The sequence below is a fragment of the Nonomuraea sp. NPDC050202 genome, from assembly GCF_040656115.1.
Taxonomy (GTDB): domain Bacteria; phylum Actinomycetota; class Actinomycetes; order Streptosporangiales; family Streptosporangiaceae; genus Nonomuraea.
In genome coordinates, this window is sequence record NZ_JBFALF010000008.1 from 282,728 (window position 1) to 339,959 (window position 57,232).

Annotated in this window: 44 protein-coding genes and 1 pseudogene (2 of these 45 cut by a window edge); 17 read left to right on the forward strand and 28 right to left on the reverse strand. The window is 73.4% G+C overall.

Features of this window, described 5'->3' with window-relative positions; translation table 11 throughout:
• Both AB0I79_RS24120 and AB0I79_RS24125 read left to right on the forward strand, forming a co-directional pair.
• Window positions 1–241, forward strand: the 3' portion of a protein-coding gene (locus AB0I79_RS24120; protein WP_357876459.1) for a hypothetical protein. It extends 215 nt beyond the left edge of the window; the window shows 241 of its 456 coding nt (coding positions 216–456); the start codon falls outside the window, past its left edge; the stop codon is at window positions 239–241.
• 90 nt (window positions 242–331) lie between these two features.
• The gene (locus AB0I79_RS24125; protein WP_357876460.1) at window positions 332–664 is read left to right on the forward strand and encodes a hypothetical protein; all 333 of its coding nucleotides are present in this window, start codon (window positions 332–334) and stop codon (window positions 662–664) included.
• Here the strand turns inward: AB0I79_RS24125 and AB0I79_RS24130 are convergent.
• From AB0I79_RS24130 to AB0I79_RS24160, 7 genes are read right to left on the reverse strand one after another with little or no spacing between them, the layout of a single operon-like run.
• Window positions 556–6,828, reverse strand: a complete 6,273-nt coding sequence (locus AB0I79_RS24130) for a CHAT domain-containing protein (protein WP_357876462.1) — start codon at window positions 6,826–6,828, stop codon at window positions 556–558. The genes AB0I79_RS24125 and AB0I79_RS24130 overlap by 109 nt on opposite strands.
• A 45-nt stretch (window positions 6,829–6,873) precedes the next feature.
• Window positions 6,874–8,571 carry a hypothetical protein gene (locus tag AB0I79_RS24135; protein WP_357876464.1) on the reverse strand — a complete coding sequence of 566 codons (1,698 nt, stop codon included), beginning with the start codon at window positions 8,569–8,571 and terminating at the stop codon, window positions 6,874–6,876.
• On the reverse strand, window positions 8,568–10,091 hold the full coding sequence (locus tag AB0I79_RS24140; RefSeq protein WP_357876466.1) for a glucoamylase family protein: 1,524 nt from the start codon (window positions 10,089–10,091) through the stop codon (window positions 8,568–8,570). The genes AB0I79_RS24135 and AB0I79_RS24140 overlap by 4 nt, the downstream gene beginning before the upstream one ends.
• 10 nt (window positions 10,092–10,101) lie before the next feature.
• The gene (locus AB0I79_RS24145) at window positions 10,102–10,926 is read right to left on the reverse strand and encodes a carbohydrate ABC transporter permease (RefSeq protein WP_357876468.1); all 825 of its coding nucleotides are present in this window, start codon (window positions 10,924–10,926) and stop codon (window positions 10,102–10,104) included.
• Complete coding sequence (locus AB0I79_RS24150; protein ID WP_357876470.1) at window positions 10,923–11,852, reverse strand: sugar ABC transporter permease; 930 nt, start codon at window positions 11,850–11,852, stop codon at window positions 10,923–10,925. The genes AB0I79_RS24145 and AB0I79_RS24150 overlap by 4 nt, the downstream gene beginning before the upstream one ends.
• A 3-nt stretch (window positions 11,853–11,855) precedes the next feature.
• Window positions 11,856–13,124, reverse strand: a complete 1,269-nt coding sequence (locus tag AB0I79_RS24155) for a sugar ABC transporter substrate-binding protein (protein ID WP_357876472.1) — start codon at window positions 13,122–13,124, stop codon at window positions 11,856–11,858.
• Window positions 13,121–14,119: a LacI family DNA-binding transcriptional regulator gene (locus tag AB0I79_RS24160; RefSeq protein WP_357876474.1), complete on the reverse strand. Its 999-nt coding sequence runs from the start codon at window positions 14,117–14,119 to the stop codon at window positions 13,121–13,123. The genes AB0I79_RS24155 and AB0I79_RS24160 overlap by 4 nt, the downstream gene beginning before the upstream one ends.
• Before the next feature lie 144 nt (window positions 14,120–14,263).
• Here AB0I79_RS24160 and AB0I79_RS24165 point away from each other — a divergent pair, with 144 nt between their 5' ends.
• Complete coding sequence (locus AB0I79_RS24165) at window positions 14,264–14,668, forward strand: nitroreductase family deazaflavin-dependent oxidoreductase (protein WP_357876476.1); 405 nt, start codon at window positions 14,264–14,266, stop codon at window positions 14,666–14,668.
• Between the two features lie 34 nt (window positions 14,669–14,702).
• On the opposite strand, the gene AB0I79_RS24170 is transcribed toward AB0I79_RS24165, so the two are convergent.
• On the reverse strand, window positions 14,703–17,981 hold the full coding sequence (locus AB0I79_RS24170; RefSeq protein WP_357876478.1) for a S8 family serine peptidase: 3,279 nt from the start codon (window positions 17,979–17,981) through the stop codon (window positions 14,703–14,705).
• Between the two features lie 76 nt (window positions 17,982–18,057).
• Between AB0I79_RS24170 and AB0I79_RS24175 the strand changes: the two genes are divergently transcribed.
• Entirely contained in the window at window positions 18,058–19,098 is a 1,041-nt protein-coding gene (locus AB0I79_RS24175) for a hypothetical protein (protein ID WP_357876480.1), read from the forward strand.
• 76 nt (window positions 19,099–19,174) lie between these two features.
• On the opposite strand, the gene glgA is transcribed toward AB0I79_RS24175, so the two are convergent.
• Complete coding sequence (glgA, locus tag AB0I79_RS24180) at window positions 19,175–20,347, reverse strand: glycogen synthase (protein ID WP_357876482.1); 1,173 nt, start codon at window positions 20,345–20,347, stop codon at window positions 19,175–19,177.
• 158 nt (window positions 20,348–20,505) lie between these two features.
• On the opposite strand from glgA, the gene glgC reads away from it, so the two are divergent.
• Window positions 20,506–21,741 carry a glucose-1-phosphate adenylyltransferase gene (glgC, locus tag AB0I79_RS24185; protein ID WP_185103078.1) on the forward strand — a complete coding sequence of 412 codons (1,236 nt, stop codon included), beginning with the start codon at window positions 20,506–20,508 and terminating at the stop codon, window positions 21,739–21,741.
• A gap of 112 nt (window positions 21,742–21,853) precedes the next feature.
• Here glgC and AB0I79_RS24190 read toward each other — a convergent pair whose 3' ends face one another.
• A complete protein-coding gene (locus AB0I79_RS24190) occupies window positions 21,854–22,306 on the reverse strand; it encodes a hypothetical protein (RefSeq protein ID WP_357876484.1) in 453 nt (150 codons plus the stop codon).
• Between the two features lie 500 nt (window positions 22,307–22,806).
• Here AB0I79_RS24190 and AB0I79_RS24195 point away from each other — a divergent pair, with 500 nt between their 5' ends.
• From AB0I79_RS24195 to AB0I79_RS24210, 4 genes are all read left to right on the forward strand, one after another.
• Window positions 22,807–22,971 (forward strand): hypothetical protein, encoded by a 165-nt coding sequence (locus tag AB0I79_RS24195; protein ID WP_357876486.1) that lies wholly within the window; start codon window positions 22,807–22,809, stop codon window positions 22,969–22,971.
• Between the two features lie 63 nt (window positions 22,972–23,034).
• A complete protein-coding gene (locus AB0I79_RS24200; RefSeq protein WP_357876488.1) occupies window positions 23,035–24,513 on the forward strand; it encodes an Nramp family divalent metal transporter in 1,479 nt (492 codons plus the stop codon).
• Between the two features lie 64 nt (window positions 24,514–24,577).
• On the forward strand, window positions 24,578–26,380 hold the full coding sequence (locus tag AB0I79_RS24205; protein WP_357876490.1) for a DUF2264 domain-containing protein: 1,803 nt from the start codon (window positions 24,578–24,580) through the stop codon (window positions 26,378–26,380).
• A gap of 100 nt (window positions 26,381–26,480) precedes the next feature.
• Complete coding sequence (locus AB0I79_RS24210) at window positions 26,481–27,659, forward strand: MFS transporter (protein ID WP_357876492.1); 1,179 nt, start codon at window positions 26,481–26,483, stop codon at window positions 27,657–27,659.
• A 132-nt stretch (window positions 27,660–27,791) separates the two neighbouring features.
• Here the strand turns inward: AB0I79_RS24210 and AB0I79_RS24215 are convergent, their stop codons facing one another.
• The 3 genes from AB0I79_RS24215 to AB0I79_RS24225 form a co-directional block, all read right to left on the reverse strand.
• Window positions 27,792–28,763: a sporulation protein gene (locus tag AB0I79_RS24215; RefSeq protein WP_357876494.1), complete on the reverse strand. Its 972-nt coding sequence runs from the start codon at window positions 28,761–28,763 to the stop codon at window positions 27,792–27,794.
• Between the two features lie 48 nt (window positions 28,764–28,811).
• Complete coding sequence (locus tag AB0I79_RS24220) at window positions 28,812–29,606, reverse strand: ion transporter (RefSeq protein WP_357876496.1); 795 nt, start codon at window positions 29,604–29,606, stop codon at window positions 28,812–28,814.
• 82 nt (window positions 29,607–29,688) lie between these two features.
• Window positions 29,689–30,357: a GntR family transcriptional regulator gene (locus tag AB0I79_RS24225; RefSeq protein WP_357876498.1), complete on the reverse strand. Its 669-nt coding sequence runs from the start codon at window positions 30,355–30,357 to the stop codon at window positions 29,689–29,691.
• A gap of 279 nt (window positions 30,358–30,636) precedes the next feature.
• On the opposite strand from AB0I79_RS24225, the gene AB0I79_RS24230 reads away from it, so the two are divergent.
• Genes AB0I79_RS24230 through AB0I79_RS24240 form a run of 3 tightly spaced genes read left to right on the forward strand, consistent with a single transcriptional unit; the run spans window position 30,637 to window position 34,013 of the window.
• On the forward strand, window positions 30,637–31,968 hold the full coding sequence (locus AB0I79_RS24230) for an MFS transporter (RefSeq protein WP_357876500.1): 1,332 nt from the start codon (window positions 30,637–30,639) through the stop codon (window positions 31,966–31,968).
• 6 nt (window positions 31,969–31,974) lie between these two features.
• A complete protein-coding gene (locus tag AB0I79_RS24235) occupies window positions 31,975–32,880 on the forward strand; it encodes a dihydrodipicolinate synthase family protein (RefSeq protein ID WP_357876502.1) in 906 nt (301 codons plus the stop codon).
• Window positions 32,877–34,013 carry a mandelate racemase/muconate lactonizing enzyme family protein gene (locus tag AB0I79_RS24240; RefSeq protein ID WP_357876504.1) on the forward strand — a complete coding sequence of 379 codons (1,137 nt, stop codon included), beginning with the start codon at window positions 32,877–32,879 and terminating at the stop codon, window positions 34,011–34,013. Before AB0I79_RS24235 ends, AB0I79_RS24240 begins: the two co-directional genes overlap by 4 nt.
• A 2-nt stretch (window positions 34,014–34,015) precedes the next feature.
• On the opposite strand, the gene AB0I79_RS24245 is transcribed toward AB0I79_RS24240, so the two are convergent.
• From AB0I79_RS24245 to AB0I79_RS24265, 5 genes and pseudogenes are all read right to left on the reverse strand, one after another.
• Entirely contained in the window at window positions 34,016–35,212 is a 1,197-nt protein-coding gene (locus AB0I79_RS24245; protein ID WP_357876506.1) for a ferric reductase-like transmembrane domain-containing protein, read from the reverse strand.
• A gap of 113 nt (window positions 35,213–35,325) precedes the next feature.
• Window positions 35,326–36,021, reverse strand: a complete 696-nt coding sequence (locus AB0I79_RS24250; protein ID WP_357876508.1) for a DUF2271 domain-containing protein — start codon at window positions 36,019–36,021, stop codon at window positions 35,326–35,328.
• Window positions 36,022–36,257: 236 nt separating this feature from the next.
• Window positions 36,258–37,631 (reverse strand): xylan 1,4-beta-xylosidase, encoded by a 1,374-nt coding sequence (locus AB0I79_RS24255; protein WP_357876510.1) that lies wholly within the window; start codon window positions 37,629–37,631, stop codon window positions 36,258–36,260.
• A gap of 98 nt (window positions 37,632–37,729) precedes the next feature.
• Window positions 37,730–39,600 (reverse strand): annotated as a pseudogene (locus AB0I79_RS24260) (glycoside hydrolase family 15 protein).
• Between the two features lie 35 nt (window positions 39,601–39,635).
• The gene (locus AB0I79_RS24265) at window positions 39,636–40,838 is read right to left on the reverse strand and encodes an SGNH/GDSL hydrolase family protein (RefSeq protein WP_357876512.1); all 1,203 of its coding nucleotides are present in this window, start codon (window positions 40,836–40,838) and stop codon (window positions 39,636–39,638) included.
• Between the two features lie 141 nt (window positions 40,839–40,979).
• Between AB0I79_RS24265 and AB0I79_RS24270 the strand changes: the two genes are divergently transcribed.
• Both AB0I79_RS24270 and AB0I79_RS24275 read left to right on the forward strand, forming a co-directional pair.
• Window positions 40,980–41,678: a TetR/AcrR family transcriptional regulator gene (locus tag AB0I79_RS24270; RefSeq protein ID WP_357876514.1), complete on the forward strand. Its 699-nt coding sequence runs from the start codon at window positions 40,980–40,982 to the stop codon at window positions 41,676–41,678.
• Between the two features lie 93 nt (window positions 41,679–41,771).
• Window positions 41,772–43,901 (forward strand): SpoIIE family protein phosphatase, encoded by a 2,130-nt coding sequence (locus tag AB0I79_RS24275; RefSeq protein ID WP_357876515.1) that lies wholly within the window; start codon window positions 41,772–41,774, stop codon window positions 43,899–43,901.
• Here AB0I79_RS24275 and AB0I79_RS24280 read toward each other — a convergent pair whose 3' ends face one another.
• The gene (locus AB0I79_RS24280; RefSeq protein WP_357876517.1) at window positions 43,902–44,306 is read right to left on the reverse strand and encodes a hypothetical protein; all 405 of its coding nucleotides are present in this window, start codon (window positions 44,304–44,306) and stop codon (window positions 43,902–43,904) included.
• Between the two features lie 109 nt (window positions 44,307–44,415).
• On the opposite strand from AB0I79_RS24280, the gene AB0I79_RS24285 reads away from it, so the two are divergent.
• Together AB0I79_RS24285 and AB0I79_RS24290 are read left to right on the forward strand one after the other, a co-directional pair.
• Entirely contained in the window at window positions 44,416–46,599 is a 2,184-nt protein-coding gene (locus AB0I79_RS24285) for a serine/threonine-protein kinase (protein WP_357876519.1), read from the forward strand.
• A gap of 147 nt (window positions 46,600–46,746) precedes the next feature.
• Complete coding sequence (locus AB0I79_RS24290) at window positions 46,747–47,541, forward strand: FHA domain-containing protein (RefSeq protein ID WP_357876521.1); 795 nt, start codon at window positions 46,747–46,749, stop codon at window positions 47,539–47,541.
• Between the two features lie 44 nt (window positions 47,542–47,585).
• On the opposite strand, the gene AB0I79_RS24295 is transcribed toward AB0I79_RS24290, so the two are convergent.
• The 7 genes from AB0I79_RS24295 to AB0I79_RS24325 form a co-directional block, all read right to left on the reverse strand.
• Window positions 47,586–48,266: a response regulator transcription factor gene (locus AB0I79_RS24295; protein WP_357876523.1), complete on the reverse strand. Its 681-nt coding sequence runs from the start codon at window positions 48,264–48,266 to the stop codon at window positions 47,586–47,588.
• Window positions 48,267–48,279: 13 nt separating this feature from the next.
• The gene (locus AB0I79_RS24300) at window positions 48,280–48,666 is read right to left on the reverse strand and encodes a VOC family protein (protein WP_357876525.1); all 387 of its coding nucleotides are present in this window, start codon (window positions 48,664–48,666) and stop codon (window positions 48,280–48,282) included.
• Between the two features lie 86 nt (window positions 48,667–48,752).
• Window positions 48,753–50,996 (reverse strand): protein translocase subunit SecD, encoded by a 2,244-nt coding sequence (gene secD / locus AB0I79_RS24305; RefSeq protein WP_357876527.1) that lies wholly within the window; start codon window positions 50,994–50,996, stop codon window positions 48,753–48,755.
• 41 nt (window positions 50,997–51,037) lie between these two features.
• Complete coding sequence (locus tag AB0I79_RS24310; protein WP_357876528.1) at window positions 51,038–51,439, reverse strand: hypothetical protein; 402 nt, start codon at window positions 51,437–51,439, stop codon at window positions 51,038–51,040.
• 94 nt (window positions 51,440–51,533) lie between these two features.
• Window positions 51,534–52,811, reverse strand: a complete 1,278-nt coding sequence (locus AB0I79_RS24315) for a BtrH N-terminal domain-containing protein (protein ID WP_357876530.1) — start codon at window positions 52,809–52,811, stop codon at window positions 51,534–51,536.
• 223 nt (window positions 52,812–53,034) lie between these two features.
• Window positions 53,035–53,574 (reverse strand): dihydrofolate reductase family protein, encoded by a 540-nt coding sequence (locus tag AB0I79_RS24320; RefSeq protein ID WP_357876532.1) that lies wholly within the window; start codon window positions 53,572–53,574, stop codon window positions 53,035–53,037.
• 81 nt (window positions 53,575–53,655) lie between these two features.
• On the reverse strand, window positions 53,656–54,381 hold the full coding sequence (locus AB0I79_RS24325; protein ID WP_357876533.1) for a class I SAM-dependent methyltransferase: 726 nt from the start codon (window positions 54,379–54,381) through the stop codon (window positions 53,656–53,658).
• Between the two features lie 152 nt (window positions 54,382–54,533).
• On the opposite strand from AB0I79_RS24325, the gene AB0I79_RS24330 reads away from it, so the two are divergent.
• Window positions 54,534–55,286: a GNAT family N-acetyltransferase gene (locus AB0I79_RS24330; RefSeq protein ID WP_357876535.1), complete on the forward strand. Its 753-nt coding sequence runs from the start codon at window positions 54,534–54,536 to the stop codon at window positions 55,284–55,286.
• A 39-nt stretch (window positions 55,287–55,325) separates the two neighbouring features.
• On the opposite strand, the gene AB0I79_RS24335 is transcribed toward AB0I79_RS24330, so the two are convergent.
• Window positions 55,326–55,985: a response regulator transcription factor gene (locus AB0I79_RS24335; RefSeq protein WP_357876603.1), complete on the reverse strand. Its 660-nt coding sequence runs from the start codon at window positions 55,983–55,985 to the stop codon at window positions 55,326–55,328.
• Between the two features lie 35 nt (window positions 55,986–56,020).
• Window positions 56,021–57,232, reverse strand: the 3' portion of a protein-coding gene (locus AB0I79_RS24340) for a sensor histidine kinase (RefSeq protein WP_357876537.1). It continues 18 nt past the right edge of the window; the window shows 1,212 of its 1,230 coding nt (coding positions 19–1,230); the start codon falls outside the window, past its right edge; the stop codon is at window positions 56,021–56,023.

Here is a 57,232-nt window from a genome sequence, read left to right on the forward strand (position 1 = left end):
CGGGATGCTCGGCTACCTCGCCGCCTCCGGCGCCGGGCACACCACCCGCGGGGTGGTCGGCGACGTGCGCCGCGCGATCGGGGCCGCCCTGACGGGCCGCTACGGCGACGTGGGGGCGGCGCCCGCCGTGTTCGCCATCCGCGACCAGGACGTACGCGAGCGCACCCCCGACACGGCCCTCTACGTGGACACGCGGGACGCGGCGGCCGAGCTGGTGAGCGCGACCAAGTCCTACCTCTAGCCCCGCATCGCGCCGGGTTCTAGCCAGCCGGGGCTCCCGCGTGCGATCGTGAACGGCGATCCTTCCGCCGGCCGGCGAGCGGGTGGCCCGATGAGCTTGGAGGTTCTGGCGATGGCGGTGATCGGCGCGATCTGCTTCGGGCTGGTGATCGGCTGGATCACGTACGGGACACTGCGGCACCGGCGGTCGGGCGCCGGGCTGACGGAGCTGGCGGCCGTGCTGGCCGCGGTCGGCGGCGGGCTGGTGACGGCGCTGCTGGAGCTGCCCGAGGTGTTCGGCGGGTATGCCGTGGGGCTGGCCGTGGGGTTCTTCGGCTATCTGGTGCTGGTGACGCTGGTGCCCGACTCTCCGTGGGCGGGCGAGTCGGTCAAGAGGCCGACCGGCGCGTACGAGGCCCAGAGGTCCGGCTCGGTGGAGCCGTAGAGGTCGCGCAGGGCCAGCACGGCGGCGCGGAAGGCGGTCGCCGAGGTGGCGCCTGCTCTGAGGCGGGTGTGGATGTCCCGGGCCAGGACGCCGGTGATCTCGGGTGAGACCGGCCAGAGCGTGAGCAGCGCGGAGCGGACGCCCGCGTGCAGCAGCGCGGAGGAGAGCGCGGCCATGCCGTCCCCAGCGGGCGCGGCCGCCGTGCCCGGGACCGGCGGGGCGCCGGTGCTCGCGGCCGACGTGCCGGGAGCGGGCGACGTGCCGGGAGCGGGCGGGGCTTCGGGGCCCGGCGGGAGCGGCTGCTCGTGGCCGGTGATGAGGGCCACGTCCGCGGTCACGTTCATGGACATGAGGCGGCGGGCCGTGAGAAGGCCGTCGGCCAGGCGGATGCCCGAGCTGAACGGGTCGGCGTGGTCGTACACGGCCGGGCAGGCCAGGTGGAGCACGTCCCAGGAGCCCGGGAGGAGGCGCGAGGTGGCCTCCCGGGCCAGGTGGGGCTCGGTGCCGAGCAGGGTGGCCGCCTCCCCCGCCTCTGCCTCGACGGCGGGGCGGGCGGCCTGGTCGGTGCTGAAGCCGAGCACCAGCGAGCCGGCGGCCGGGGTACGGGGGCGGCGCTGCAGGCGGGTCAGGGCGGCGGCGGAGGGGGCGTAGGCCACGGGGAAACGCTCGATGAGCAGGCGGCCCGACGGTGACAGGGCGTGCAGGGGGATCTGACGGAGCGCGGGGTGCGGGATCAGGTGGAGCAGGTCGATGCCGTTGCCGAGGGCGTCGAGCGCGTCGGAGAGCAGCAGGTCGGCCAGGCGGCGCCAGAGGTCCGCGCGGTGGCGGCGGGCCTCGATGTCGAGGAGGCCGGGCCGGCGGCCGTTGACGGTGCGGCGGAAGCCGGTCAGCAGGTCGTGGCCGACCGTGGTGGGGAAGGCGCGGGGCTCGGGCCAGCCGGTGCGGTGGGCCAGGACCGTCACGGTGCCCTCGCCCAGGTGGAACCCGAGCAGCGCCCTCGCCCCCGCCTCGTGGTCGGGGACGCTGACGAGGGCGTCGAGCTGGGCCCTCGTGGGCGGCCTGCCCCTGCGCAGGGCCACGTGGTCGGGGGCCGCCGGCTCCATGCGCTGCCACAGGGCCTCCAGCTCCGCCTGGGCGGCGCGGGCTCGGCGGAAGACGGGCGCGGCGCGCTCGGGGTCGCGGGTGTTGCGGGCGATCGTCAGGAGGGTCCGGACGGCTTCCAGCCCGCGCTGCTCGGCCTCCAGAAGGTCGGCGGGAAGCTGGTGGGCCCGCGCGGACGGCGGGAGCTGGTGGGCTCCTGCGGAGGACGGGGGCTGGTGGCCTCCTGCGGAGGACGGGGGCTGGTGGCCTCCTGCGGAGGTCGGGAGCTGGCCTCCTGCGGAGGTCGGGAGCTGGGCTCCTGTGGAGGGCAGGGGCTGGTGGGCTCGCGCTGAGGGTGAGGACCGGTGGGCGATGGGCTCGGTGCTGAGGGTGTTGAGCTTGGCCTGTTCGGCGTGGGTCCAGGCCGTCATGCCGAGGTTCAGGCGTGCCGCCAGCCGGATCGCACGGTCGCGGGAGGTCTCATGGCCCAGCGCGCAGGCGCGTTCGGCGTCGGCGAGGGCGGCGGGGAGGTCGCCGAGCCCCTCCTCGGCGATCGAGCGGTGGTGGTAGGCGGTGGCGAGCGCCTGGTCGTGGCCGAGGCCGGTCAGGAGGTCGATGGCCGTGGAGAGACGGTCACGGGCACGGCCATGGGAAGAGGCGGCGCCGGTGGTGTCGCGGGCGGTCGTGCCTGGCGCGGCGGTGGTGAGGTCGAGGGCTCCCAGGTGGAGCTGGGCGACGGCCTCTCCCGCCCGGTAACCGATGGCCTGGGCGAGCGTGAGCGCCTCCACGAGCCGTTCCGGCGCGCCCAGGCGGGCGAGGGCGAGCAGGGCCAGGACCGTTCCCCGGCCGTGGCCGTGGGCGCGTTCGAGGTCGAGGGCGCGTTCGAGGAGCGGCACGGCTTCGGTGGGCTCGCCGCGCAGCTCGTGGACCAGGCCGAGGTCGGCGTAGGCGGTGGCGAGGCCGGCACGCCGGCCCAGTTCCTCGCCGATCGCGATGGCCTCGCGGTAGCGGGTGGCGGCCTCGTTCAGGTCGCCGAGCTTGAGGTGGAGGCCGGCCAGGCCGGACAGGAGCGGTGCCCGGAGCGCCCGCCAGATCGGGGCCTCGACGAGGGCCAGCCCCTCCGCGTACGCCCGTGCGGCCTCCTGCCCGCGGCCCAGGTCCGTGAGCGCGGCTCCCAGCAGGGCGAGGGACCGGACGAGGTGGGCGGGCAACGCGGAGTCCGTGTCGCGGGCCAGCTCCACCGCCCTGGTCAGGTGACCGGCCGCCTCCTGCGCGCGCCCCATGGCCGTGGCCGCCGCGCCCAGGTTGCACAGGTGCTCGATCGCCCGCTCGTCGCGCAGCTCGTACCCGCGCGCCGCGTACTCGTGGGCGGCGGCCAGGTCGCCCAGCTCGCGGCAGCAAGGGGAGAGCTTGGCCAGGAGGTAGGACCGGTCAGCGGCTCCCCCGCCCTCACCGGCCGCCGCGCCGAGGGCTTGCTCGGCGAGGGCGCGGGACGTCGTCAGGTCGCCGGCCGCCTCGGCCTCCTCCAGGCGTAGCCGGGCCTCCAGGCGCTCCAGAGCCTCCCCCCGCCGTCCCTCGGCCCGGAGGGAGGCGACCGCCTGGGCGAGGGTGGCGCGGCCGCGGGTGAGGTCGCCGAGGGTGAGTTGGAGGGTGGCCAGGCGGGACAGGAGCTCGGCGTCCAGGCCGCCCGCCATGGCGGCGACGACCTCGAACGGCGCCCCGGACGAGCGGAGGTCGGGGGCCGCGGCGAGGCCTGCCAGGCCCTCCTCCAGATGCTCCCGGGCCCGGCGGAACTCCCCGAGCGCCTCCAGGACGAGGCCGAGCTTGAGCGCGGCGAGGGCCGTCAGCCGGTCCGGGTCGCCGGCGCGGAAGCCTTCGAGCGCCGCCTCCAGGGCCTCGGCCTGCGCCCGCAGGTCCCCGTCGCGGGCGGCGAGCGCGGCGAGGCGGTCGCGTACGACGGCCTCCTTGAGCGCGTCGCCGGCGGCCAGGCCGAGTGCCGAGTACAGGCGCTGCGCCGCCTCCTGCGGCTCCCCCAGCCGGACGTCCGCCGCGGCCCGGCCCAGGGCGGCGGTGAAGAGCGCGTCCAGGTCGCCCTCGGCGGCGGCCAGCTCCGACGCCCGGTCGAGGTCGGCCAGGGCGTCCTCGACGCGGTCCAGCGCGGTCAGGCAGGAGGCGCCCATGACCAGCGCGACCGCCTCCTTGGCCGGCACCCGCAATCTCCCGAACGCCTCCGCCGCCGCCCCGAACTCCTCCAGCGCAGGCCCCGGCTCGCCCTCCGCGTACGCCAGCACGCCCAGGTTGTAGCGCACCGACGCGGCTCCGTCGTGGTGGCCGATCGACTCGTACTCGCGCCCGGCCAGCTCGAACGCCATCCTGGCCCCGCCGGTGTCGCCGCGGGCCCGGCGGCGCTCGCCGATGCGGTACCACTCGTCGGCGGGCTCGCGCCGCTGCCCCCGGCGGCGCACGATCTCCACCAGCCGGGTCTCGCAGGCCGCGGCCTGGCCGTGATGGCCGCGCTCGGCCAGGGTCACGGCGTGCGCGTCGAGCGTCCTGCACGCCTCCTGCCACTCCTCCGCCGCCTCCAGCTCGATGGCGCACGCGGCCATGCGCTCGTTCGCCGCGGTGAGGTCGTCCAGGTCCACGGCGGCCCTGGCGGCCGGTACGAGGGCGAGCGCGGCGGCCCGCCTGTCACCGGCGTGCTGGTGCAGCTCGCGGGCGCGGGCCGCGCAGGCGACGGCGGAGTCCGGGTCGCCCAGCGCCAGGTACGCCTGCGCCGCGTGCCCCTGCTGCGCCGCCTCCTCGGCCGGCAGCCCCGCGGCCTCGCACAGTGCGGCGGCACGCAGGTGGTGCTCGACGGCGCGGGCCGGGTCGCCGGCGCGCAGGTGGAGGAGGCCCATGTTGCCGAGTTGGAGCGCCTCGGAGCGGGGATCGGCCAGCGAGCGGTAGAGGGCGGCCGAGCGTTCGTACGCCGCGAGAGCCCGCTCGTATCCTTCCGCGGCCTGATGCGCGAAGCCGGGGTCCTCGTGGACCGCTCCCAGTCCGGCCAGGGCTTGCGCGGCGCGCGCCGGCGACCCGGCCGACTCGAACGCCCGTACCGCCCTTTCCAGCACCCGTGCGGCGGTGCCGTGCCGGCCGGAGCCGGTCAGCCGCTGCGCCACCTCCAGCAGGAACTCGCCAGGCTCCGCCGTCCCCCGTTCGGCCAGCCCGAGCAGCTTGAGCGCCACCTCCTCGTCCGGCAGCCGCAGCGCCAGCTCGGTCGCGGCCCGCGCGAGCTGCTCGTCCACGGCGTGCGGGACATCCGGCGCGGGCAGCGGACCTGCGCCGCCCTCGCCCGCCGGCGGCTCGCGCGACGGGCCGGCCTCTCCCTCCCCTGCCAGGGCCAGTGCCCCGCGCGATAGGCCGGACTCCACGCCCGCCAGGGCCAGCGCCTCGGGCAGCAGGGCGGCGTCGCCGTCGCCGGCCAGGGCGAGGGCCTCGGTCAGGTCGCGGGCGTCGCGGTGCGCCGCGTAGCGGGCCAGCAGCGCCTTGCAGAGCGTCCGCTGCGCGCCCGTCTGCCCGTGCGCGGCCTTCTGCGCCAGCTCGACCCCCTGCCGGGCGGAGAGCACGGCCTCGTGCAGGTCCCCGGCCCGCCGCTCGCCCTCCACCCGCGTGGCCCGCCAGCACAGCACCTCCGACACCAGCCCGTACGCCTCCACGCGGAAGCCCGCCGACTCCCCCACCGACAGGGCCTCGCGTAACGCGGAGACGGCCTCGTCGGCGGTCTGCGGGGTGAGCCGCAGCCTGAGCGCCCGGCCGAGCAGCAGCAGCGTGCCCGCCCTGGCCGGGTCCTGCGAGCCGAGGGCGGCCAGGGCGGCGCGGGCGGCCGCGACAGGCGCCGCGGGGTCGCCGCCGGTGACGACGGCCCGCCTGAGCAGGGCGTTGGCCAGGGTGGTCAGGTGCCTGGCCCGGTCCGGATGGCCGGTAGGGGCGTGCCGGGCCGCCTGCCGCAGGACGTCCACGGCGTCGTCCAGGTCGGCGAGGTCGCCGGTGACCAGGTAGCGGCGCCAGCGGCGCTTGCCGAGCAGCGCGAGCCGGACGAGCGGGTCGTCACCGAGCCCGCGCGCGCTCTCGTCGGGCGCCACGCGCAGGGCTTCGAGCATCTCGGTGGCGGCTTCGAGGGAACGTTCGTCGCCGGTGACGACGTACCACTCGATGAGCCCGGACGCGTACGGCGCCACCACCCCCGGATGCGCCCACTGCTCGTGCCAGAAGTCCAGCGCGCACTGCCCCGCCCTGATGAACGCCAGCAGGTCGCCGTCCGCGTACGAGGCCGCGGCCCGCGCCTGGGTGAGATCGACGAGCGCCAGCAGCGCCTGCGACCTGCTCCGGGTCCCCGGCGGAGCCTCCGCCGCCGCCACGTAGGCCCTGACCAGCTCCTCGTCGTCGGGCGCCGCCGACCCCAGCGCCGCCGCCAGGTCCGCCACGTGGGCCGCGTCGCCGAGCGCCGCCCGCAGCAGCACGTGCACCGCGTCGCCGATGACGCCCCGCTCGCCGGTCATCGCGTACAGGCGCGCCAGCCCGGCCCCCACCAGCCCCAGCGCGCCGGGCGCCCAGGAGGGGTCGGTGGAGCGCATGGACTCCTGGAGCAGCAGCCGCGTCAGCCGCTCGCTCGCCTCGGGGGTGGGGTGCGCCATGGCGCGGCGGACCAGCGCGTGGATGAGCAGCCCGACGTGCCGGTACGTGGCCGGGTCGACGTGCCTGAACACCTCCTCCACCAGCCCCGCCCAGGTGCCGGCCGACTCGCCCGGCGGCGCGTTGGAGCCGCGCAGCTTCTCGGGCAGCCGGCCGGGGTCCGCCACGGCCACGGCGGCGAAGAAGGCGCCCGCCACCGCGGCGTCCTGGGTGGTCTGCTGGTCGAGCCGGTAGCGGGCCAGGTGCAGCATCCCGATGAGCCGCCAGGTGGCCGCGTCGGACCGGTCGCCCGCGCACGCCCGCATCGCCTGTTCGGCCTCGGACAGCGCCGCGGGTTCCCAGATCAGCCCGGGATCCGCGGTCTGTTCGAACCGCTCGATGCGGGCGGCCAGCGCCCCGGCCGGTTCGGTCATGGGCACAGGCTCTCACCGGCGTGCGCCCGCGTACAGGACCGTCACTCAGGGTGTCAGCTCCAGGAACGACACACCCGGCATGGGCAGGTCGAACGCCAGGCTGAGCGACGGTCCCGTGACGGTGGCGGGCGGGACGAGCTCGTCGAGCCCGTCGGCCCGCCCGAGCGCCTCCCACTGCTCGCCGGCCGGCCAGTCGCCGCCGCCCATCGCCTGCCAGGCCGCCTCCACGTTGGTGTGGACGGCGTCGATGCGGTGGTGGGTCAGCGTGTACGCGCCGCGCTCCAGCCCCTCGACGGTCAGCGTGACCGCGCGGGCCAGCTCGGGCGCCCCGGCGGACTGGGCGCTGTTGAGCGTGCCGTTCCAGACGAGCACGCCGACCCGGCCGTCGGGGTGCCGGGCCGCCCACGCCTCGACGCCCGCCACGTCGCCGTCCACCTCGGCGGCCAGCTCCGCGTCGCCCAGCCGGCCGACCAGCGCGAGGGCGTGGAAGCGGGGCTTGCGCAGGTTGCCGACGGTCAGCAGGCCGAACCCGCCGTGGAACAGCCGGGGCGGCCGGCCCAGCTCCTCGAAGTGGTCGGAGGCCACCCAGTGCGACAGCGCGGCGACCCTGCCGGCCGCCGACTTCATGCCGTGCAGCACGAACGCCGCCCCGAACGGCCCGTCCCCGATGCCGTGGAAGTGGGTGGGCGTGGGGCCCCATTCGGTCCACCAGATCGGCACGTCCCGCCCGTACGCCTCCAGGACGGGACGCCAGTCGAGCGGGGCGTTGCCGTAGGTGTGGGTGGAGACGAAGTCGAGCGCCGCGCCCGACTCGGCGACGTGCGCGAGCAGCTCCGCCACCCAGCCGTTGGCGGCCGAGGCGGGCCCGCCGACGCGCAGGTGCGGGTGCACGTCGCGCACGGCGGCGGCGGTGACGTCGTAGAGCAGGAAGTACTCCTCGCGGGTGCCGGACCAGAAGACGTCCAGGTTGGGCTCGTTCCAGACCTCGAAGGCCCAGTGCTCGACCAGGTCGCGGATGCCGTACCGGCCGGCCAGGTGCTCGACCAGGGCTCTGACGAGGTCGGCCCACGCCTCGAAGTCCTTCGGCGGCGAGATGACGGCCTCGTACTGGAAGACGGTCTTCGACGGGTCGGCGGCCAGGTCGCGGGGCATGAAGCCGAGCTCCACGATCGGCCGCAGGCCCAGCGCGACGACCCGGTCGTAGACGGCGTCCACGCGGGAGAAGTCGTAGGGCCGGCCCTGCCGGTAGACGCCGAGGTCGTCGCCGAGGACGGCGTGCGCGCGGACGGTCCTGACGCCGAGCTCCTCGTGCACGAGGCGCAGCGCCGCCGCCAGCTCCTCGCCGATGGGCCTGCCGCCGGTCTCGTCGGTGCTGAGCAGGTGCGACAGGTGCTCGGAGCCCACCATGGACGCCCACGGCCGCGGCAGCTCGCGGGTCGCCCGGCACGCGTCCACGCGCACCGAGACCGCGGCCCCGTCGCGGGCGGGCAGCGGCGCGGCCTCGACGGGGGCGCAGAACGGGCCCTGGGCGGGTGAGACGGCGGCCACCGTGTAGGCGGCCGGCCCGTGGCCGGTATCGACGAAGCGGCAGGCGGGGACGGCGGGCACGTCCACCTCGGGCGGGACGGCGGGCACGCCGTCCCGGTGCACGAGGTAGCCGATGGCGCCGGGCACGGGCTCCCAGGTCAGCGTGACGTGCCCGGCGCCCGGTACCGCGCGCAGGCCAGTGGGTGCCTCGATCATCCGACCTGCCAATCCTCGAGCCGCATCACCGGCCGGAGCCTGTCCTCCACGCCGGAGCCGGCGAAGTAGCGGTGCAGGCTGCCTCCGGTGAGCAGGTTGCCCAGCGCGGCCATGGCCATGCCCTGGTCGAGCGCCAGGTACCACTTCGACACGACGCCGGAGCGGACGGCGATCGCGTCGTAGAAGCCGCCGGGGCCGTAGGCGTCGAAGTCGCGGCGCAGCCTGGCCAGGTTGTCCAGCGCGGCCTGCTTCGCGTACGGCAGGGCCAGGAAGCTGGCGTGCGGGGTCACGACGCCGTCCCCGTACGCCTCCGGCAGCGGCTTGGCGGGGCGGCAGCCCTCGTAGCCGGGGTCGACGCTGGTGCGCTCGCGGTCGGAGGAGTAGCCGGGCTCGTCCATGCCGAGCTGGTCCACGCCGTAGACGTCGTAGCCGCCATGGGGGTCGTTGGACGGGGAGAAGCCCCAGTAGCCGTACTTCGCCTCGTTCAGGCCGTGCTCGATCTGGGCGCGGACGAACACCGGGTGGTTGCGGCCCCAGCTCCTGGGCGCCCACCGGGACTCGGGGACGACCAGGTCGGGCATGAGGGCCTCGAACATCGAGCCGCCCCAGTTGGGGACGTACCGCATGCCGCGGTACTCGTAGGTGCCCTCCCAGACGTTGACGCCGCGGTACTGCTTCCACTGCCCGGCCGGTCTCTGCTCCTGCCAGCCGTAGTCGCAGCCGTTGTCGGGGAACGTGCGGTAGGGGCCGAAGTAGCTCTCGGCCGGGAGCTGGCCGAGCGCGATGCCGACGTACTGACCGATGCGGGTCTCGGCGGGGGCGCCGTAGTGGTGGCAGGTGGAGTAGACGGTGACGCCGGTGCCGGCGTAGTCGGTCGGGGTGTTGCAGTCCCTGGGCGGCGGCTCGGGCCAGAAGCCGCCGCGCAGCAGGCCGGTGCCGGCGTCGGGGCGGGCGGCCGGGTCGTAGTAGGCGGTGAAGTCCATCGAGTTCACCAGCGTGCCGGCCGCCCTGGCGTGGGCGGGGACGGCGGTGCGGACCATCATGAGCGCCGCGGCCAGCCAGCCGTTGTCCACGCTGGAGGCGAAGGGGTGGATGGGGTCGCCGGAGTCGGGGAAGCTGCGGGCGAGCTGGAGGGTGGCCGGGTCGTACCAGTTGTAGAACTGGCCGGTGGGGGTGTTGCGCTCCATGCGGGCCAGGGCGTCCAGCACCCTGCCGATCCTGGCGGCGGCGTCGCGGGCGGTGATCAGGCGCAGGTCGCGGGCGGCGAGCGTGCTCCACACGTACGTGGCGATGTTGGTGGGCGAGGTGATCCGGGCCCTGGTCCTCAGGTCTCCGGTCACCTTGTCGCCGGGCAGGCCGGTGGCGGGCTCGACCATGGCGGCCATCGACCGCCAGGTGTCCCTGGCGTAGCGGTGCAGGGTGCTGTCGGCGGTGCTGACGGCGGTGCTGTCGGCAGCGGCGGGGGTGGCCGTGGCGGCCAGGGACAGCACGAGTAAGCAGGACAGGACCGTCTTGCGCATGGGTGCTCCTCTACTTGAGGCCGGTGGTGGCGATGCCCTGGATGAAGAAGCGCTGCAGGAAGACGAACAGGAACAGGATCGGCGCGATCACCACGACCGACCCGGCCACCAGCAGGTTGTAGTGGGTGCCCTCGTAGCCGTTCAGGATGTTGAGGGCGACGGGGAGGGTGTACATGTCCTCGCTCTGGGCGACCACGGCCGGCCAGAGGAAGTTGTTCCACGAGCCGAGGAACGTGATGAGGCCGAGCGTGGCCAGCGCGGGCCCGCACAGCGGCAGGATGATCGTGAAGAAGACGCGGAACTCCCTGGCGCCGTCCACGCGGGCCGCGTCGATCAGCTCGTCGGGCAGGTCGGAGATGAACTGCCGCATCATGAACACGCCGAGCGGCGTCACCACGGTCGGCAGGATGATCCCGATGAACGTGTTGACCATGCCGAGCCTGGCGATCAGCACGAACTGCGGCATCATCACGACGATCGCGGGGATCGCGAGCTGCACGAGCACCAGGCCGAAGGCGAGGTTCTTGCCGCGGAAGGAGAGCTTGGCGAAGGCGTAGCCGACCATGGAGCAGAACAGCAGGTTCGTGGCGACCAGGACGAGCGCGATGATCATGCTGTTGGCGAAGGCGGTGCCGAGGTCCACCCGGCCGAACAGCTCGGCGAAGTTGTCCAGCGTCCACGTCCGCGGCCAGAACGTCGGCGGGTCGCGTCTGATCTCCCGCTCGGGTTTGAACGAGCTGAGCGCGGTCCACAGGAACGGCCCCGCGACGAGCGCCAGGCCGACGCTGAGCCCGAGGTAGACGATCGCGCGCTGGCGGCGGGTGGTCCTGGTCATCGGTTCCTCCCCAGCCTGAGCTGCAGCACGGCCAGCGCCACGATCACCGTGAACAGCACGGTCGAGGCGGCTCCGGCGTAGCCGTAGTTGCCGACGCCGAACTGGCCGAAGATGGCCAGCGAGGCCGACAGGGTGGCGTCCAGCGGCCCGCCTCTGGTCATGACCAGCGGCTCCTCCAGGAACTGCATGAAGCCGACCGAGCTGTAGACCGTGCAGAACAGCAGCACGGGCCGCAGCGAGGGCAGGGTGACCGCGTGGAAGCGGGCCCAGCGGCCGGCGCCGTCCACCGCCGCGGCCTCGTACAGCTCCCTCGGGATGGTCTGCAACGCGGCCAGCAGCACGACCATGGTGAAGCCGAAGCTGCGCCAGGCCGTCATGACGATGATCGAGGGCAGCGCGGTGGCCTCGTTCTCCAGCCAGTTGGGGCCCTCGACGCCGGCCAGGCCGAGCAGCCGGTTGACCAGCCCGGCCTCGGGCTCCAGCAGGAACTTCCAGGCCACCGCGATGCCGATGATGCTGGTGATGTTGGGCAGGTAGTAGCCGAGCCGGAAGAACGCGGCGGGCAGGCGGGCGATGCCCGTGTTGAGCAGCACGGCCGCGGCCAGCCCGAGCCCGATGGTCAGCGGCAGCGCCGTGACCACGAAGACCACGGTGTTGAGCGCGGCCCGGCGCATGGCGCCGTCGTTCATGAGGCGCAGGTAGTTGTCGACGCCGACCAGGTTGACGCCGAGCGGGTCGGCCACGTCGGTGCTGCGGATGTCGGTGAAGCTCATCCCGATGCCGACCAGCAGCGGCCCCAGGTAGAACACCGCGAACAGCACCACGAACGGCAGGATGAAGATCCAGCCGATGCCCGACCGGCGTAACGCGCCCCTGACCTTGACCGGCGCCGGGGCGGGCGGCGCCTGTCTCGTGACGACGGCCATGGCTTACAGGCCGGTGCCGATCGTGTCGGCCTGCGCCTGGATCGCCTTGGCCGTCTGCTCGGGGGTGGACCGGCCGCGGGCCAGCTTCTCCAGCTCGGCCTCCAGCACCCTGGCCACCTGCTCCCAGGTGGGGAACGGCGGCGGCGTCCTGGCGTCCTTGAGCTGCTCGCCGAAGACCGCGAGCTGCTTGTCGGCCTGGAGCTCGGGCTCCTGCCAGGCCGCCTGTACGGCGGGCAGCGCCTTGACCGTGGTGTACCACTTGGCCTGCACCTTCGGCTCGCTCAGCCACTGGATGAACTTCCAGGCGGCGTCGCGGTTCTTCGCCTTCTTGAACACCGCCATGTCGGCCCCGCCGACGAAGCTCGTCGCCGAGACCGGGCCCTTGGGGTAGGGGGCGACGTCGAACTTGTCCGCGAAGCCGGGGCCGCCGTCGTTGGTGAGCACGCCGATCATCCACGGGCCGGAGTAGAACGCGCCGACCTCGCCCTTGATGAAGGTCTGCGGGAAGGCGTTCGCGGGGGTGTCGGTGGGGGCCAGCTTCTGCTCGAACAGCGAGGCGTACTGCTTGAGCGCGGTGACCGCCTCGGGGGTGTCGAAGGTGTACCTGCCGTCCTTGACGATCTCGCCGCCGGCCTGCCAGATCAGCGGCAGCACCTCCTGCCAGGAGGCGCCGAGCTGGTAGCTCTGGTTGAAGCCGCGGCTCGCGCCGCCCTCGTCCTTGAGCGCGCGGACGAACGCGGTGAACTCCTGCCACGTCCCCGGAGGTCGCACGCCGGCCTGCTTCGCCTGGTCGGTGCGGTAGTACAGGACGCGGGTCTCGACGTACCAGGGCACGCCGTACGCGGTGCCGTTGATGTCCACGGTCTGCCAGGCGCCGGGGAAGAACGCCGCCTTGTCGACCAGGTTGCCGGGCGTCGGCTCCAGCGCGCCGGTCTTGGCCAGCTCGCCCGACCAGGTGGAGCCGATCATGCTCACGTCGGGGGTGGCGCCGCCCGCGATCGCCGAGGTGATCTTGTCGTGGGCCACGTCCCAGCCGATGGCCGTCACGTTGACCTTGACGCCGGGGTTGGCGCTCTCGAAGTCCTTGACGAACGCGCCGAGCGCCTTGCCCTCCTCGCCCATCGCCCAGACGGTGACCTCCCCCGCGATCTTGCCGGTCGTGACGTCCTGCGCCTGCTCGGGCGCCGTGTCCGTGGCGCGGCCGCAGCCCGCGGCCACCATCGTCATCGTCATCGCCAGCACGCCCACGGCGCGCCGGGTGGTGCTGTTCACGTCGGTACCTCCTGGGGGTGGTGACCGCAGCTGGAGCGGACGACCAGCTCGGTGGTCAGGACGATGTGGCTCGGGGTGTCGCGGGCCCCCGTGATGAGCTCGTCGAGCGCGCGGGCGGCCCGGGCGCCGAGCTCGCGCATCGGCTGCCGTACGGTGGTCAGCGCCGGGCGGGCGTGGCGGGCGGCCATGATGTCGTCCCAGCCGGTCACGGCCACGTCGCCGGGCACGTCGAGGCCGAGCTCCTCGGCGGCGAGCAGCGCCCCCAGCGCCACCTCGTCGTCGGAGCAGATGATCGCCCGGGGCCTGTCCCTGCCCTTGAGCAGCTTCGTGGCGGCCTCGTGGCCGCACTCCACGGTGTAGTGGCCGGTGCCGACGGCCTCGATCGCCCTGCCGAGCACGCCCCGCACGCCCTGCCAGCGCTCGTCCACGTCGTCGTGGCTGGTGAGCGGGGCGCCGAGGAAGGCGAAGCGCTCGTAGCCGTGGCCGCGCAGGTGCCCGGCCAGGGCGTGGGCGGAGGCGGTGTTCTCGCTGCGCAGCGTGTCGGCGCCGGGCAGCGGGCCGCGGGAGACGAACACCAGCCGCACGCCGAGCCGTACCAGCTCGGCGACCAGCGGCTCGGGCACGGTGTGGCCGAAGATCAGCATGCCGTCCACCCGGCCGGCCAGGTCCTTGATCAGGTCGCCGACCCTGGTGCGGCCCTTGGTGGACAGGATGACCACCGAGCGGCCCAGCTCGGAGGCCACCTCCTCGTAGCCGAGCAGGACCTCGGCGTAGTACGGGCCCGCCAGGTCGGGGAAGACGACGCCGTTGGCGGCGTGGCGGCCCTCGGCGAGGCTGACGCCCAGGCGGCTGGGCGTGAAGTTGAGCTCCTCGACGGCCTTGAGCACCTTCTCCCGTGTCTTCGGGGCGACGGGGCCGGTGCCGCGCAGCGCCCTGGACACGGTGGCGATCGACACGCCCGCCCGCCTGGCCACTTCGTAGATGGTCACGTCCATGGTGGTTCTCTTCCTGTGTAAGCGCTTCCACTCACCAGAGGGTGGAAGCGCTTACAGAAAGGGGTGTGCCAACCACGTTAACTTCTCGTCCAGACCGCGTCGAGTAACGGTGAGGTCACGGCCGGGGTGGGTAGGTTCGCCTGCATGCTCTACGGCGAAGAACATGTCCGGCGTTATCAGGAGACCGACGGCGCGGAGGGACACGACTGGAACGACACCACCGTCCTGCTGCTGACCACCAAGGGACGCAAGTCCGGCCGCCCGTTCACGACTCCCCTCATCTACCAGCCGTTCGGCGACTCCTACCTCGTGGTGGCGTCCAAGGGCGGGGACGCCGACCATCCGGGGTGGTACAAGAACCTCCAGGCCAGCCCGGACGTCGAGGTGCAGGTGAAGGGCGACAGGTTCAAGGCGCACGCCCGCACGGCCACGCCCGACGAGAAGCCCGAGATGTGGAAGGTCATGGCGCGCACCTGGCCGGACTACGACGAGTACCAGAAGAAGACCGACCGGGAGATCCCGGTCGTCGTGCTCGAACGCGCCGCCTGACGGGAGGTCCCGCCGTGGCGGGACCTCCCTCGGCTCACTTGATCTGGTACGCCCTGACGACGGTCTGGCTGAAGGCGTTGCCGCCGGTGTCCACGGCCTTGACCCGCAGGGAGGCGAACGTGCCGCGCGCCCAGGCGGGATGCCACGTCTGCGCCGACCAGCCGTCCTTGCCCGCCGGGTGCACCAGGGCCGGCGACCACGTGCGGCCGTCGTCGTAGGAGACCTCGGCGGTCAGCGTGCGCAGCCTCAGGTCGGGCGAGCCGTCCTGGCGCTGGACGCGGAGCGGGATGCGCATGGGCCCCGCGGCGGCCCGGTTGTGCTCGTCCAGCTCAGGGGTGATCTTGACGGCGAGCAGCGGCAGCAGTTGCCGTTCGCCCGCCGCGGGGGTCTTCGACCGGAACCGCCACTCGGCGCTGACCCGGGTGGACAGCTTGGTCATGGCCGGGTCGCGGTCGGCGGTCATGGTCAGGCGGTACTCGCTCTCCTTCCGCTCGGCGGGCACGTCGATCCAGCCGGGCAGGTAGTCGGTGGTGCGGTAGATCTCCTTGCCGTCGCGGTAGAGCGCGGCCTGCGGGGCCGTGTAGTTGCCGATGGAGTGGCGGTCGGCCCTGCCGTCGTCGAACAGCGAGGTGGCGAACTGCATCATGTTCTCCTCGCGCCAGGTGACGCCGCCGTCAGGGTGGAGGGCGGCCCCGAAGACGGCGCCGTTCCAGCGTTCCGTGCTCTTCTGGCCGGCGCGGTAGACGGTGGTCCGGCCGAAGAAGAACTGGTCGAGGTCGTCGATGCCCTCCGGCGGGAGCTTGTACTGGGCGAATGACGGGTACCAGCCGGTGTCGCCGGGCGTGTAGTACTCGGTCCTGCGGAACGGCAGCGGCACGTGGGCCACGTGCACGTAGGGCATCCAGGCCAGCTCGGTCCCGTACAGCACGGGCAGCGCCATGTGCTCGCCGGTCTTGCCGTCCTGCTGGGCGGCGTACGTGGAGGTGACCTCGGCGAGGTCGCGGCGGCGCGGGCGGTAGCCGGGGTCGGCGGGGATGCGCGGCTCGGCCTTCATCAGGTGGTAGAAGTACGGGCTGGCGTCGTAGGTGCCGTCGCCCTTCGGCTTGGCCCACTGGGTCCAGCGGTAGTAGGCGAACGTCTTGCCGGCCGTGCGGGCCGTCGGGATGGCCTTGACGCCTTCGACGCGCTCGGCGCCCCACATGCCGGACAGGTCCACGTCCACGCCGAGGGGCTGCTTGCCCTCGACGAGCTGGAGCATGCCCAGCATGCCGATGGCCAGCCGCGCGGTCGGCTCCTCCGTGCGCACGTCCACCGGCTTGGCGCGGCGGGCGTCGGCGGTGACGGTGCGGTCGCCGTCGAGAGTGAACTCCGGCTCGGCCGCCATCACGAGGGTGCCGTCGTGGTCGGCCATCAGGGTGACGACCGTGTAGCGGCGGTCCTTGAGCAGCCGCAGCTCCAGGCTGCCGCCCGAGATGTCGTAGTTGGTCTGCTCGCCCGCCTCGACGTCGATCACGCCGGCGAAGGCGATCTGGGCGGGCTGCCCGTCGCTGCCGGTGAAGCGCAGGTCGAGCCCCCTCTTCTCCGGCTCGACGCGCATGCCGATGCCGGTGCGTACGGTGACGTCACCGCTCCTGGCGATGACCGTCCCGCTGAACAGCCCGGTGGCGGCGGGCCTGGCGGTCACCGTCACCTGGGCGGTGCCGTGCGCGGGCACCTCCACCGCGTCGGCGCCGAGGCTGAACGGCGTGGCGCTCTGGCCGTGCCCGTCCTTGGCGACCACGCTCAGCTCCAGCCGGACGGGCGCGTCGCCGTCGTTGCGGTAGGTGAGCGTGCGCTCCTTGGGCGCGGTGTCGGGCAGCTCGACGTCGCCCATGCCGAGCGAGACGGGCTCGGCCGTGATCCGCTGGGCGAGGGCGCGGGCGACGTCCACGCGGCCGGAGCCCTGGATGTAGGCGCCCAGCTCGTCGCCGGGCGCGGTGGAGGCCATCAGCGACGCCTTGATGCGCTCGGCCTTCCAGTCGGGGTGCAGGCCGGCCACGATCGCCGCCGCCCCCGCCACGTGCGGGGTGGCCATGGACGTGCCGCTCATCTCCATGTACTGGTCGTCGCCCGAGGACCCCTCGGGGGCGCCCGCCCTGGCGGCGACGATGCCCACGCCGGGGGCGATCAGGTCGGGCTTGACCGCGGCGTCACCCGGGCGCGGGCCGGTGCTGCTGAACTGGGCGACGGTGTCGGCGTCGCGGTAGGAGGCGCCGACGGACAGCGCGGCGTCGGCGCTGCTCGGCGAGCCGAGCGCCTGCGGCCCCTCGTTGCCCGAGGCGATCACGAACAGCGTGCCGTACTCGGCCGAGAGGCTGTTGACGGCCTGCTCCAGCGGGTCGATCCCGGGGGCGTCGGGGCCGCCGAGGCTGAGGTTGGCCACGCGGGCGCCATTGCGCGCCGCCCAGGTCATGCCCTCGACGATGGCCGAGTCCGCGCAGTAGCCGTCCTGCCCGCAGACCTTGCCGATCATGAGCTTGGCGCCCGGGGCGACGCCCTTGCGCCTGCCGTCGGAGGCGGCGCCGGTGCCGGCGACCGTGGAGGCGACGTGCGTGCCGTGGCCGTGCAGGTCGCGGGTGTCGGGTTCGGTGGTGAAGTTCTCGCTCCCGACGACCTGGCCCCGCAGGTCGGGGTGGCCGGGGTCGTAGCCGGTGTCGAGCACCGCGACGGGGACGTCCTGGCCGGTGTGGCCGGCCGCCCAGGCGGCGGGCGCGCCGATGTGCGGCACGCTGACGTCGAGGGAGACCTTGGCCTTGCCGTCGAGCCAGATCTTCGCGGGGGCGGTGGCGGTCCGCGCCTGGCCCGTCAGCGACTGCCAGAGCGCGCCGGTGCGGGGCTCCTTCCTGGCGACGCCGTTGATGGCGGGCAGCGGGCGCCCACCGGCGGCGCGCAGCGTGGCGGCGTCGGTGCCGCCGGCGTACGTCATGATCAGCGGGAGCTGCGGGCTGGTGGCGTCGTCGTAGCCGAGCGCGGCCAGCCGGGTGACGTCGAAGAGCCGGGGGTCGAGGGTGCCGGCGGCCAGGAGGGGCATCGCGTCCACGGGCACGATGCTGAGCCCGTCCGCGGACCTGCGGTGCACGAAGTTGATCTTCTCGCGGCCTGGGCCGGGGGCGACGTCGAGCTGGGTCTGCTTGTTGGGCAGCTCGCGGAGGGTGACCTTGTCCCCGGTGATGAGCGTGATCGTCTTCGCGGGTTGGAGCTTGGTGGTGGGCTGGGTGGGCGCGGCCTGGGCCGGCGCGGCGATCGCCGTGGCGGCCAGTAACACGACGCCCATAAGGGCCGTTCTCTGTTGCACATCCCGCTTTCTAACTGTCAGTGAAATTTGGTGACAAGGTGGCGTTGGTGGCCTATTGCGGCAACTGCCGGAAACGGCCAAGATCGAGCACGTGCAGGAGGACGGCCGCGCGCTGGAGATCGTCGGTATCAGCGCGTTCGACGAGCGGATCTACCGAAGTGTGCTGGCGTGCCCCGGAATCACGGTGCAGGAGCTGGTCATGCGGAGCGGCGAGAGCGCGGGGCGCATCCAGTCGTCGCTGAGCAGGCTCCGCGTCAAGGGCCTGGTGAGCCGCCTGTGGGGGCGCTCGCCCCGCTGGACGGCGACGAACCCGGGCACCGCGATCCGCTCGCTGGTCCGCGACATGCAGAGCGAGCTGGACCGGCTCACCGACACGGCCGACGAGCTGGAGGCGGCCTTCCGCGACGTCGGCACCGACCCCGAGGGAGGCGACCAGTTCGAGGTGCTGGCCGGGCCCGAGGAGCAGGCGCGCTGGTACGTCAGGCTGCAGCAGGAGGCCAAGGAGGAGGTGCTGACCTTCGACCGGCCCCCGTACGTGCTGGACTACCACAACCCGCTGCAGACCGACCTGCTGCGCAACGGCGTGCGCTACCGCACCATCTACGTGCCCGAGGCCTTCGAGCACGCGGGGGCGCTCGACGAGGTGGGCAGCCTGATCAGGGCGGGCGAGGAGGCCCGGATCCTGCCGTGGCTGCCGTTCAAGATGGCGCTGGTCGACCGGTCGCGGGCGGTCATGCCGCTGCACATGGACCCGCCGCTGACGCGCGGCGTGCTGATCAGGGGCTCCACCATGGTGGTGGCCCTGGTGGAGCTGTTCGAGCGGCTGTGGCGGGAGGCGTTGCCGGTGCGCCCCGAGCTGTGGTCGCAGGGATCGCCGGAGCTCGGCCCGGAGGGCGATCCCGGCGCGGGCCTGGGCCTGGAGGACCGCAGGCTGCTGGCGCTGCTGGCGGCCGGGCTCAAGGACGACGCCATCGCCCGGCAGCTCGGCACCAGCCCGCGCAGCCTCCGCCGCCGCCTGCGGCACCTGCTCGACGAGCTCAACGCCGAGACCCGCTTCCAGGCGGGCGCCCAGGCCAGCCGCAGGGGCCTGGTCTGACGCTCAGCCGAGGCCGGCCGCAGGGGGCTGGGCCGGCGTACGGGAGGCGAGGAGAAGGCGGTGGAGGCGTCGGAGGTCAGGCGCCCAGCGAGGCGTAGAGGTCCACCGTGCGCTCGGCGATGCGGGCCCAGGAGAAGTGCTCGATCGCGCGGGCCCGGCCCGCCTCCCCCATGGCACGCGCCCGCGCCGGATCCCCCAGCAGGGCGTTGACCCGCTCGGCCAGGTCGGCGGCGAAGCGCTCCGGGTCGTGCGGGGTGCCGTCGGGGCCCTGGGAGATCGGCACCAGCAGGCCGGTCTCCCCGTCGGCGACCACCTCGGGGATGCCGCCGGTCGCCGTCGCCACCACCGCGGTCTCGCAGGCCATCGCCTCCAGGTTGACGATGCCCATGGGCTCGTACACCGACGGGCACACGAACACCGTGGCGTGCGTCAGGAGCTGGATCACCTCGGGCTTGGGCAGCATCTCCTGGATCCAGAGGACGCCGTCGCGGTCGAGCCCGCGCACCAATTCGGTCACCTCCGCGGCGATCTCCGGCGTGTCGGGGGCGCCCGCGCACAGCACGAGCTGCGCCGCCGGGTCGAAGGAGCGCGCCGCGTGCAGGAGGTGGACCAGGCCCTTCTGGCGGGTGATGCGGCCGACGAAGACGACGTACGGCCTGGCCGGGTCCACGCCGTGCTTCTCCAGCACGTCGGTGCCCGGGTCGGGAACGTACTGGGCGGTGTCGATGCCGTTGTGGATGACGGTGACCTTCTCCGGCGGGATCTCCGGGTAGGCGGCCAGCACGTCGCGGCGCATGCCCGCCGAGACCGCCACGACCGCGTCGGCGGCGGCCAGGGCCGTGCGCTCGGCCCACGCCGAGATCGCGTAGCCGCCGCCGAGCTGCTCGGCCTTCCACGGGCGCAGCGGCTCCAGGCTGTGCGTGGTGATCACGTGGGGCACGCCGTGCAGCAGCTTCGCGACGTGGCCGGCGAAGTTGGCGTACCACGTGTGGGAGTGCACGACGTCGGCGCCCTCGCAGTCGGCGGCCATCTCCAGATCCACGCCGAGCACCTGCAGCGCGGCGTTGGCGCTCGCCAGCCCGCCGGGCACCCGGTAGGCCGAGACGCCCGGCTCGGCGCGGTCGGCCCCGAAGCAGCGCACGTGTACGTCGGCGAGCTTCCTCAGCTCCCGGGCCAGGTACTCCATGTGCACCCCGGCCCCGCCGTACACCTCGGGCGGATACTCCCGGCTGAGCAGATCAACACGCATGAGACGACCTTAAGGGCGGTCCAGGCAAGAAAAACACATCGGCAAGCCCAAGGTCGGCAAGCCCGGTTCGTACATTGAATCCCAAAACCGGACAAGAAAGGAGCTCACGGTGCGGGGTTTCGTCGATAGATCGGCCATTTGAGGGTAGCGTCCTGGGCATGAGGTCCCGGAGGGTGCTTGCGGTCGTGCTGGCAGGTGGAGAGGGCAAGAGGCTCATGCCGCTCACGGCGGATCGGGCGAAACCGGCGGTGCCGTTCGGCGGGATGTACCGGCTCATCGATTTCGTGCTGTCCAACCTCGCCAACGGCGGCTTCCTGAAGATCGTCGTGCTGACGCAGTACAAGAACCACAGCCTCGACCGGCATGTCTCGCGGACCTGGCGGCTGTCGGCGATGCTGGGCAACTACGTCACGCCGGTGCCCGCGCAGCAGCGGCTCGGGCCGCGCTGGTTCTCCGGCTCCGCGGACGCGCTGTTCCAGAACCTGAACCTGATCTACGACGAGATGCCGGAGCACGTGATCGTGTTCGGCGCCGACCACATCTACCGCATGGATCCGCGGCAGATGGTCGAGCAGCACGAGGACTCCGGCGCCGACGTGACGGTGGCGGCCATCAGGCAGCCGCTGTCGCTGGCCGACCAGTTCGGCGTGATCGAGACCGACCCCGAGGGCCGCCGGATCGTGGCCTTCAGGGAGAAGCCCAAGGACGCGGTGGGGCTGGCCGACTCGCCCGACGAGGTGTTCGCCTCGATGGGCAACTACGTGTTCAAGACGCAGTCGATGATCGACGCGCTGCGGGAGGACGCGCTCGACCCGACCAGCAAGCACGACCTCGGCGGCAACATCATCCCCATGCTGGTCAAGTCGGGCGGCGCCGACGTGTACGACTTCGCCAACAACATCGTGCCCGGCTCCAGCGAGCGCGACCGCGGCTACTGGCGTGACGTGGGGACCCTGGACGCGTACTACGAGGCCCACATGGACCTCATCTCGGCGCACCCGATCTTCAACCTCTACAACGACAAGTGGCCGATCTTCACCGGGCACGACCCGCTGCCTCCGGCCAAGTTCGTGCACAACGACGGCGACCGGGTGGGCCGGGCGATCGACTCGCTGGTGTCCCCCGGCGTGATCGTCTCCGGCGGCACGGCGATCAGGTCGATCCTGTCGCCCAAAGTGGTGCTCCACTCGCACTCGCTGGTGGAGGACTCCGTGCTGATGGAGAACGTCAAGGTCGGACGGGGCGCGATCGTGCGCAAGGCGATCATCGACAAGAACGTGGTGATCCCCGACGGGGCGCGGATCGGGTTCGACCTCGACTACGACCGCACGCGGTTCGCGCTGACCAGGGGCGGGGTCGTGGTGATCGGGAAGAACGAGATCGTCGATCGATGAGCGGTACCCCCGCCGGGGGCCCGTCAGGGGGTATGACAAGGTCCCGGGCCACATGAAGTGCCCCGGGACCACGCCGGACTAAGTCGCGGAGCCGGTCCGGGCCGGCCTCCACTCAGAACCGGTAAGGCGAGGCCGGCCAGCCGTAGCCGCGCGAGCCCCAGGTGCCACCGAGGTTCCAGCCCCGGTTGCCCCAGTGCGGCGAGGCCCAGTTGGTGCTGTGACCGTGGCCCTGGTGACCCCAGTGGCCGTTGTCGTAGCTGTTGCCGTTGTCGTAGGTGTTGCCGTTGTCATAGGTGTTGCCGTTGTCGTGGGTCCACTTGTCGTGGCTCCACTTGTCGACCTCCACCTTGACGTTCTTGTCGTGGGCCAGGCCGTGGTCGCTCTCGCACGCGTCGGCGTCGCGCTTGCCGACATAGACGCCCCAGACGTCGATGCTCATCGTGCGCGTGGCGTCGCCCACGCTCAGGTTGCAGTAGGCCGGGACGGCGTTGGCCGGCGTGGCCAGCACGACGAGTGCGGCGGCGGTGGCAACCGCGCCACCTGCCGCTATGAGCGCTTTCTTCATGATCTCCCCCTGTAGTCACGGTCGTGACATCGATTCTGACTGTACGTAGCGCTCCCCGTAATGTCGCGTAACGCCACGCCCGGAACATCTCGTCGCTTTGTCGCACCGATGCGCCATAGCCACCGGTTATGACAGCAGGTCTTGGACGTGATCCCCGACGCAGCCGCATGATCTGGCCATGCGGAAACACTCACGTCGAATGGCTCTGGTCGCTCTCGTCCCGTTCCTCGCGGCGGCCGCCTGTGGCGCGCCGCCCGAGCCGGGCACGCCCTCCCCTGCGCCGGCCTACTCGTCGCCGCCCTCCTACCCGTCGCCGCCGGCCGCGGGGACCTCCGGCCCGGTCGCCGGCGTGGACCGGGCGGCGCAGGCGTACGTGGACGCGGTGAACGCCCGCGACCTGAACGCCCTGGTCGCCTCCTTCGCCCCCGGACGCCGAGATCGTCGACGTCGGCCGGAGCATCGAGGGGCACGACGCCATCAGGGAGTGGGCCGGCAACGAGGTGATCGGCGGGACGTTGCGGGTCCTGTCGATCGCCGAGCGGCGTGCCGACGGGCAGAAGCTGCTCGTCCACTGGGCTCCCGGCGGATCCGGAGGCTGGCGGGCGCACTACGACTTCACGGTCGGGGACGGGCGCATCGTCAAGGCCGATCTCCAGTACGCCTGACGCTTTTGGGTCTTGATGCCTTCGCCCTTCGGGATCACCCTGGGGGCCACAGGAGGCAGTGACATGTCGCACCCGCTCGGAGTCAGCCGTCCCGATCTCGAAGTCGCCGACCTGCCCACGCCGGAGGAGGTCTTCAAGGTCTCCAGAATCGGCCCCAAGGAACTGTTCAAGTACGCCGTCGGCCCGAGCCTGATCGCCCTGGGCATCTCGATCGGCAGCGGCGAGTGGCTGCTGGGCCCCCTCAACGTGGGGCAGTACGGATTCGTCGGCGTCGGCTGGGTCATCCTGGTCTCGGCGCTGCTGCAGACGTTCTACAACGTCGAATGCTCCCGCTACGTCCTCGCGACCGGCGAGACGCCCGTGGTCGGCTGGGGGCGGGTGCCGCCGGGGTGGATGTTGTGGGTGCCGCTGTCCGTCCTCATCGTGATCTTCGCGTTCATCGCGGGCGGCTGGGCCGCGTCGGCGGGGCAGGGCGTGTACGCGCTGGTGCACGGCGTCCCGCCGGCCGCCGACGCCGCCGAGCCGCGGTTCTGGGCCATCGGCCTGCTGGTGCTGGTGTTCCTCATCACCGCCGCCGCCCGCCGCGTCAGCCGCGCGCTGGAGCTGGCCAACTGGGTGATGGTCAGCACGGTCCTGCTCGCCCTGCTGGCCGTGGACCTGCTCGTGGTGCCGTTCAGCCAGTGGTGGGAGGGCATCCGCGGCTTCGTCACCCCGGCCGCCCCGCCCGCCGGGATCACCGCCACCCAGCTCGGCGCCCTGGCCGGGTTCACCGCGCTGGCCTCCGGCCTGAACTGGTACGTCATGGGGCACTACCGCGACAAGGGCTACGGCATGGGGCACCGCGTCGGCTACATCTCGGGGCTGCGCGGCGAGCGGCGCGCGATCCTGGCCAGCGGCGTCACCTTCCCCGACGACGAGCGCAACCGCGGCCTGTGGCGGCGCTGGTACCGGCTGCTCATGGTGGACATGTGGGGCGTGTTCTTCGTCGGCGCCATCCTCGGCATGCTGCTGCCCACCCTCCTCATGTCGCAGGCCGTCACGATGTCGGGCGAGCGGCCCACGCGGGCGAACGTGCCCACGTTCGTGGCCAGCGCGCTCGGCGACGAGTACGGGCGGGTGGCCTTCTACGTCGCGCTCGTGGTGGGAGTGCTGATCCTCTTCTCGACGCAGCTCGGCATCTTCGAGGCCATGGTGCGGGTGACGACCGACGCCGCCAACGCCACCAGCCCGCGGCTGCGCAGGCTGATCGAGGGCGACCCGCGGCGCTTCTACTACCCGTTCATGCTCCTGCTGCTCGTCGTCATCTCGATCGTCATCTTCCAGTCGCTGCCGGTGGGGCTGGTCGAATGGTCGGCGAACATGTCGAACCTGGGGGCGCTGATCTACCCGTTCCTGCTGATGTACCTGAACAGCAAGCTGCCGCGCCCCGCCCGCCCGCGTCCCTGGCACTACGTCATCCTGGTGCTCAACTTCCTGTTCTTCGGGTTCTTCTTCGTCAACTTCATCGCCGACTTCGTGGGGGACCCGCTGGTGACGTTCTAGCTCCTCACCCCCAGCGCTCAGGGTCCACTTGTGGCACGCGGCCATGGCATGCTTCCGTGGCGGGATGATCTCCCCCTACACGGGCTGGACCAGGGAGCACTGGGCCGATCTGGCCGACCGCCTGCTCCTGTCGGCACGCCGCCACGCCTCCCCCTCCCACGCGCGCGTCAGCTTCCCCGGCGAGCCCGGCGGCTACGGCCCCGACGTCGACGCGCTGGAGGGCTTCGCGCGCACGTTCCTCGCGGCCGGGTTCCGGGTCGCGGGCGAGGGCGGGCGCGACCCGCTGGGCCTGATGGAGTGGTACGCGGACGGCCTGGCCGCCGGCACCGACCCGCACCACCCCGACCGCTGGGTCCGCCTGGACGAGCACGGCCAGGCCAAGGTGGAGGCCGCCTCCATCGCGCTGGTCCTGCACCTGACCAGGCCGTGGCTGTGGGACCGGCTGCCGCCGCTCGTGCGGGAGCAGGTGGTCGACTACCTCGCTCCGGCGGTCGGCTCCGGCTACCCGCCGATCAACTGGGTGTGGTTCCAGATCGTCGTGGAGCAGTTCCTGGCCTCGGTCGGCGGACCGTACGCGCAGGAGGACATCGACGCCGGGCTGGCGCTGGCCGAGAGCTTCGAACGCGAGGACGGCTGGTACGCCGACGGCTCCGAGCGCGCCTACGACCACTACGCCGGCTGGGCGCTGCACTTCTACCCGCTGCTGTGGAGCGAGATGGCGGGCCTCGCGCCGGACCCGCGTCACCTGGCGCGCCTCGAACGGTTCCTGGACGACGCCGTGCACCTGGTCGGCGCCGACGGCTCGCCGCTGATCCAGGGCCGCAGCCTGGCCTACCGCTTCGCCGCCGCCACGCCGTTCTGGGTCGGCGCCAGGGCCGGGGTCGGCTCACCCGGGCTGCTGCGCCGGGCCGCCTCCGGCATCGCGCGGCACTTCGCCGAGCACGGCGCGCCCGACGAGGACGGGATACTCACCCTCGGGTGGCACGGCCCCTACCGGGCGATCGCGCAGGACTACTCCGGGCCCGGCTCGCCGTACTGGGCCGCGAAGGGCCTGTTCGGGCTCTCGCTGCCGGCCGATCATCCGGTGTGGACGGCCGTGGAGGAGCCGCTGCCGGTGGAGCGGGGCGACTTCACCCGGGTCGTGCGGGCCCCCGGCTGGCTGGTCAGCGGCACCCGGGCGGACGGCGTCGTCCGCGTGGTCAACCACGGCACCGACCACTCGTACCCGGGCTCCGACCTGGCCGACGCGCCGCTGTACGCGCGGCTGGGCTACTCGACGGCCACGTTCCCGCTGACGGCGGGCGACCCGCTGGACCAGTCCGTGGTGGTCCTGGACGAGGAGGGGCGTGCCAGTCACAGGACCGGGTTCACCGCTGGTCCCGTGCGCGCGCTGCCGTCCGGGACGCTGGTCGGGTCGTCGCGCTGGCGGGCGCACTGGGGCGAGCAGGGCCCGGGCCCCGACCACGGCTACTCCAGGGCGGGCGCGCCGATGCGGCACGGGCCCGAGGTGGAGGTCGTGTCGGTCGTGCGCGGGGCGTGGGAGGTGCGGCTGGCCCGGCTGACCGGGCAGGCGGGCAGGCTGCGGGTGGGCGGCTGGCCCGCGCCCGAGGGCGGCCCCGCCACGCGGGTGTCAGGAGGTCCAGGGCTGAGCGAGTCGGGCACGGAGGTGGCGGCCACCCCGCTGGGCGAGCGCACGCTGGTCCCGTGGTGCGCGACGCCCGGCGAGGCGGAGCCCGGCCGCTGGTACGCCGCCGCGCTCCTGCTCGGCGACGGCGGGCAGCCGCCGGCGATCGACGGCCGCGAGATCACCTGGCCGGACGGGACGATCGACGACCTTCCCGAGACGTTCTCGGGTCTGTCGAAGTGATCTCCGGGCCCGATCGGGCGCCCGCCTGCCACGCTCCACCTGACCCGATCTTCGTCTCTTGTAAGTTATAACGAGCATTTTCCGGCAAGACGGGACGAAAATGGACGAACCAGCAGCCAGGGGGAACCGGCGTTACGCGATGGCGGTGCTGCTGGCCCACTCGGCCACCACACAGATCGTGACGTTCGTGCTGCGGCCCACGATGTCGTACCGGGCGATCGAGCTGGACGTGCCCGCGGCGTGGCTCGGCGCGCTCGGCGCGAGCTTCGCCATCGCCCCGCTGCTGCTGGCCCTGCCCGCCGGGCACGCCGCCGACCGGTACGGCGAGCGGCGCATGGCCGTGGCGGGGGCGCTCACGCTCACCGCGGCCGGGGCCGCGTTCCTGGCCTTCGGCGACACGGTGCCCGGGCTGATCGCGGCGGGGATCCTGCTCGGCACGGGACATCTCGGCTGCGTGATCGCCCAGCAGGCGCTGGTGGCCAACACCACCGGGCGCGGCGGACACGACACCGCGTTCGGCCGCTACACGTTCGCGGCCTCGCTGGGGCAGGCGGCCGGGCCGGTGCTGATCTCCGCGTTCGGCGGCGACCAGGCGATCCCCGACACCGGGCAGATCTTCCTGTGGTCGTGCGGCCTGGCGGTGCTGCTCGTCGCGCTGTCGGCGCCGCTGCCCCGCAGCCCCCGCCCGGAGGCCGCGGACCGGGAGGCGGCCGGCGGCATGCGTGCCCTGCTGCGCCGCCCCGGTCTCGCGCACGCCCTGGTCACGAGCTGCGTCGTGCTGGCGGCCGTGGACATCACGCTCGTCTACCTGCCGGCGCTCGGCACCGAGCACGGCCTCACCGCGGGCACGATCGGCCTGCTGCTGACCATCCGCGGCCTGGCCTCCATGGTGTCGCGCTTCTTCCTCGGCCGGCTGTCGCGGGCGCTGGGGCGGCGCAGGCTGCTGGTCGCCGGCACGGTCGCGGCGGCCGCGGCCCTGCTCGTCACCCCCCTGCCGATGCCGCTGTGGCTGCTGGTGCCCGTGCTGGTCGTCCTCGGGTTCGGGCTGGGGGTGGGGCAGCCGATGACCATGTCGTGGCTGGCCGAGTCGGCGCCGCCCGGGCTGCGCGGCCGCGCGATGTCGCTCCGCCTGGTCGGCAACCGGACCGGACAACTCCTCCTGCCGGGGGCTGCGGGGCTGGTGGCGGCCGGGGCGGGAGCGGCGGGGGTGCTCATGGTCACGGCGCTCGGGCTGGGATGGGCCGGCGTGGCCGCCCGCCGCCTGCCCGTGGACGGCTGACCACCTCGAAACCCGCCCCTCCCCGCCACGGGCGCCTCCGCAACCCGGCGCTCCCGGCCACGGGCGCCTCCGCAACCCGGCGCTCCCGGCCACGGGCGGGGCCGCGGCCGGGAACCGGATCAGCGGCGGGGGTTACCAGTCGCCGCCCTCGTCACCGCCCTCGAAGAACTCCTCCACGACCTCCTCGACCACTTCACCGGCCACGAGGCCGCCCACCACGCCCGCCGCGCCGGCGGCGACGACCATGCCCATCCCGGCCCCGCCGTGACGCCCGTGGTGCTCGTCGTGGTGGCCGTAGTGGCCGTGGCTGCCGTGGCTGCCGTGGTGGTGGCCGCCGTACTGGGAGAGGCTGTCGAGCCAGCGCCCCAGATCGCTCGCCCAGTCCGCACGCAGCGCGTCCTCGTGGCTGACGTGGAAGCGGCCGATGGCGTCGCTGGAGGAGTAGCGGCCGGTGCGCTTGTCGGCCTCCAGCACCACCTCCAGCCCCTGCGGGTCGGCGACGAAGGTGACCTCCACCTCGCCCACCCGCCCGGCGTACTGCCCGGTCGGGTAGAACTCGATCTCCTGGTAGAACGGCAGCTCCTGCCGCACCCCGCGCAGGTGTCCCGCCTCCAGGTCGGCCGACTTGAAGGCGAAGCCCAGCTGCAGGAACGACTCCAGGATCCGCAACTGCGAGGGCAGCGGCTCCACAGTCACCATGTCGAGGTCGCCCTTGTCGACGGCCTTGGCGATGGCCAGCTCGGTACGCACGCCCACGGCCATGCCCCGGAGCGGCTGCCCGGCGATCTCGCTGATCGGGGCCTCCCACGGAACCGGGATGCGGAAGTCGACGGTACGCTCCTCGCCCTTGCGGAGGGTGAAGGGGCCGGAGACGCGGTGGCTGCCGAACTCGCTCAGCCCGGCCGCCTCACCGCCCCCGTGCTCGATCTCCACCCGCGCCACCAGGCCGAGGGTGATGTGCTCGATCTCGGCGTCGAAGTCGCCGCCCTTGAGCCGTACCTCTCCTTCCAGCGTGCCGCCCGGCCGGGTACGCGGCGTGGACAGGACGGTGTCCACCGATGGCGCGCCGACCCCGAGCGCACCCAGCATCCTCTTGAAGACCACGGCTCTTGTTCTCCTGTCGAACGAAGATCGAAACGTGTGACGCCCGCGTCAACGATCGGCCGCGGGGCGGAGTTCCTCCTGGCGCTCACGCACAAGAAGCTGGTCCAGCTTGGCGTTCACCGCGGCGAGCTCCTGTTTGACCGATTCGAGCTCCGGCGGCGCCTCGCCCTCCTCGTTCATGGCGTTGACCACGACCGCGATGAACAGGTTCAGCGCCACGAACGTGGACATGAGGATGTAGACGATGAAGAAGAGCCACGCCCACGGCTTCTCCTCCATGACCTCCTGGGCGACGTTCCCCCAGTCGTCCCCGGTCATGATCTGGAACAGCGTGAACAGCGAGCGCGGCAGCTCGTCGAAGCGCTCGGGCACGATGTCGCCGAACAGCTTGGTGGCGATGACCGCCGCGATGTAGATCATCAGCACCAGCAGCCCGATGATGGAGGCCATGCCGGGCACGGCGGCCAGCAGCGCGCCGACCACGCGGCGCATGCTGGGCACGGCCGAGACCAGCCGCAGCGCCCGCAGGATGCGCAGGGCGCGCAGCACGGACGTGGGGCCGGAGGCCGGGATGAGCGCGACGACGACGATGATCGCGTCGAACCAGTTCCAGGGGTCCTTGAAGAACGCCCTGCGGTAGGCGTACAGGCGGGCGGCCAGCTCCACGGTGAAGACGGCCAGCGCTACCCGGTCGATGGCGTGCAGCAGGCCGCCGGCCCGCTGCATCAGGTACGCGCTGGTCTCGCAGCCGATGGTGATCGCGTTGACGACGATGACCAGGATGACCGCCCGCTGCACGAGACGGCTCTCCAGGATGGCCCGAACGCGTTCTTGCCCAGACAACGAACTCCCTCCGAATGATCGTTGATCATCGTAGGGACGCGCCGGGCCCCGGCCCCCGGCAAAGATCAGGCTGAGATGCGGATCACAGGCCGCCGCTCTCCCTGACCCGCTCGACGAACCGGCACACGTGCGCGCGCAGCAGCCGCGCGGCCTCGGCGGCGGAGCCCGACTCGGCGGCCCGCAGGATCTCGCGGTGCTCGTCGGCCTCCGCCTCCCAGGTGGGCACGCGTCCCCAGGCCGCCGCGGAGATCAGCGCGGTCTGGTCGCGCAGCGAGTCGAGGGTGCTGACGAGCAGCGGGTTGCCGCAGCCCGCGTAGAGGGCGCGGTGGAAGTCGCGGTTGGCCAGGCTGCGGTCGGCGCGGTCGGCGGCGGTGTCGGCGCGGCGCAGGGCCTCGGCGGCCGCGCCCAGGTCGGCCCCGCGCTCGACCGTGCGGGTGACGGCCTCGGGCTCCAGCAGCAGGCGCAGGTCGTAGACCCACTCCATCAGCGCGTCGTCCACCGTGCGCACGGTGGCGCCCTTGTACTCGCTCATCGTCACCAGGCCGGCGCCCGCCAGCGTCTTGAGCGCCTCGCGCACGGGTGTCTTCGACACGCCGAGCTGCTGGGCGAGCTCGGTCTCGACGAGCTGGCGGCCGGGCGGGAGCGCGCCGGTCAGGATCGCGTGCTTGATCGCCTCCAGGACGACCGTGCCCCGCGAGGACAGCGACTTGGGCTGGCCGGAGAAGACCGGGGACGCCATGACCTCACTCATGAGATGAAAGATATCGTACATCGCATCTCGTATATGACCACTGTCTTGCGTTACAGTCGCGTGAATTAGGACTTGAGGAAAACTCACCTGAGGAGGCCCGTAACCCGAGCCGTCCGGTGTGGCCCGCGGCCACGGACCACACCGGCGAAGACGGCTCCGTTCATCGCACACCCCGGACCGGACGGATCCCCGTCAGGACGCCGTTGGCGCGGCGGCCGGCGGGCTCGCGAGCCGGCGGTCCGGCGTGGCCACTGCACTGACCTGCAGCCTGGAGCTCGAATGCAGTCTAACTCCGCAACACCCGCCCCGGCCGTGCCCGCGACCGCGCGACGCGCACGGTCCCGGCTCCGCTGGACGATCATCACGCTGTCGGGCCTCGGCCTGACCATCGCCTACCTCGACCGCTCCGCCCTCAGCGTCGCCAGCACCTACATGCAGGACGACCTGGGCTTCGACCAGACCACGAAAGGGATCCTGCTCAGCTCGTTCTTCTGGACGTACGCGATCTTCCAGCTCCCCTCCGGGTGGCTGCTCGACCGCTTCGGCCCCCGCCTCATCTACCCGATCGCCGTCGTGTGGTGGTCGCTGTGGACGGCCGCGACGGCCCTGGCCCACGGCGTCGGCACGCTGCTGGTGGCCCGGCTCGGCCTCGGCATCGGTGAGGCCCCCGTGCAGCCGGCCAACATCAAGGTGGTCGCCACCTGGTTCCCGCGCAGGGAGCGGGCGCTGGCCTCCAGCCTGTTCGACACCGGGCAGCAGGTCGGCGTGGCCCTGTCCGTACCGGTGGTCACCGCGCTGATCGCCGCCTTCGGGTGGCGCGCGGCGTTCGTCGTGATCGGCCTGGCCGGCCTGGTCTGGGTGATCGGCTGGTGGATGATCTACCGCTCGCCCCGGGAGCATCCCCGCATCTCCCAGGCCGAGCTCGACTACATCGAAGGCGGCGACGCCGCCGTGCCCGAGAGCGGGCCGCGGATGCGCTGGGTGGAGCTGCTGCGCTACCCCACAGTCTGGGGGCTGGTGCTCGGCTACATCTGCCGCTCGGCGACCGGCGCGTTCTTCCTCACGTGGTACCCGAGCTACCTGGTCGAGGACCGCGGCTTCACGATCCTGGAGCTGGGCGTGTTCGGCTCGATCCCGTCGCTGCTGGCGGTGGGCGCCACGATCGCGGGCGGCGCGTTCTCCGACTGGCTGGTACGCCGCGGCGTGCCCATCTCCCGCGCCCGCAAGCTGCCCATCATCACCGGCATGCTGCTGGCCTCGACGATCGCGCTGACCACGTTCGTGGACGGGAACGTGGCCGTGCTGGTGCTGCTGTCGATCAGCAACTGCGCCCACTCCTTCGCCGGCGCCGCCATCCTCAGCCTGCCCGCCGAGGTCGCCCCAGCCCCCTCGGTGGTCGGCTCGGTCGCCGGCTTCCAGAACTTCGGCTCGCAGATCGGCAACATCATCAGCCCGATCCTCATCGGGTTCTTCCTGACGATGAGCGGCAACTCGTACACGGGGCCGATGCTGTTCGCCGGGGTGATGGCCATCCTGGGCACGCTGATCTACGGCTTCGTGGTGAAGGTCCGGCCGCTGAACGAGAACATCCCCGCAGAGAGCAGAGGTTGAGCAGAGGTGCAGTCCCTGACCGAGATCCTGAACGACGTGGCGGCCGTCACCGTGACGCCCTTCGACGCGGGCGGCGCCGTCGACCTCGACGCGAACGCCGCGCTGGTGCGCCGGCTGATCGGCGCGGGCGTGAAGGTGATCACACCCAACGGCAACACCGGCGAGTTCTACGCGCTGACGCCGGACGAGCGGCGCCGCGTCCTGGAGTCCACGGTGGCGGCGGCCGGTGACGGCGCGATCGTGCTGGCCGGGGTCGGGCTGGACGCGTTCTCGGCGGCCGATGCCGCCCGGCACGCGCGCGACCACGGCGCCCGCGCGGTGATGGTGCACCAGCCGGTGCACCCGTACGTGGCGGCCGAGGGCTGGGTGGACTACCACCGGCAGATCGCCGAGGCCGTGCCCGACCTGGGCGTGGTGCCCTACATCCGCAGCCCGCGGATCACCGGCGAGGAGGTGGCGCGGCTGGGCGAGGCGTGCCCGAACGTGGTCGGCGTCAAGTACGCGGTGCCCGATCCGGTGAGGTTCGCCTCGGTGGCGCGGGATGCCGGGCTGGAGCGGTTCGCGTGGCTGTGCGGGCTGGCGGAGCCGTACACGCCGGCGTACTGGGCGGTCGGTGCCCGCGGCTTCACCTCCGGGCTGGTCACCGCGGCGCCGGAGCTGACGCTGCGCATGCGCGACACGCTGCGGGCCGGCGAGTACGCCGCCGCGATGCGGGTGTGGGAGCTGATCAGGCGGTTCGAGGAGCTGCGCGGCGCGGACTCCTCGGCCGACAACGTGGCGGTGGTCAAGGAGGCCCTGGCGCAGCTCGGGCTCTGCCGCCGCGACGTGCGCCCGCCGAGCCGGGCGCTGCCGGCCGCCGTACGGGAGGAGGTGGCCGCGATCCTGGCCGCCTGGCAGGAGGGAGCAGCATGAAGATCACCGCGTTGCGTACGTACATGCAGCGGGTGGACGTCCGCCCGCGCCTGCTGGTGAAGGTGGAGACCGACGAGGGGGTGTCCGGCTGGGGCGAGGCGTACAACCACGGGCCCGACCACGCGCTGATCCCCGTCCTGGAGTACATGTTCCAGCAGATCGAGGGCGTGGACCCGCGGCGGGTGGAGTACGTCGTGCGGCGCCTGCTGCAGGAGGCGCGGTTCCCGCCGGGCGCGATCGGGCTGGCCGCCATCGCGGCCATCGACCAGGCCCTGTGGGACATCTCGGGCAAGGCGGCGGGGCTGCCGGTCTACATGTTGCTCGGCGGCAACGTCCGCGACCGCGTGCCCGTCTACTGCGGCGTCTACACCGCGCCGGACCCGCCCGCCTGCCGCGACCTCACCCAGGAGCTGCATGAGCGGTACGGCTTCACCGCCTTCAAGCTCAGCCCGTACCGCCGCGACCTGTACGCGGGCCGCTGGGGCAACGTGGTCAAGGAGGCGGCCGGCTACTTCGCCGAGATCCGCTCGATCCACCCGACGGAGTGGGAGTTCGCCTTCGAGGCGCACGCCCGCATCTTCGAGCCGCGCCAGGCGATCCAGCTCGGCAACGCGCTGGCCCCGTACGACCCGCTGTGGTTCGAGGAGCCGATCAGACCCGAGTACATCCCGGCCTGGGGGCACCTGCGCTCACAGCTCGACGTGCCGCTGGCCACCGGCGAGTCGCTGTTCCTGCCGCAGGACTTCCTGGCCCTGCTGACGGCCGGCGGCGCCGACATCGTGCAGCCGGACGTGTGCGTGGTCGGCGGGCTGGCGCAGATGCGCAGGATCGCCACGATCGCGGAGGCGCACTACGCGAGCGTGGCCCCGCACAACCCGATGGGACCGCTGGCGACGGCCGTGAACGTGCACTTCGCCGCCGCGCACCACGGGCTCAAGCTGGTCGAGTACAAGCCGTGCGAGACCACCTGGTGCCCGGACCCGTACCTGCCGGTGGACGGTTACCTGGAGCTGCGGCCCGACCGGCCCGGCTGGGGGGTGGAGATCGACGAGTCGGTGCTGGGCACCGACGACTACGTACGCTGGGAGCGCGTGCTGCCGATCCGCCCGGACGGCTCGACCGGTTACGTCTGAGCTCACCACTCGAAGCGCTCGCTGAACAGCCGGCCCGCCGGGACGCCGTGCGCCCGCAACTCCTTGACCATCCCCGCCACGAACCCGGGGCCGCCGCAGACGAAGTACGCGGCGTCCCCGGGAGCGTCGCGGGTGATGCGGGCGGCGGTGAGGCGTTCCCCGCCGGGGTGCGCGGGGCGGTAGCGGGGGCCGAGGTGCCGGGTGAGGTCCATCGGGTGGCGGGTGGCGTGGAAGAGCACGGCGTCCGGGCGGCGCACGGCCAGCTCCACGAACGGGGTGACCCCGATCCCGCCCGCCACCAGCACCGGCGGCCGCTCGCCGAGCTGGGCCTCGCGGGTGAACGTGCCGTACGGGCCGTCCACCAGCACCGTCGCCCCCACGGGCAGCGCGCGCAGGCGTGCGGTGAACGGGCCCGCGTCCTTCACCGCGAACACCAGCTCGCCGTCCTGCGCCCGCACCACGCTGAAGGGGTGCGACCGCTCCATGGTCGTGGTGCGCAGGTGGCAGAACTGGCCGGGCAGCGGCCGGATCCCCCTGCCCCGCAGGCTGTAGACGGTCACGCCGCCGGCGACCCGCTCCGCGCCCGCCAGCCGGTACCGCCTGGCGCGCAGCGGGCTGACCAGCCGCCACCCGGCCACCCCGGCGAAGGCGGCCGCCAGCGCCAGCCAGTACGCCCGCAGCCACGGCAGCTCGGCCAGGAACGTGCCGATCCCGTACGCGTGCAGGAACACCAGGCCGACGAGGGGATACGACAGGTAGTGGACGCGCTGCCAGAGCCGGTGGCGGGTGATGGCGCGCAGGAGCGTGCTGCTCAGCCAGAGCAGGACGAACAGCAGCAGCGCCAGGCGGCCCAGCGAGGTGTAGGTGGACTCGACCCAGGTGAAGTCGGGCAGCACGAGGTAGGGCAGGCCGTGCCGGTCGGCGACCATCTCCAGGAGCGGGTGGAGCAGGACGAGGAAGCCGCCGCTCGCGCCCAGCCAGGCGTGGGCCGTGACGATCCTGCCCCGGTCGGCGCTGAACCACCCGGACACCTGGCGGGCGCCGAGCAGCACCTGCCACCACAGGGCGAGGGCGCCCAGCATGCCGATGACGCCCGCCGTGCCGGGCAGCGGGCCGCCGACCAGGTCGAGGCGGAAGAGGGGGTAGGCGAACGGGAGCGCGGTGAGGCCGATCGCGGCCACCAGCCGGCGCGACCGCAACGGCCGCACCCCGCGCGGGCGCCGCCTGCCGCCCCGCCGCGCTCCGCGCGATAGCCGCCCGCCCGCCCTGCGCGAGAGGCGCCCGCCCGCCCCGTTCGCGTGCGGCGAGGGCATCACGAGCCCCGGGTGAAGGTCGTCACCAGCGCGGGGTCCAGCGGCTCGCCGGGCAGGAACGCGGCCCGGACGTCCGCGATCATCTCGCCTTCCGCCCTGGCCGCCTCGGGCAGGTACTCGGCGCGGGCCGCCGAGGAGTCCGCTGCTTCGCCCAGCGTGATCGAGCCGGTGAACAGCACGCGGTTCTCCCACAGGAGGTTGCCCTCGACCCGGTAGAGGTAGGTCCCGGCGGGCACGGGACGGCCGTTCCTGTCGGTGCCGTCCCAGTAGAGGGAGTGCGCGCCGCTCTCCTGCGCGGGCCGGCTCGCGCTCTGGACCTCCGCCTCCGTTGCGGCCTCCCAGCTCGCCTTCTCGCGCCACAGCGGCAGCGACATCGGCCGCCGCACGTAGCCGCCGTTGGCGGTGTAGCTGGTGGCGAAGAGCGTGCGGACGTAACGGCCGTCCGCGTCCTCGATCCAGACCGCGAGCTGGTTGCTGGCATGCTGGGGCAGCCGGGTCAGACGGTAGTCGACGCGGACGAGGCCGAGCGTCTCCGCCGCCCGTTCCTCGGCGGGGACGGGCCCGCCGGGCGCCGGCGCGGCCACCGCCGGGGGCGTGGCCGACCGGCCGTACAGGAGCTCGGCCCCTGTCGCGGCGGCCGCGACCCCGCTGATCACGACGATCGGCACCACGAGCCGGATGGACCTGTCGGGCATGGCCGCACGCTTCCTTCCCCCGAAGCCGGACTTGCGGGGACAGCCTAGGAAGATCACCCGAAAAACGGTGTGAAGGACCGCGGCTCGCCCCGGATCCGGTCAGCAGCAGGGAGCGCGGCGCAAGCGGCCGGCCGCCGGCCACCCGGAGCCGTCGGCCACTCGGGGAACGGCAGCTCGGGAAACCGCCGCTCGAGGAACCGCCGCCGACTGACGGCCGCTCCCCCGGTGCGGGACGGTCAGCGGCCGCTCCACTTGATCTCGTACGCCTTGAGCGTGTACTCCTTGCCGTCCACGGTCGTGGTGACGTCGCCGTCGGTGGTGTTGACCAGCAGGAGCTGCTCCGGCTGGGCCAGCACCTTGACCTTGGGCTCGGAGGAGGTGACGTCGTCGAGCTGCGCACCGGCGGGGAACCACGTGACGAAGTTTTCCAGGAGCTGCCCCGTCTTCGTCTCCGACCCGCTCTTGGGGTCCCACAGGCAGCCCCGGCACGCGCCCTCCTTGGCCTGCGGGTTCCAGTAGAGCGCGGTGGCGGCGCCGCTGGTCACGAACGCGATCATGGAGGCGGCCTGCACGGCCAGGCGCTTGGGCTCCGCCCAGTTCGTGCTGCCGTCCTCGGGCTCGTAGTACCACTCCGACCACCAGATCGGCATGTCGCCGGTCTTCTCCCGCAGCCACTTGGTGATGTCGGCGAACTTGGCCACCGCGCCGAACTCGTCAGGCAGCAGCTCGTGCGCGTCGGTGACGGAGGCGCCGTCCACGACGATGAAGTCGGCGCCCTTCTTGTTCTCGAACCAGTAGGTGAAGGCGTCGAGCACGTTCTGGTTGACGACCCCCCAGTCGCCGCGCAGCTCCGTGTCGCCGCCGGCGTTGCTGTCGAAGCCGAGATACGGGCCGCCGATCTGGGCGTCGGGCCGGACCTTCTTCACGGCGTCGTAGACCTTGTTGTACATCTCGGTGTAGCCCTTGTAGTCCGCGGGCTTGGAGTGGTCCTTCCAGAAGCCCTTGAACTCGTTCCACACCATGAAGTACTTGACGTCCTTGTACCGCTGGGCGACCGTCGCCGACAGCTTGGCGAACTCGTCGAAGAACTCGGGGTACGGCGCGTCCTCCAGGTGCTCGGCCCAGGCGGAGTCCGCCGTGGGGCCCTCGGGGCCGCCCTTCATCCAGTCGGGCGCGCAGCACAGCGTGATCACCGGTGTGGCCTTGGACTGCCGCATGACATTCATGCGGCTGTCGAGGTCCTCCCAGAAGTACTGCCCGGGGTACGGCTCGGGGTTCAGCGCGCCGAAGCCCATGATGTGCTGGTTCTGCAGCATCGGCGTCCGGGCGAGCCGGCCGGCCACGACCTGCTCGAACTCGCGGGTGACGTTGTTGGCGCTGACGCCCGTGTGCGTGAAGCCCCAGCGGGGCCAGCCCTCGTCCACCTTCGGCGGGGTCACCGCCGGGCTCGCGGCCTGCGTCTGCGGCGCGGCGCTGGTCTGCTGCGGCGCCGGCGGTCCCTGCTGTGTCCCGCCCATGGTGCCGCAACCGGCCATGATCACGGCCGTCGCGGTGACCCCCATCACCCGGCCGAGCCTGCGCCAGAACGATCCCCCGCTAGTCGTTGCCACCCGATTCTCACCCGATCCCAACTCTGTGCATGCCGCTCGTAGCGTTCCATGCACCGGCTAAGGCGGACATATTGGGGGACGACTTTCACAGGTAATCGTTATCGTTCAGTGTTCGAGGCCGCGGAATCAGGGTCCAGCGCCGCGGCGGTGTTGACGACGGCCAGGTGGCTGTAGGCCTGGGGGAAGTTGCCGACCTGGCGGCGGTGGGCGGTGTCGTACTCCTCCGACAGCAGCCCGACGTCGTTGCGCAGCTCAGCAGCCGCTCGAACAGCTCGCGCGCCTCCTCGCCCCTGCCGAGCAGCGCCAGCGCGTCGGCCAGCCAGAACGAGCAGGCCAGGAACGTGCCCTCGCCGCCGGTGAGCTCGTCGAGGTTGTCCAGGTCGTGGCGGTGGCGCAGCACCAGGCCGTCCCTGCCGAGCTCGCGCCGCACGGCCTCGACGGTGCCCGACACGCGCGGGTCGGACGGCGGCAGGAAGCCGAGCCTGGGGATGAGCAGCAGCGCCGCGTCCACCCCGCGCGAGCCGTAGAACTGGGTGAACGTGTTGTGCTCCGGGTCGTAACCGTGCTCGCACACCTCGCGGTGGATCTCCTCGCGCAGCGCCTTCCACCGGTCGGCGGGTCCCGCGTGGTCGCCCGACTCGGCGGTGCGGACCATGCGGTCGGCGGCGACCCAGGCGAGGATCTTGGAGTGGGTGAAGTGGCGGCGGGGGCCGCGGATCTCCCAAAGGCCGTGGTCGGGGTCGCGCCAGTGACCCTCCAGGTAGTCCATGAGGCGGCGCTGCAGGTCCCAGGCGGCGTCGTCGTGGTGGAGGCCGGCCTGCCTGCCCTGGTAGAGGCAGTCCAGCACCTCGCCGTAGACGTCGAGCTGGACCTGGGCGTACGCGGCGTTGCCGATGCGTACGGGACGGGAGCTCTCGTAGCCGCACAGCCAGTCCGCCCGCCACTCGGGGATGCGGCGGGTGCCGTCGAGCGTGTACATGATCTGCAGGTCGGCCGGGTCGCCCGCGACCGCGCGCAGCAGCCAGTCGCGCCAGGCCCTGGCCTCGTCCTCGAATCCGGCCCCCAGCAGGGCGCGCAGCGTGAACGACGCGTCGCGCAGCCAGCTGTAGCGGTAGTCCCAGTTGCGGGTGCCGCCGATCTCCTCGGGCAGCGACGTGGTGGGCGCGGCGACCAGGCCGCCGGTGGGCGCGTAGGTGAGCGCCTTGAGGGTGAGCAGGCTGCGCCGCACGGCCTCGCCGTACCTGTGGCCTCCCCGGTACGCGCAGTCGCGCAACCAGCCGGTCCACGTGCGCTCGGTGTCGTCCAGCGCGGTGAAGGCGTCCACCCTGGCGGGGCGGGGCAGCCACGACTGCTGCCAGGTCAGCACGAACGGCAGCCGGTCGCCGGCCGAGACGGCGAAGCTCGCCGTGGTGGTGCCCGCGCTCTCGTCGAGCGGCACGGGCGCGTCCAGCCAGGCCGAGTCGGGGCCGGCCACCGCCGCCAGCTCCCCGCCGTCCTGGCGGGTCCAGGGCACGACGCTGCCGTAGTCGAAGCGCAGCGCCAGCTCCGTACGCATCTCGACCCGGCCGCGCACGCCCTCGACGATGCGCACGACGTCGGGCGCCTCCACGCGCGGCGGCATGAAGTCGAGCACCCGCACGCACCCGCCGTCCGCCTCCCACGTCGTCTCCAGGATCAGCGTGTCCTCCCGGTAGCGGCGCTCGGCCGTGGCGCGACCGTCGGCGGGGGCCAGCAGCCACCGGCCCGCGCGCGGCTCGTCGAGCAGCGCGGCGAAGCAGGCCGCCGAGTCGAACCGGGGCAGGCACAGCCAGTCGATGGAGCCGTTGCTGCCCACGAGGGCGGCGGTGTGCATGTCGCCGATCAGCGCGTAGTCCTCGATCCGCATCGGTCCACCCCCTGGCCCGTCTAGTGCCCCAGGCCCACGGGATGGAACGCGGAGGGTGTCCCTGAGTCGCGGGCGCGGCAGCATCGGGACGACGATCAGCGTGAGAAGGTCCTTCGACGCTACCGGGACCCGAACAGCGTGAGCGGGACGGCCTCGGCGAGCGCGCGGTAGCCGGCGGGGCTCAGGTGGAGGTGGTCGCCCTCGTCGTAGGCCGCCGACAGGCGGCGGGGCTCGGCCGGGTCGCGCACCGCCAGGTCGAAGTCGATCACCGCGTCGTACGGCCCCTCATCGCGGATCCACGCGTTGACCGCCTGCCTGGCCTCCTCCCGGTGCCCCTCGGGGTCGTCGTAGGGGTCGCTGCCGCCGAACGGCGTCAGCGTGGCCCCGTACACGAGCAGGTCACGGGCACGGGCGCGGACGGCGATCTGCTCGTAGGCGGCGAGCAGCTCCGCCACCACCTGCCGCTGGGCCGCCCGGGTGGCCGGCGCGGTGCCGAGGTCGTTGACGCCCTCGAAGACGACGAGCCAGCGGGCGGCGCTCTGGGCGAGGACGTCCCGGTCCAGCCGGGCCAGGGCGCTCGGGCCGAGCCCGTCGTTGAGCACCCGGTTGCCGCCGGCGCCCTGGTTGGCGACGGCGATGCCGGGCGGGAGCCGGTCGAAGAGCCGGTCGGGCCAGCGGTCGTTGCCGTTGGTGGTGGAGCCCCGGCCGTCGGTCAGGGAGTCGCCCAGCAGGACGAGCGTCGCCGCGCCCGGCTCGGACCAGACCTCGACGCCGCTGAGGAGGTACCAGTGGTCGACGGGAGTGGCGGCGGGCAGGTCGGCGGCGTCCACGTGGTCGCCGGCGGCCAGGTGGGAGGTGGTCCTGGAGCCGGGGTGCGAGGTGAGGGCGGAGGAGGCCAGGCCCTGGTCGAGGTAGGCGGTCACGGTCAGCACCGCGCCGGGACTCACGTCGAGCTCCAGCGGGTCGGACACGACGTGCGCCCCGACCGGGACGGTGGTGCCGGCGCGGCCGGAGAACGTCACCGGCCGGGACGTCTCCGGCCGGATGCCGCTCACCCCCGCCGAGCCGCCTCGCGGGAGCGCCACGGCCACGCGGGTGATCGGGAGCGGCGCGCCCCCGAACGCGTTGGACAGCCGCAGCCGCAACCGGTGGCCGCCCAGCGACACGCGCAGCGTCTGCCGCAGCGTGGTGTCCGCCAGGCTCAGCCCTTCCTTGGCGTACGGCGGGGGCGGCATGTTGTCCGGCTCGGTGAGCTGCGGCATCGCCGTCCACGTGGTGACCCAGCGGCCGGTCGGCGGGCTGGACGGGGGCGACAGGGACATGAGGGCGGCTCCACTCGATAGGCGAAACTTTCGGCACGATAGCGAACGTTTCGCCGCCTCCTCTCCCCGGGTCGGGGTTTTTACCGGCACTTGTCGATCAAGTCATAGGTCCCGCGGCCCTTCACGCCTAGGGTCGCCACCATGGACTCTGCAGACGGCGGCGGGCGGGAGCTGATTCTGCGGACCGCCACCAGGCTGTTCGCCGCGCTCGGCTACGACAGCTCCTCCGTCGCGCAGGTCGCCGAGGCGGCCGGCGTGAGCCAGGAGGAGCTCGGCGCCCACTTCACCGGCAAGCGCGAGCTCTACCTGGCGGTCATGGAGCAGGCGCGCAACCTGCTGGCGGAGGCCATCACGCCGCGGGTCGACGCGCTGATGGCGGTCCCGCCCGAGCGCAGGGCCTGGGCGCTGCACGACTTCATCGACGGGTACCTCGACTTCTGCCTGGCCCATCCGGAGATGCCCGCGCTGTGGATGCACCGCTGGCTGTCCGACGCCAGCGACATCGTGGACCTGGAGGCCGAGAACGCCCAGCCGCTGACGCAGTATGTCGTGGAGGGCGTCGACACGCTGGCCGAGCCGGCCGGCGCCGACCCGCTGCACACCACGTACACGATGATCTGGTGCATCCACGGCTTCGTGCTCAGCGGGGTGCTGAACGGGAGCGGCTACCGGCGCGGCGTCGAGGACCAGGACCAGCTGCGGCGCTTTCGCGACCACATGCACCGGCTGCTCGGCCGCGCGCTGGACCTGCCCGATCCACGCGCCGAGGAGCGCGCGACCAGCCCCTACGACGGCGCGACCATCTCTTCACCACCTGATCACGATATTGGCGGAACGTAACCAAAACACGACACATACGCGTGTAATCTGCCCGTATGGGAGGTTTGGCGTGGACGGCACGCTCACGATACGTGAGCGGGGCCTGCTGAGGCGGTGCGGGAGGATGACGTCCCGGCTCCTGGCGCGGCGAACGGCTCGTCCCGCCTGGACAAGCTGCTGGTCGAAGCCGTCATCAGCGCCGGCGCGCACATCGGCGCCGCCTACCTCCTGGACGCCAGCGGCCAGATCCTGCAGATGGCCACCGAGGTCGGCCTGCCCGCGCCGATCGCCAGGGCGTGGTCCAGGATCAGGACGAGGGACCCGGTGCCGATCGCCGTGGCGGTCCGCGAGCGGCGGCTGATCTGGATCAGCGGGCGCGAGCACCTGGCCCGCGAGTTCCCCGCGGCCGCGCTCGCCCTGCCGTACCCCTTCGCCGCCGTCCTGTCGCCCATCTGCTCCGATGGCGAGGTGCTCGGCGGGTTCATGCTGCTGTGGCCGGCCGGGCAGGCGTCCGAGCTCCTCCGCCGCCAGCGCGACATCGTCGACAGGGCCTGCGCCACGATCGGCGAGCTGCTGCGGGAGGCGGCCCGGCAGGGGCGGCCGATCAGGGCCGGGTCCCAGCCGCGCCTCCTCGGCCCGCGGCCCGTTCGCCCGACCGACCCGCGGGCCGACCTCGTCGCTCTGGAGTGCCTCAACCGGCTGCCCGAGGGTTACTGCGTGCTGGACGTGGAGGGCCGCGCGACGCTGGTCAGCGCCCCGGCCGCCGACCTGCTCGACGTGGCCCCGTCCGCGCTGCTCGGCAGGCGCCTGTGGGAGGTGCTGCCGTGGCTGGCCGACCCCTCGTACGAGGACCGCTACCGCGCCGCGGTCATCGCCCGGCAGATCACCCAGTTCGCCACCCGCAGCCCCGCCGGCAGGCAGCTGTCGTTCTGCCTGTATCCCGGCCTGACCGGCATCACCCTGCGCATCACCCCCGGCGCGGTGTCCCGCGACTCCTCGCCCGACCCCGTCACCGGCGGCGACCGGACGCTGCGGGTCGTCGCGGTGCACGAGATCCTGCTCCTCGCCACCGCGCTGGCCCGGGCGGTGACCGCCCAGGAGGTGCTCGACCTGGTCGCCGACCACGTCATGCCGGTCTACAACGTGCAGGCGCTGGCCATCCTCACCTCCAAGGGCGGGCGGCTGCGGGTGGTCGCCTCGCGCGGCTACAGCCGGCAGGCCATCGACGAGTTCGACGGCCGGCCCGTCATCCCCGTCGCGCCCACCGGCAGGCCGTTCGACCCGGGCAAGCCGGCGTTCTTCTCGAACTGGGACCAGTTGCGCGCCGCCTACCCGGACGCGATCCGCTCCGACGACATGTGCGCCTGGGCGTTCCTGCCGCTGGTCACCTCGGGCCAGCCCATCGGCACGTGCATCCTCGCCTACGACCGGCCGCACCGGTTCAGCACCCAGGAGCGGGCCACGCTCACCGCGCTCACCGGGCTGATCGCCCAGGCGTTCGAGCGCGCCCGGCTCTACGACGTCAAGCACCAGCTCGCCCAGTGCCTGCAGTCGAGCCTGCTGCCCCACGAGCTCCCGCGGATCCCCGGCCTCGACGTGGCCGCCAGGTACGTACCCGCCACCCCCGGCATGGACATCGGCGGCGACTTCTACGACCTGATCCGCCTCGGCGACACCATGGCCGCGGCCGTCATCGGCGACGTGCAGGGGCACGACATGACCGCCGCCGCGCTCATGGGCCAGGTACGCACCGCCATCCGCGCCCACGCCTCGACCGGCGTCAGCGCCGGCGACGTGCTCGCGCACACCAACCGGCTGCTCGTCGAGCTGGCGCCCGACCGCTTCACCAGCTGCCTGTACGTCTGCTTCGACCTGCGCCGGCACACCGCGTGCGTGGCCAGCGCCGGACACCTGCCACCGGTGCTGGGCCGGCCCGGCGCCCGGGCCCGGGTCGTCGACACCTCCCCCGGCCTGCTGCTCGGCATCGACCCCGAGGCCGAGTACGCGACCACGACCCTGCCCATGGAGCCCGGCGCGGTCATGACCCTCTACACCGACGGCCTCATCGAGGAGCCCGGACGCGACCTGGGCGACGCCATGGCCGCCCTGGCCGACCGCTTCGCCCCGGCGCCGGGCCAGCCCCTGCACGACCTGGCGGAGACGCTCATCGAGCCGGCCACGATCGAGCGGCGCACGGACGACATCGCCGTGCTGCTGCTGCGCGACACGTTCGGCCGTCCGTGATCAGCGCCGGGCGGTCAGCCGCAGCACCGCCTTGCCGGACGACAGCGAGACCACACGCACGCCGATGTGATTGACGGACCCGGTCGAACCCTCGCCGAGGTACGCCTGCGACATCACGCCCGGCCCCGTGCCCTTCACCCGGACGGTGGCGGAGGTGAAGGTGATGGCCAGCCGGGTGATGCCGAAGCGGGAGCTGACCCGGAACGAGACGCCCCTGGTGAGGGAGAGCTTGCACGTGCCGTCGTAGCAGGCCCGCAGATTGGGCTTGGCAGTGGCGGCGGCGGCGGTGACAGTGGCGGCGGTGACAGTGGCGGCGGTGGTGGCGGACGCCGTGGGGACGGCGAGCGGGACGAGGGCGATGGACGCCGCCGCTGCCAGCGCGGCGATCCTGATCGTGGGGGGCATGATCCTCCTTGCTCTCCGGTTGTCGGCGCGCCCAGTGTGCGCCGACCTCCCCGGGACCGGTCCCGGGGAAACGCTGCGTGTTCGAGATCTCACTCGATAGATTCTGGTCGTGCGCTTCCCGCAACGGGGTCCCCGGCCGGAGGGGGTACGCCCGGGCATGACCGTGGACGGCCGGTACCTGCTGGTACGCGGCCTCTCCCGGGGGCCGGTCGGCGAGGTGTGGCTCGCCGACGACCTGGAGCTGGGCCGGGACGTCGTGCTCAAACGGCTGGCCGTGGACGGCGCGGCCGGCTCCGACCGGCTGTGGGCCGAGGCGCGGGCCCTGGCCAGGTTCAGCCATCCGCACGTCGTCACCCTCTACCACGCCGTCCGGGGCCGGGCGGCGTCGTGGCTGGTGATGGAGCACGTGCCGGGCGGGAGCCTGGAGGGGCGGCCGGGGCTGTCGCCGGGGGTGGCGGCGCGGATCGGGGCCCAGATCGCCGACGCGCTGGCGGCCCTGCACGCCGAGGGCATCGTGCACTGCGACATCAAGCCGGGGAACGTGGTCGTGACCGGCGACGGGACGGCCAAGCTGGCCGATTTCGGGGCGGCGTACCGGGTGGGCGGCACCGCGACGATCACCCCGAACAGCGCGGTCAGCTACACGCCGGACTACGCGGCGCCGGAGGTGGTGCGCGGCCGGCCGCAGCCCGAGTCGGACGTGTTCTCGCTCGGGGCCACGGTGTACGCGCTGGTGACCGGCGAGCCACCCCGCCGGGGCGGGCACGGGCCCCGGCACGCGGGCGGGCACGGGCCGGGACGCTCGGGTGAGCACGGGCCGGGACGCGCGGGCAAGCACGGGCCGGAACGCGCAGGCGAGCACGGGCCGGAACGCGCGGACGGGCCTGAACCGGAGCGCGAGCCACGGCGCGCGGGCGAGCGCCCGGCTGATCGCGTGGAGGCGTTCGTCTCGGTGCGGGAGGCCGCCGGAGGGGCCGTGACGATGGGCGCCGACGTGGGGCCGCTGGCCGACGTGCTGGCGGCGATGTTGCGGCGCGATCCCGGCGAGCGGCCGGACGCGGCCGAGGCCCGGCGGCGGCTGGAGGAGGTCGCGGACCCGGCGGGCGCCATCCCCGCGCTCGTCCGGGACGCCGACGACGAGCCGGAGCCGGGCAGGTTACCGGCGCTACGGAGACTCGTGCGCGGAGGGACTGGCAGGAGGCGCCCCGGGTGGGGACGGCCGGCGGGAGTGCTCGCGACCGCGCTGGCGGCCGTGCTCGCCGTCGTGCTGTGGGCCTCGGGCGGCGGCCCGGCCCCGGAGCCAGGTCCGGGAACCGGGGTCGCGGAGAGCGGCGTCACGGAGAGCGGCGTCACGGAGAGCGGCGTCACGGAGAGCGGCGTCACGGAGAGCGGGAGGCCCGCGGAAGGCACGCCGTCCGCCGGGAGCCCGCACCGGCCACCGGCCGCCCGCGACGTGCTCGGCGACCGGCGCACCGCCGACCCCTGCGCCCTGCTGCGCCCCGCCACGCTCGGCCGGTTCGGCCGGACCGAGCTCGACCGCGACTACGGCAACTTCGACCGCTGCGACGTCCTCGTCAGCCCCCCGTCCGACACGGTCGTGGACGTCAAGGTGGACCTCGACCTCGACCCGCCGCCGGAGCAGGCGAAGGCCGCCACGACCACGGGCATCGTCACGGTCGTCGCGGACCCGGGCGAGAGTCACGCGTGCAACCGCACGCTGGTGCTCGACGGCGTCACCGACACGACGATCACGGTCACGGCCAAGCGCGACGACGACGGCGAGGCCGCGCTGTGCGACATCGCCGACGCGGCCACGGCCGACGCCGTGCGCACGCTCAACCGGGGTCCGCTCGCCCGCCGCTCCCCCGGTTTCCCCGCCGAGTCCCTGGCCCAGCAGGACGCCTGCACGCTGCTCGACGCACGGGCCCTGGAGGTCGTGCCCGGGATCGACGCCGCCGACCCCGATCGCGGCTACGGCGGGTGGGACTGCGAGTGGGAGAGCACCACCAGCGACACCCGGCTGGACCTGACGTTCGACCGGGGTGAGCCGCCGGACGCGGCGGGCGGGACGTCCACGCGGCTCAACGGGCGGCCCGCCTACGTCCGGCCGGCGGGCGAGGGCGAGGAGACCTGCCTGGTGCAGGTCGTCCACCGCACCTACCCCGACGTGCACGGCCGGACGGCCGCCGAGACCCTGCGCATCCTGGTGGGCGGGTCCCGCCCGACGGAGCGGCTGTGCCGGATGGCCACCCACCTGGCCGACGCGGCCACGGCCCGCCTGCCACGCGCATGAAGCCGGACGCCGCACACGCCGCGTCGGGAGGGTCCCGAAACGAGCGGGACGTCCCGCGTCCGGGAAGGGTCCCGGAGGGGGCCGGGCACGCTGGAGCCGGAGGCGCCGGAGACCAGGATCCGGGCAGCCAGGAGAGGGAGGAGTGCGATGGACGTCCCTGACAGCCTCGCCCGAGGCGTCGCGCCCGCCCCGCCGGGCACGCTGCACGCCCGCAGCGTCAACGGCGGCGTCGAGGTGCCGCCCAGGCCGGGCCTGACCGTGCGGTTCGGCCGGGGCGCGCGCCCCGACGTGGATCTGTGCGTCGGGGAGGACGACCTGTGGGTGAGCCGCCGCCACGGCGAGCTGACCTTCAGCAAGCAGCGCTGGTGGCTGCGGAACACCGGCCAGCAGCTCCTGCGACTCCCCCGGGGCCGTCTGATGCACGCGACGACCGAGGCGTTCCCGCTGGCCCCCGGCTACACGCCGGTGTTCGTGCGCGGGTCGGGGTTCCGGGAGCACCTGGTGGAGCTGTACGTCACGGGCCACGACGAGGAACGGGCCCCCCGCCGCCGGGCGGCGACGCTGCCGCCGCGGAGGTGGCCGCTGGACGACGACGAGCGGCTGCTGCTGGTGGTGCTGGGCCAGCGTTACCTGCTGTACGAGGAGGGCCCCCGCCCCCTGTCGTACCGGCAGGCGGCCGAGCAGCTCGCCTACCTGCGCCCCGGCGGCGACTGGCGGGAACGCAGGATCGAGAACCGGATCGAGACCGTGCGCCGCCGCCTGGAGGCGGGCGGTTTCCCGTACCCGCTGACCCATGACAAGTCGGCGGGCGGCCCGTCGGACAACCTCCTGCACAACCTGCTGCGCGGGCTGGTGGAGTCGACGACGCTGGTGCCGCCGGACCTCGACCTGCTGGAGGACGACCTCGAACCGCTGCCTGGCGAGCAGGGCCCCACCGGCTGAGGGCCCGCCCGGGCAGGCGGGTGGGCGGTGCCGATCAGGTGGCGCTAGGGCTCCCGCAGCATGAACCCCGCCCCGCGTACGGTGTGCAGCATGCGCGGGCCGCCGCCCGCCTCCAGCTTGCGGCGCAGGTAGCCGATGAGCGTGTCCAGCGGGCTGCCGTCGACCTCGAAGTCGTACCCCCACACGCGTTCCAGGAGCAGGGCGCGGGACATGGGGATGCCGGCGTTGCGGGCCAGCACCTCCAACAGGCCGAACTCGCGCCGCGTCACGTCGATCTCCCGGCCGTCGAGGGTGACCCGGCGGTCGGCCGGGTCGAGGACGAGGGGGCCGACCCTGACGGCGGTGCGCGAGGCGGGGGCGACGTGACGCAGGAGGGCGCGCAGGCGCAGGGCCAGTTCGTACAGGTCGAACGGTTTGACCACGCAGTCGTCCGCGCCCGCCGCGAGCCCGGCCGCGCGGTCGTCCACCTCGTCCCGGTCCGACAGCATCAGCACGGGCACCCGCGTGCCCGCCGCGCGCAGCCGGGCGCACACCTCGACGCCCGACATGCCGGGCATGGAGACGTCCATCACGATCGCGTCCGGTGGGGACTTGTCCACGCGGTCGAGCGCGAGCGGCCCCGAGTCGGCGGTGTCCACGGCGAAGCCCTCCAGGCGCAGGCCGCGCCAGAGGGCGCGCAGGATCGCCCAGTCGTCGTCCACGGCGAGGATGCGGTATGCGGTCATGGGCGGGCTCCGCTCAGCGGGGGTCGCGGCGCAGGGGGTGGTCGGCCGGAACCTGGACCAGGACGATGCGGTGGCCGTCGGGGTCGGCGATCCACGCCTCGACCAGCCCCCACGGCTCCTGGCGGGCCCCGCGCAGCACGGTGACGCCCGCCTGGCGCAGCCGCTCCTCCTCCCGCGCCACGTCGCGCACCTGCAGCCAGAGCTGCATCCCGGGCCCGGCGGCCGCCTGCGCGGACCCGGACAGCTCCAGGAGGCCCTGGCCCAGGAAGAAGACCACGCCCGGGTGGTCGGGCGGGCCGAACTCGCGGTAGACGGCCAGGCCGAGCGTCTCCGCGTAGAAACGGCGGCTGCGCGTGAGGTCACGGGGACGCAACAGCACGCGACTGCTCAGCACCTCCATGCCGAACCTGTTCCCCGCGCCGGGTCACGGAAGCCCTCGGATCGGGAAAGCCCGAGATCCGCGCGCCGCGGGAGGCCGGGGCGCCGTCACACCACCGCGCCCGAGCCCCGGGGCTCCCGGGCGGGGCGGGGCTTGGCCGGTTCGGGGGCCGGGCGGCGGTCGAAGCGGCCGAGCAGGATCGCCGCGGGGCCCGCCACGAACGCGGACGACAGCGTGCCCGTCACGATCCCGGCCACCAGCGCGATCGCGAAGTCCCGCAGCGAGTCGCCGCCGAAGGCCATGAGCGCGAGCAGGATGAACAGGGCGCCGAGGCCGGTGTTCACGGTCCGCGGCATGGTCTGCAGGATCGCGCCGTTCACCGCCGCCGACAGCGGCTCGCCGCGGCGGGCCGCCCACAGCTCCCTGACCCGGTCGAACACCACCACCTTGTCGTTGACCGAGTACCCGACGACGGTCAGCATCGCGGCCAGGAACACGCCGTCGATCGGCTTGCCCAGCCAGGCGAACAGGCCCGCCACCACGACCACGTCCACCAGCAGCGCCAGCACGGCCGCGGCGCCGAACGTCCACCTGAACCTGACGGCCAGGTAGGCGAGCTGCAGGGCCACGGCCACGCCGAGCGCGACGAGCGCGTTGCGGCGCAGCTCCTCGCCCAGGCTGGGGCCGATGAACTCCTCGCTGCGCTTGGTCACCTCGCCCGCCTGGGCCTCCAGCGCCTGCTCGATGCGGGCGACCTCGTCGAGGCCGAGCCGCGCGGCGCGTACGGAGACGCCGTCGTCGCCCGCCTGCACCACCGCCGTGGGGAACCCGGCCCGCGCGACCGCCTCCCCCGCCGCATCGGCGGAGATCGGCCTGGAGGTGGCGAACTCGACGAGCCTGCCGCCGGTGAACTCGACGCCGAAGTTCAGCCCGCGCGCCACGAGCCCGGCGACGGCCACCGCCGCCAGCCCGCCCGCGAGGCCCAGCCAGAGCTTCGCGTGCCGCATGAGCCTCGGGTTCCTGCGCGTCAGCCAGGTCCTGACAGAGCCGGCGGAGCCGAGCCCGGACAGGCGTGGCGCGACGCGGCCCATGACGGCCTGGGTGAGCACGCGGGTGATCAGCATGGCGGAGACGAGCGAGGCCAGGACGCCGACGGCCAGCGTCACGCCGAAGCCCTTGACCGGTCCGGACGCCAGCCAGAACAGCAGCCCGGCGGCGATCAGGGTGGTCACGTTGGAGTCGGCGATCGCGCTCCAGGCATTCCTGAACCCCCGGTCGAGCGCTCCCCGCAGGCCGCGTCCGGGCGCCAGCTGGTACTCCTCCCTGGCCCGTTCGAAGACCAGCACGTTCGCGTCGATGGCCATGCCGATGGCCAGCACGAACCCGGCCAGGCCCGGCAGCGTGAAGGTCGCACCCATCGCCACCAGCGCCGCGTACGAGATCAGGCCGTAGCAGAGCAGCGCGATCACGGACAGCAGCCCGGCCAGCCGGTAGACGGCCACGATGAACAGGGCGGTCAGCACGAGCCCGGCGATCGCGGCCTTGGCGCTGGCGTCGATGGCCGCCGCGCCGAGCGTCGGGCCGACCGTGCGCTGCTCGACCAGGTCGAGCGGGACCGGCAGCGCGCCGCCCTTGATCAGCACGGCCAGGTCGCGCGCCTCCTCGTGGGTGAAGGAGCCGGTGATCTGGGCGCTGCCGCCGGGAATCCCGGTGCCGCACGGGACGGAGGGGTCGAGCGGCGGCGAGGAGATGATCTCCTTGTCGAGCACGATGGCGATGCGGCGCCGGGGGTCGTCCTGCGGCCGGCAGGACGCGTCCCCGGTGAGCTTGCGCCAGGGCGCCTCCTCGCGGAAGTCGAGGCTCACCCACCAGCCGGGGCCGCGCTGGGGGTCGCTCTGCTCGGCGGCGTCGCTCACCCCGTCGCCGGTGATGGCGGCGGGGCCGAGCTTGAGCAGCCCGCCGTTCTCGTCGCGGACCGCCTCCTTGTCGCCCGGCTCGGCGGCGCCGAGCACGGGGTGGAAGGCGAGCTGCGCGGTACGGCCGATGACCTCGGCGGCCTGGCGCGGGTCGAGCACGCCGGGCAGCTCGACGATGATCCGCCGCTCGCCGGAGCGGACCAGGGTGGGGTCGACGACGCCGAGCGCGTCGGCCCGCTGGCGCAGCACGTTGAGCGCGCGGTCGGTGGCGGCGGCGTCGGCCTGGACGGTGGCGGAGCTCTTCGTCTCGAAGACGAGCTGGGTGCCGCCGCGCAGGTCCAGGCCCAGGCGGGGCGCGGCGGCGAGGGTGACGATCAATGAGATCACGATGACGGCACACGCCGTCACCGCACGCCAGAACGGCGCACGGAACATGGAAGCCTCCACAGGCTTGAAAAATCAGGAAAAAGGGGTCTTCAGTGCCCTGTGGAGGGAGGCGCCCGAGCCGCCGACGCCAGCGGGCGGCGTGCCGCGGGGACGTCGAGGGGCGGCTCGGGGACGACTTCGGCCCACGCCGGCCGCATGCCGGCGGGCTCGGCCGCGAGCGCGGCGGCCGCGCCCGTCGTGCCGCCCTGGCCCGGCCAGGCGCGCAGCTCCGGCACCGGGTGCGGGAGCTGCCGCACCCCGGAGTGGTGCTGCTCGGCCCGCAAGACCGCGGCGTGGACGGCGGTCGCCTGCTGGGCGACCTGCGCGTGCGCGGTGGCAGGCAGGAACCACGACAGGAGGAGGAGCAGGACGGCGGGCAGCCGGGCGGGCGACCCCGCGGGCGGCCTCCTGAGCAGCGCAGCGGGCAGCCGCGTGGGCAGCCTCGTGCGCATGTCGCTCCCCTTCCTCGGAGCCTCCAACCCTAGCCGGTCGCCCTGGCCCCGGCTGCCCGACAGCGGTTCCCGCCGGGGATCCCGGAGCCGATCGTCAGGTGACGAGCGTGGACAGCCTGGCGATCGCCGCGCGCTCGGCCTCGTACAGGGCGGAGAGCCGGGTGCTGAGCGCGGCGAAGAGCGGGCCCGGGTCGGCGGTCATGGCCTCGTTCGCGGCGGCCCTGGCGGCCCACAGCTCCCGGGCCGCCAGGGCCGCCTCGTGGTCGCCGGCGCTGCCGTCCGCCATGACGCTCTCCTTGACGGCGGCGGTCAGCTCGCGGATCCTGCCCAGCTCCGGCACGTCCGCGGGCAGCGCCGCCTCGGCCAGGTCGTGCCACAGGCCGTGGATCTCCCTGAACCGGCCGGCCAGCTCCGCCAGCGCGGGCCGGTCCAGCAGGGCGGCGGCCTCGTCGAGCGCGTCGGCGAACAGGTCGCGCAGGTTCCCGCCGTCCATGCCGACCGGCTCGGCGCCCTCCCAGATCGACAGGAGAGCGTCCGCCAGCCCGCGCCGGTCGGCGAACACCTTCGGCCACGCCTTGGCGTTGCGCGTGTCGACCAGCAGCCGCGCCCACTTGCGCCAGGCCGGCAGCGAGAACGAGTCGGAGGCGGCCGACAGGTGCGCGGCGCAGTCACGCAGCCCGTCGAGTGCCGCGGCGGCCAGCGTCGCCTCGTCCGGCTTGCTCTCGCCGAGCACGTGCAGCACGTTGCGGTACGAGCCCACCCTGGCCCGCGCGGCGTCGAACCGCTCCCGGGGGACGCTGATCGGCGCCCGGCCGCGGTCGTCGAGGACCACCGCGTCCCCGTCGCGCCGGTAGGCGACCACGGGATGGCCGCCGCGCCCGTCCAGCGCGGCCGGCAGGTGCCAGTAGGCCGCGTGGTAGCGGTCGGGCAGGACCACGCACGGCCGCCCCGCGTCCAGCTCGGCGGCCAGCCGGTCGCTCGCGGCGCGCGTCCCGGACGTGCGGTGCTCGTCGTACGGCACCCCGAGCCGGCCGAGCGTCTTGGCCATCCACCGGTCGTGGTACTGCCACTGGTTGCGGAACCCGAGCACCACGCAGCGGGAGCCGTCGTGCTGGAACTCCCACAGGATGTATCCGGCGCCGATCCCGCCGCCCGCCAGGAACACCAGCGGTTCGCCGACGTCCAGACCCTGGTTGGCGAGCACCGCGGCGATGGCGGCGCTGGACGGGTGCCGCCCGCCGGTGAAGCGCCAGCCGCCGTCCGCGGCCTGCTCGGGCGGGCCGGCGACGTGCCGGCGGGCCGTGGTGTAGCTCTCGCCGGTCTTGGCCATGCGCGCCCTGATGCGCGCCTTGAGCTGCTTCTTGCTGGTCATGTACGGCTCTTCCCGCGGCCGTCGCCACCGGCCCGGCCCACGCCCGCGGCCTGTGGCGGCCGCGAAGGGAATCGCCGGCCGGTCGCCTACGGGCTCCCGAGGCGCGAGCTGTCCCCTTTGCCTCCGCGTCCGGCGGGCCGCGTGGGGACCCGCTCTGGAGGTTCGGCGGGAGAGTGCCGCCGGTGCACCGGATGCTAGTACACGGCGGCCCCGGACGGAATCCCTACGCCTTGACCCCGTAGGTGAGGACGATGATGCCCGACTTGAAGCGGGTCGTCTCCAGCAGCTCGAAGTGGGTGAGGTCGAGGCCGTCGAGCAGCCGGTCGCCGCCGCCGGCGACGACGGGGAACACCCACAGGTGCAGCTCGTCGATCAGCTTGTTCGCGATCAGCGTGCGGTCGAGCCTGCCGCTGCCGTACTTGAGGATGCTCTGCCCCGGCTGCTGCTTCAGCTCGGCGACCGCGGCGGCCACGTCACCCTCGATCAGGTTGCCGTTCCACGCGGTGGCCTCCTTGAGCGTGGTGGAGGCGACGTACTTGGGCAGGCCGTTGATCCGGTCGGTGTACTCGTCGCCGGAGCGGCCGCCCCACGCCTCGGCGAAGCCCTCGTACGTCTCGCGGCCCAGCAGCAGCGCGTCGGCGCCGAACAGCAGCTTCGCGGAGTAGGCGTTGTGCTCCTCGTCCCAGTACGGCGGGCCCCAGACGTGCGGGTCGCTGATGACGCCGTCCAGCGTGACGAAGGTGGATTCGACGAGCTTCCTCATCGTGTGCTCCTCAGGTCTCGTGTCTCGTTGTCCGATGAGTAAAGCCTGGCCGCAACCGCTTACCAAATCCTGCCGATATTCTTACGGCCGCCCGGCGAGGAACACGAACTCCTTGCCCGGCCGGTCGGGCGCGTCCCTGACCTCGCGCAGCACGTACCCGCAGGCCGCCAGGTCCGCCTCGACCTCCTCGCGCTCGCGGAAGCGCAGCGTGGAGTGCGAGGTCAGCACCTCCCCGTCGGAGGCGAAGACCAAGGTCGAGCGGAAGGTCACCAGTGGCCCGCTGACGTCGAGCAGGTCGTGCCACTGCTCCACCCTGCCCACGCCGGGGATGTCGACGGACCGGTAGGTCTCCGCCCTGGTCCAGCCGAGCCAGGCCCGCCTGGCCGGGTCGCGCGTCTCGAACACCAGGTGGCCGCCGGGGCGCAGCGCCGCGTGCACGGCGGTCAGCGTGGCCCGCCAGTCCTCCGGCTCGACGATGGCCTGGGCCGCGTTCCCCGTGATCGTGGCGAGGTCGGCCGCCAGCGGCGGCACGTCCGTGGCGTAGCCGTGGATCCAGCGCACCCGCTCGCTGCCCGGCTTGGCCCTGGCCACGTCGAGCGAGGCCCTGGCCGGGTCCACGCCCGTCACCTCGATGCCCCGGCCGGCCAGCAGCAGCGCGAACGTGCCCGTGCCGCAGCCGACGTCGAGCACGCTGCGCGCGCCGAGCTCGGCGGCGATGGCGGCGTAGCTGTCGAGGTCGCTCCTGTCGGGGTCCAGCGGGTCGTAGACCGCGGCCAGCCGTGGATGCTCGAAGATCGCGTCAGCCATGCGGCCACGATAGGCGGCGCGGAACGAGCGACGCGACCGGATTCCCGGCCGGGGCAGAGGGCGCCCCGGGCCAGGCCGGGGGCGACGCCGGTGTCACGGGGTGCGGCGCCGCCGGGCTCGCCGGCCGGGAGGGCGGCTATCCTCATTCGGTCATGAGTAGCCATGTGAGCACCGCGGTGCACGCCTACCTCAGGTCGGCGGCCGGGCCTGACGCGCGGCGGGCCGGGCCGTTCCTGATCCGGTTCGACGAGCACGACGACGCGGGCCCGTTCAACTACGCGGTGCCCGACGACGGCGCCTCGCCCACGGCGGGCGAGATCGCGGCGCTGGTGGCGGCGTTCAGGGAGCGGTCCAGGACGCCGAGGCTGGAGTACGTGCCGCAGGCCTCGCCCGGGGTGGAGGCCGCCCTGCTGGCCGCCGGGTTCGTGCCGGAGGGGCGTTATCCGCTGCTCGTGTGCGCGCCGGGCTCGGTGGTGGACGCGCCGGCGTCCCCGGACGTGCGGGTGCGGCTCGTGGCCGACGATCCGGGGCTGTGGGCGGTGGCCCGGGTGATGAACGAGGCGTTCGGCGCGCCGGAGGCCACCGGGCACGACGTGGCGCGGCTGCGGCGCGTCGTCGACGGCGGGGGGCTGGTGGCCGCCGCCGTCCGGGGCGGGAAGGTCGTGGGCGGCGGGCAGCTCGGGCGGCCGCACGAGGGGGTCGCCGAGGTGGCGGGCATCGCGGTGTCGGCGGCGTACCGGCGGCGGGGCATCGCGGGGGCGATCACCGCGCTGCTGACCCGGGAGGCGGCCGGAGCCGGGGTCACCATGCCGTTCCTCACCCCGGCCGACGACGCGGCGGCCCGCGTGTACGCCCGCACGGGGTACACGCGGGTGGGCGAGGCCCTGCACATCTCGCTCCCCTAGCGGGTGCCGTCCGGAAGCGCGCGCCTGGCACCGGGCGTCCTAACCGATGCCGTCCGGGGGCGTGTGTCTGGACACCCAGACCGCGAGCTGGGTGCGGTCGCGCAGGCCGAGCTTGCGCAGGCAGCTCGAGATGTGGTTCTTGGCCGTGCCCTCCGTGATGTGCAGGCGGCGCGCGATCTCCCGGTTGGACGCCCCGGCGCCGATGAGCAGCGCGATCTCGTACTCGCGGTCCGACAGCCCGCCGGGCGGCTCCTGGGGCTGCCGGGTCATCGGAGCGGGCGCGGCGCGCAGCAGGCCGACGAGCCGCTCGCTGGCCTCGCCGCCCAGCACGGTCTCCCCGCGCGCCGCCCGCCGGATCGCGGCCACCAGCTCGTCCGGCGGGGTGTCCTTGAGCAGGTAACCCTTCGCCCCAGCGCGCAGCCCCCCGAAGATGTAGTCGTCGTCGTCGAACGTGGTCAGGATGACCGGCGCGACTGCGGGAAAGCCCGCGCGCAGCCGGCCCACCAGCTCCACGCCGTCCATGCCCGGCATGCGGGCGTCCACGAGCGCCACCTGCGGCCGTTCGCCGTCCACGGCGCCGGCCAGCCAGGCCAGCGCCTCCTCGCCACCGCCGACGGTGGCGGCGATCTCGATGCCGGGCTCGATCTCCAGCAGCTTGCGCAGGCCCTCCCGCATGAGGATCTGGTCGTCCACCAGCATGACGCGGATCGGCCCCGTGCCCTCGCCCGACCGCGTCACACCGGCACCGTCGCGCGCAGGGTGAAGCCGCCGGAGCCGGCGGTCACGTCCAGCTCGCCGCCCACACCGCGCAGGCGCTCGCGCAGGCCGCGCAGGCCGAAGCCGTTGGCGGTCGCCCCCGGCGCGGCGCCGGAGCCGTCGTCGGAGACGGTGACCTCGACCCGTTCGTCCGTGCAGTCGAGCGCGACCTCGACGCGCCGCGCGCCCGAGTGGCGCAGGGCGTTGGTGAGCCCCTCCTGGACGATCCGGTAGCAGACCAGCTCGCGGCCCTCGTCCACGTCGGGCCAGGTGCCGTTGAGCGTGAAGGCGACGCCGGTGTCGGCCGAGCCGAACGACTCGGCCAGGGCCCGCAGGGCGTCGGGTCCCGTGCGGCCGTCCATGCGCAGGGGTTTGAGCGCCCGTACCCAGCGGCGGGTGTCGTTCAGCGCCTCCAGGGTGAGCGCCTGGGCCTGGCTGACCTCGTCCCAGGCGGCCTCGGGGCGCGCGGTGCGGTAGCGCTGGGCGTTCTGCAGGCCCACGTTGATGACGGTCAGGTAGTGGCCGACGGAGTCGTGCATGTCGCGGGCGATCCGCGCGCGTTCCTCGGCGATGGCCAGCTCGCGGGAGCGGGCCGCGTATCCGGCCAGCTCGGCGTGGGCCCGTTCGAGGTCGGCGAGCAGGCGGCGGGTCTCCTCCGCCCGCGAGCTGGAGTCGAACAACGCGGTCACGAGGACGAGCAACACCAGGCACAGGATCGCGATGAGCAGGCCGTTGACGACCGCCCCGAGCAGGCTCTGGTCGGGATTGATCGCGCTCATCCCGAAGCTGAGCAGGCCGGCGACGCCCGAGTAGGCGATCGCGCCCCGCACCCGGAGCACGACCAGCGCGTTGCCCACCGCGATGCCCAGCATCAGCAGGCCCGCGAGCCCTCCGCCTGAGGCGACCACCAGAGCCAGGGCCAGGAACGCCGCGGTCGCCGCCTTGCGCGGCGCGGAGGTGCCGCGCGACCAGGGCAGCAGCGGCCACAGGACGATCAGCGGCAGCAGGGCCGCGCCTCCCGCGTAGAAGATCACTTCGAGCAGCGGCCACCGCTCCGTCACAACATCGAGCGAGGAGAACGCGCTGATGAAGTTGAGGGCGAGCAGGACGGCGGAGCCCCAGAAGAAGACGCTGAACACGAGGGGCGGGCGGTCGTCGGTGAACCGCACCCAGTCGTCCAGATCCCGGAT

What these genes read in the sequence shown, in the direction of transcription:
- AB0I79_RS24165 (WP_357876476.1), top strand. Translation starts at nt 14,264, where the DNA reads ATGCTCTACGGCGAAGAACATGTCCGGCGTTATCAGGAGACCGACGGC.
- AB0I79_RS24310 (WP_357876528.1), bottom strand. Translation starts at nt 51,439, where the DNA reads ATGCGCACGAGGCTGCCCACGCGGCTGCCCGCTGCGCTGCTCAGGAGG.
- AB0I79_RS24230 (WP_357876500.1), top strand. Translation starts at nt 30,637, where the DNA reads ATGCAGTCTAACTCCGCAACACCCGCCCCGGCCGTGCCCGCGACCGCG.
- AB0I79_RS24250 (WP_357876508.1), bottom strand. Translation starts at nt 36,021, where the DNA reads ATGCCCGACAGGTCCATCCGGCTCGTGGTGCCGATCGTCGTGATCAGC.
- AB0I79_RS24330 (WP_357876535.1), top strand. Translation starts at nt 54,534, where the DNA reads ATGAGTAGCCATGTGAGCACCGCGGTGCACGCCTACCTCAGGTCGGCG.
- AB0I79_RS24325 (WP_357876533.1), bottom strand. Translation starts at nt 54,381, where the DNA reads ATGGCTGACGCGATCTTCGAGCATCCACGGCTGGCCGCGGTCTACGAC.
- glgA (WP_357876482.1), bottom strand. Translation starts at nt 20,347, where the DNA reads ATGCGTGTTGATCTGCTCAGCCGGGAGTATCCGCCCGAGGTGTACGGC.
- AB0I79_RS24150 (WP_357876470.1), bottom strand. Translation starts at nt 11,852, where the DNA reads ATGGCCGTCGTCACGAGACAGGCGCCGCCCGCCCCGGCGCCGGTCAAG.
- AB0I79_RS24280 (WP_357876517.1), bottom strand. Translation starts at nt 44,306, where the DNA reads ATGCCCCCCACGATCAGGATCGCCGCGCTGGCAGCGGCGGCGTCCATC.
- AB0I79_RS24140 (WP_357876466.1), bottom strand. Translation starts at nt 10,091, where the DNA reads ATGCGCAAGACGGTCCTGTCCTGCTTACTCGTGCTGTCCCTGGCCGCC.
- AB0I79_RS24190 (WP_357876484.1), bottom strand. Translation starts at nt 22,306, where the DNA reads ATGAAGAAAGCGCTCATAGCGGCAGGTGGCGCGGTTGCCACCGCCGCC.
- AB0I79_RS24210 (WP_357876492.1), top strand. Translation starts at nt 26,481, where the DNA reads ATGGACGAACCAGCAGCCAGGGGGAACCGGCGTTACGCGATGGCGGTG.
- AB0I79_RS24160 (WP_357876474.1), bottom strand. Translation starts at nt 14,119, where the DNA reads ATGGACGTGACCATCTACGAAGTGGCCAGGCGGGCGGGCGTGTCGATC.
- AB0I79_RS24300 (WP_357876525.1), bottom strand. Translation starts at nt 48,666, where the DNA reads ATGGAGGTGCTGAGCAGTCGCGTGCTGTTGCGTCCCCGTGACCTCACG.
- glgC (WP_185103078.1), top strand. Translation starts at nt 20,506, where the DNA reads ATGAGGTCCCGGAGGGTGCTTGCGGTCGTGCTGGCAGGTGGAGAGGGC.
- AB0I79_RS24240 (WP_357876504.1), top strand. Translation starts at nt 32,877, where the DNA reads ATGAAGATCACCGCGTTGCGTACGTACATGCAGCGGGTGGACGTCCGC.
- AB0I79_RS24295 (WP_357876523.1), bottom strand. Translation starts at nt 48,266, where the DNA reads ATGACCGCATACCGCATCCTCGCCGTGGACGACGACTGGGCGATCCTG.
- secD (WP_357876527.1), bottom strand. Translation starts at nt 50,996, where the DNA reads ATGTTCCGTGCGCCGTTCTGGCGTGCGGTGACGGCGTGTGCCGTCATC.
- AB0I79_RS24130 (WP_357876462.1), bottom strand. Translation starts at nt 6,828, where the DNA reads ATGACCGAACCGGCCGGGGCGCTGGCCGCCCGCATCGAGCGGTTCGAA.
- AB0I79_RS24225 (WP_357876498.1), bottom strand. Translation starts at nt 30,357, where the DNA reads ATGAGTGAGGTCATGGCGTCCCCGGTCTTCTCCGGCCAGCCCAAGTCG.
- AB0I79_RS24125 (WP_357876460.1), top strand. Translation starts at nt 332, where the DNA reads ATGAGCTTGGAGGTTCTGGCGATGGCGGTGATCGGCGCGATCTGCTTC.
- AB0I79_RS24265 (WP_357876512.1), bottom strand. Translation starts at nt 40,838, where the DNA reads ATGTCCCTGTCGCCCCCGTCCAGCCCGCCGACCGGCCGCTGGGTCACC.
- AB0I79_RS24135 (WP_357876464.1), bottom strand. Translation starts at nt 8,571, where the DNA reads ATGATCGAGGCACCCACTGGCCTGCGCGCGGTACCGGGCGCCGGGCAC.
- AB0I79_RS24290 (WP_357876521.1), top strand. Translation starts at nt 46,747, where the DNA reads ATGGACGTCCCTGACAGCCTCGCCCGAGGCGTCGCGCCCGCCCCGCCG.
- AB0I79_RS24145 (WP_357876468.1), bottom strand. Translation starts at nt 10,926, where the DNA reads ATGACCAGGACCACCCGCCGCCAGCGCGCGATCGTCTACCTCGGGCTC.
- AB0I79_RS24270 (WP_357876514.1), top strand. Translation starts at nt 40,980, where the DNA reads ATGGACTCTGCAGACGGCGGCGGGCGGGAGCTGATTCTGCGGACCGCC.
- AB0I79_RS24205 (WP_357876490.1), top strand. Translation starts at nt 24,578, where the DNA reads ATGATCTCCCCCTACACGGGCTGGACCAGGGAGCACTGGGCCGATCTG.
- AB0I79_RS24315 (WP_357876530.1), bottom strand. Translation starts at nt 52,811, where the DNA reads ATGACCAGCAAGAAGCAGCTCAAGGCGCGCATCAGGGCGCGCATGGCC.
- AB0I79_RS24335 (WP_357876603.1), bottom strand. Translation starts at nt 55,985, where the DNA reads ATGCTGGTGGACGACCAGATCCTCATGCGGGAGGGCCTGCGCAAGCTG.
- AB0I79_RS24320 (WP_357876532.1), bottom strand. Translation starts at nt 53,574, where the DNA reads ATGAGGAAGCTCGTCGAATCCACCTTCGTCACGCTGGACGGCGTCATC.
- AB0I79_RS24170 (WP_357876478.1), bottom strand. Translation starts at nt 17,981, where the DNA reads ATGGGCGTCGTGTTACTGGCCGCCACGGCGATCGCCGCGCCGGCCCAG.
- AB0I79_RS24200 (WP_357876488.1), top strand. Translation starts at nt 23,035, where the DNA reads ATGTCGCACCCGCTCGGAGTCAGCCGTCCCGATCTCGAAGTCGCCGAC.